Origin of the sequence: Enterobacter cloacae complex sp. IR53030, from assembly GCF_049238365.1 — a bacterium.
GTDB classification, from domain to species: domain Bacteria; phylum Pseudomonadota; class Gammaproteobacteria; order Enterobacterales; family Enterobacteriaceae; genus Enterobacter; species Enterobacter kobei.
Genome location: NZ_JBMKHA010000009.1, coordinates 1 through 55905 on the forward strand (window position 1 = coordinate 1; position 55905 = coordinate 55905).

Consider the following 55905-nt stretch of genomic DNA (forward strand, 5'->3'; position numbering starts at 1 on the left):
CAGAGTTTTTGAAATGTAAGGCCTTTGAATAAGACAAAAGGCTGCCTCATCGCTAACTTTGCAACAGTGCCAAAAAACCAGGAGCCCAGTATTGAAATGGCAATGATCATAAACGTCAGCAACATCATGTACGTTAAGATCTGACGACTCAGGACAGACTCTCTGTTCATTTTTTCTCCCCAAGCCGGTAACCCATGCCCCTGATGCTCTCAGGGACGCCGTAAAGCCCCGCTAGCTCAAGTTTTTTACGCAGCTTGCTCATATGGCTATCTACTGTTCTGTCGAGGGTATCACCTTCCGGAAGACATGCGTTGAGTAACTCTTCGCGGGAGCAGACCTTTCGCGGATATCTGACCAGATACGTAAGAAGCTTAAATTCCGTCGTCGTTAACACCGGGGAGATCACTTCAGGTCCCACGGTAACCTCAACGTAGAAATCATCCGGATAGACCGTAATAAAAGGCGTCCTGAGAGGCGCGGCCCCCGCCTGCTGAATAGCGGGTTTGGTTCTTCGCAGCACCGCTTCAACCCGCGCGACAACTTCAGAAGGGTTAAAAGGCTTGATAACGTAATCATCTGCGCCAAGCCTCAGCCCCATGAGTTTATCTACGTCCTGATCGAGGGCAGAAACCATAATGACGGGCACGGAACTTTCCTGACGAAGCGTCGTGAGGACGCTCCAGCCGTCGCATACGGGCAGATGAATGTCCAGCAAGATGAGATCCGGTTTATGAAGGCGATTAAGCGCTATCGCCTGCTCGCCCTGTCTGGCCCTCAGCGTTTTCATCCCTGAACGCTCTAAGTAACTCATCAGTATTTCAGCAATGTCGTCTTCATCTTCAACAACAAGGATTAGAGTATTTTTGTTCATTTTATCTCCGCGGGTGAAATCCCTTTGAGCACGCTATCAGATATCTTTAGCACAATAAGACACAGCCTCCGGGAAAAAGTGCCGTAGCCATGAAATTTTCAGCACTAATTTAAATGTTCGGCCATGCCTCCACACAGCCTACACATTCAGTCAATAAAGACTCGACAATGCCTGGCCAGAATAGCTATTCGGGCAGAACCCTTCTTTCATAGAACGGTGAGAATTAACCCTGTCGCTTTAAGGCTTTATGAATCTGGCTGAGATAATGAACATGGAATTTTCGAAATATTTCTCTACTAAGAAAATCGGTATATATACGCTGTTCCTGCTGCTGTCGTGGGGATTACTTTATACCTGGCTGGTGTTGATGCATAAAATGGATGAAAAAGTTGCCGCGACGCTGCCCTCCTCTCCCATTATTTATGGTTGCATCGCTTTGTCGGTTGTCTCTCTGATAATACAAAACAAAGCAGGTGCATTCACTGAATTACTTGTCATCGCCTTCTGGCTAATGGTGATTTTTATATATCTCATAATTACGTTCACTGTGCTGCTGAACGCTACGCCAGATTTCGACGATTTGGTGTTTTACTACGAGTGTTATTTAATTCTTTTTTTCTGCGGTTCGCCGTTGTACCTCATTATGAGAATGATTTGAACAACCGCACGGTTGCGCTCCACACTCTCTCCATAAAACTGCCATTTCCGCTAAACAGGCGAGTTGTAGACTTCCTGCCAACCCTTGCTGCTCAAAATACACTCACTTAAAGAGTCTGAAACCTGTTACCCAGAATGAATAACCTTAATAACAATCGTCGTTCTCCAGATACAGCTGGCGTTATGTACTCACTTAAAAAACTCGCGGTACGTCACCGGAAAAAACTGGTTGTGACTTTTTTCCTTGTCGTGGCTGAAAACGTGATGTTTTTACTGTATCCCGTTCTGGCAGGCATCGCGATTAATGCCATTCTTGCGGGTAAGACACTTAACGCCGCACTGTACGGACTGATGGTGCTCTGTATGTGGATCATAGGTGCGACAAGACGGAGTGTTGATACACGAACGTTTGCTCGTATTTATGCCGGGCTTGCGGTCTCCGTTGTGCTTTCACAGCGGAAATACCAGCTTAACCATTCGGCTATCGCCGCCAGGGTCACACTCTCGCGCGAGTATGTGGATTTCTTTGAAATGCACTTGCCCCTGCTTATTACCTCGCTGAGTTCTCTCTTTGGTGCGGCAATCATGCTGTTATTTATCGAATTCTGGGCCGGCATCATGTGCTGTGCAATCGTCATCATTCTGATGGGATTTGTCTCGGAATATGCCCGTAAAAATGAATGGTTATTCATGCGCCTGAATAATCGTCTTGAGAAAGAAGTTGATTATGTTCATAAGGCAGGCACCGCCACCCTTCACCGACATTACGTCACGCTTGCACGTTTACGCATTGCGTTATCGGACCGGGAGGCGTGGGGCTATTTATGGGTGGGTATACTCGTTGCCCTGCTTTTTACGCTGACCATTATCTGGATGACGCAATCGGCTGGCATCACCGCCGGACATATTTATTCCGTGATGACATACATGTGGATGTTCGCGACAAGTCTCGATGACGCCCCGCAGCTTCTTGAGAAATTTTCTCAGCTCAGGGATATCGGTAAACGCGTATCAGCCGATGACGAAATTCACGTATCTGGGCGTTAATTTAATGCCTCATTTTTTTATTGAACGCCCCGTATTCGCCTGGGTAGTGGCGCTTTTTATTGTCCTGACGGGTGTCCTGTCTATACCCCGGTTGCCGGTTGCGCAGTATCCGGCGGTGGCACCGCCGGGGATCATTATTTCTGTCACTTATCCGGGGGCCAGCCCCGATATCATGAATACGTCCGTGGTGTCGCTCATCGAGCGTGAAATATCGGGCGTGGATAATTTGCTCTATTTCGAATCATCCAGCGACACAACCGGTTCTGCATCTATTACCGTGACCTTTAAGCCCGGCACAGACATTAAGCTGGCACAGATGGATCTTCAGAACCAGATCAAGATTGTAGAGCCACGTTTGCCGCAGGCGGTCAGGCAAAATGGCATCAACGTCGAGGCGGCCAATTCCGGATTTTTAATGATGGTGGGGTTGAAGTCCACAACCGGCAAGTTTGAAGAGGCGGATTTAAGCGATTATTTTGCCCGCAACGTCAGCGACGAACTACGCCGTGTGCCGGGAGTCGGAAAAGTCCAGCTGTTTGGTGGCGAAAAAGCGCTGCGCATCTGGCTGGATCCCATGCAGCTGCACAGTTACGGGCTTTCGGTGAGCGATGTTCTTACCGCTGTAGGTCAGCAAAATGCCCTTGTTTCGCCGGGGAAAACGGGAGACGAACCGGCAACTGCAGGACAAGGCGTAACCTATCCCATCACCGTGAAAGGGCAACTCACTTCTGTAGAGGCTTTCAGAAACATTACCCTTAAATCAGATACGTCTGGCGCAAGGCTGAAACTGTCCGACGTTGCGCGGATTGAGTCTGGCCTGCAAAGTTACGCTTTCGGTATCCGTGAAAATGGGGTGCCGGCAACGGCTGCGGCAATCCAGTTGTCACCAGGCGCCAATGCGATGAGCACGGCTTCAGGGGTACGTGCACGTATCGACGAACTTTCTCAGGTGTTGCCGGAAGGAATGGCGTTTACGGTTCCCTTTGATACCGCACCGTTTGTAAAGCTGTCCATCATGAAGGTGGTGCAAACCTTTGTGGAAGCGATGGTCCTTGTCTTTCTCGTTATGCTGCTGTTTTTACATAAGATACGCTGTACGCTTATCCCCGCGATTGTGGCCCCCGTCGCGCTGCTGGGCACCTTCACAGTGATGCTATTGAGTGGATACTCGATCAATATTCTGACCATGTTCGGCATGGTGCTGGCGATAGGGATTATCGTGGATGACGCCATTGTGGTCGTGGAGAACGTTGAACGGCTGATGGAAGAAAAAAACCTTTCTCCGCGCGACGCTACCCGGGAGGCCATGGCCGAAATCACCCCGGCAATTATCGGGATCACGCTGGTACTTACCGCTGTCTTTATACCCATGGGTTTTGCTGATGGGTCCGTAGGCATTATTTATCGACAATTTTGTATTTCCATGGCGGTATCCATACTGTTGTCGGCATTTCTTGCCCTCACGCTGACTCCCGCGCTTTGTGCGACGTTGCTTAAGCCCCACAGCGCACAAAAACACGGTGGCGGCAGGTTCGCGGTAGGCTTTAACGCCCGTTTTCATACCCTGACGACATGGTACGAATCCGGCCTGGGCGCGGTTCTGAAACGAACCGGCCGAATGCTGCTTCTGTATGTTGCGCTTTGTGCTGCGCTATTTTTTGGATTGTCTTCGCTGCCCTCATCCTTTCTGCCGGACGAAGATCAGGGCTATTTTATGTCCTCTATTCAGCTTCCCTCTGATGCCACAATGCAGCGCACCCTGAAAGTAGTAAAAACATTTGAACAGGAAATTGCGACCCGACCGGATATTGAAAGCAACATTATGATCCTGGGTTTTGGGTTTTCAGGATCAGGACCGAATTCGGCCATGGCGTTCACCACGCTGAAGGACTGGAAAGAAAGGCACGGCTCTACAGCCGAGGATGAAGCCGACCATATGCAGGCCAGTATGGCAAACGTCTCTGATGCCGTAACGATGAGCCTGCTCCCGCCTGCCATTTCGGATATGGGCACCTCGTCGGGCTTCACCTGGTACGTGCAGGACAGAGCGGGACTGGGCTACGAGGCGTTAAAGCAGGCGGCCGATGCGCTGGTGCTGAAAGCGAATCAACGCCCTGAACTGAGTGGCGTGTATATCGACGGCCTGCCGGAAGGCACTAGCCTGGCGCTTCAGATTGACCGGGAAAAAGCGGAAGCTCTGGGCGTCTCATTTGATGAAATCAACCAGACGCTCTCCGTCACCATGGGTTCAAACTACGTTAATGACTACACGAACAATGGGCGTGTTCAGCAGGTGATTATCCAGGCCGATGCGCCTTACCGAATGCAACCTGAGCAGATCCTGAAATTATCCGTTAAAAACCACCAGGGGCAGAGGGTGCCAGTGTCAACGTTTGCGACGCTCTCCTGGAACGTTGCACCGCAGCAACTAACGCGTTATCAGGGGTATTCTGCTATCCGCATTATCGGCAGTGCGGCCACAGGTGAATCCAGCGGTACCGCAATGAAAGTTATGGAGAATTTGTCCAGGGATTTACCTCAGGGCTTGGCGGGAGAATGGGCCGGGAGCTCATTGCAGGAAATAAAATCCCAGTCGCAGCTCCCGGGTCTGATCGTCCTGTCGATTCTGGTGGTGTTTATGGTGCTCGGTGCCCTGTATGAGAGCTGGTCAATACCTTTTGCCGTCATGCTGGTGGTGCCATTGGGACTGATCGGTGCAGTTATGGCCGTGTTTGTTGCCGGCATGACGAATGATGTTTTCTTCAAGGTCGGCCTTATCACCCTGATAGGCCTGTCTGCCAAGAACGCCATATTGATTGTGGAGTTTGCCAGACAATTGCATCGTGAAGGGAACCCTCTGGTGGCGGCAACGATACAGGCCGCAAGCCAGCGCCTGCGCCCTATTCTGATGACATCGTTAGCCTTTACGTTGGGAGTGGTTCCCTTAATGCTGGCCAGTGGCGCAAGTGACAGCACACAACACGCCATCGGCACCGGTGTCTTTGGCGGCATGATTAGCGGTACGCTTCTCGCGATCTTCTTCGTCCCGGTTTTCTTTATTGTCATCGCGCGTTTTATAGAAAGCGCCAGGAAAGGGTCACTATCGTGAGGGATCGCGCATCCACGCTGGTTGGATGAGGCGAAGCTGCTGCCGGGTGATATACTGGACGAATGCTGAAATTTTGAACCCACGCCTCACCTTCTGGGGCATTCGTCTTTGGCGATCGGCGAGAAATATCGTGACACAAGGGGCTGTGAGTGGGCTATAATTTCGAGCTAATTTCGAATGATTTTGAAATACTGCCTGTAACGCTATGAATTACAAGGCAAAATAAGCAATGAATATAAGGATTAAAGCTATGGGTTTTCTTTCCGGTAAGCGCATTCTGGTGACTGGCGTTGCCAGCAAACTGTCCATCGCATACGGCATCGCACAAGCAATGCATCGCGAAGGCGCTGAGCTGGCGTTCACCTACCAGAACGACAAGCTGAAAGGCCGTGTTGAAGAGTTTGCCGCGCAGCTGGGTTCCAGCATCGTTCTGGAATGTGACGTTGCACAAGATGAAAGCATCGATGGCATGTTTGCTGAGCTGGCAAAAGCATGGCCGAAATTCGACGGTTTCGTTCACTCCATCGGCTTCGCGCCTGGCGACCAGCTGGACGGTGACTATGTGAACGCGGTTACCCGTGATGGCTTTAAAATCGCTCACGACATCAGCTCCTACAGCTTCGTTGCGATGGCTAAATCTTGCCGCGCGATGCTGAACCCGGGCGCAGCGCTGCTGACCCTGTCCTACCTGGGCGCGGAACGTGCTATCCCTAACTACAACGTGATGGGTCTGGCTAAAGCGTCTCTGGAAGCCAACGTACGCTATATGGCGAACGCAATGGGTCCTGAAGGTGTGCGTGTTAACGCCATCTCCGCGGGTCCTATCCGCACCCTGGCGGCGTCCGGCATCAAAGATTTCCGTAAAATGCTGGCGCACTGCGAAGCGGTTACCCCGATTCGTCGTACTGTTACCATTGAGGATGTGGGTAACTCTGCTGCATTCCTGTGCTCTGACCTGTCCGCGGGTATCTCCGGCGAAGTGGTTCACGTTGACGGCGGCTTCAACATCGCTGCAATGAACGAGCTGGAAATTAAATAAGCTCAGACTCTCTTCCCGCACGGGAAGAGAGTTTCCCCCGCACCATCCCCTCGTTATTCCGTTCTGCTATTTGTTATCACCTAACAATATTTTTCCCTTTATCTGCGTTACGCCAGGATATTGATCGCCATTTTGAGATCAAGGAACGCCCATGGAACAACGCCGTTTTTCCGGCAAAGGCCACTGGTATCACGAAACCCAGTCAAACCACGCGCAGTCGGATGCGCTGCCCCTGGTGCCCGAAGCCGCTAACGTTGACGATCGTTTTTTGCTCGATTTAGCCCTGCCCGATGAGATTGTCGCCGCCTGTACCGGCTGGCTTGCCCCTGCCAGAGCCTTATGCCATCAGCTGTTTCCCCTCTCACTTCCCGTCAATCGTCTGCGAACGCTCAGCGCCTATGACCGGTTAAGTACCGCGTTGACGGTTGCGCAGGCCTGTGGCGTTCAGCGGCTATGCAACCATTATGCCGCCCTTCTTGCTCCGCTGCCGGGTCCTGACTCCTCCCGCGAAAGTAACCGGCGGCTGGCGCAAATCACGCAGTATGCCCGTCAGCTCGCCAGCTCACCGGATGTCATTGATGACAAGGCGCGAAACCAGCTTGATGAGGTGGGTCTCTCTACCTATGACATTGTGGTGATTAACCAGATCATCGGCTTTATCGGTTTTCAGGCGCGCGTGGTTGCGGTCTTTCAGGCTCTGCTTGGCCATCCCGTTCGCTGGTTGCCGGGCCATCATATTCAGCCGCACGCCCTGCCAGCGTGCGCCGGTAGGTGGATAGCGCTTCTTCCCGTGGTCGAGCTTCGCTATGCGAGTGCGCATCAGCTTGAGTCCCTCTCCCGCTGGCAGGCAGAACCTGCGCTTGAGGCGCTGACACCCGTCCTGTGCCATGAACCGACCTTGCTCGACCTGACGGGAGAGATCCTGATAAACAGCCGGGAAGAGAGTGCGCTTTCCCCGCCGTCGCTTTTGGCAGCAGTCGACTTGCTGACACGCTCGCCGGACCGCTTTAGTGCCGCGCAGTTTACCCCACTCATGGAAGAAGGACTGACTGTCGCCCAGGCGATCAACCGCCTGTCTCAAAGCGCGTTTGAGGGCTGGCTTAATCGACTAAAAGTCGCGGCTGGCAAAGCGGAATAACCACACGCATTCCCCAAAGACCGCTTGCTGTAGAAGTGAGAATCGCGTAAAACTGTCAGCCGCTCAATGGCTACGAAAATAGAACATTATGTTTCAGGACAACCCGCTGCTAGCGCAGCTTAAACAGCAACTGCATTCCCAGACGCCGCGTGCAGAAGGGGTCGTGAAAGCCACGGAAAAGGGCTTTGGCTTCCTTGAAGTTGACGCGCAGAAAAGCTACTTCATTCCGCCACCGCAGATGAAGAAAGTGATGCATGGCGATCGCGTCATGGCCGTCATTCATACAGAGAAGGAACGTGAATCCGCTGAGCCGGAAGAACTGATTGAACCGTTCCTGACCCGCTTTGTCGGTAAGGTTCAGCGAAAAGACGATCGTCTTTCTATCGTGCCGGATCATCCCCTGTTGAAAGATGCCATTCCCTGCCGGGCCGCCCGCGGCGTTGAGCATGATTTTAAAGAAGGTGACTGGGCCGTAGCAGAAATGCGCCGTCATCCTCTGAAAGGCGACCGTGGTTTCTATGCAGAGCTGACGCAGTTCATCACCTTTGGCGATGACCATTTCGTCCCGTGGTGGGTCACGCTGGCGCGCCATAATCTTGAAAAAGAAGCGCCGAACGGCGTGGCGACTGAAATGCAGGACGAAGGTTTGACGCGCCGCGATCTCACTGCGCTGGAATTTGTCACCATCGACAGCGCCAGCACAGAAGATATGGACGATGCGCTCTACGCTGAAGAGAGCGCCGATGGCAAACTGCATCTGACCGTCGCCATTGCCGATCCTACCGCCTGGATTGCACAAGGCAGTAAACTGGACGAAACGGCCAAAATCCGTGCGTTTACAAACTACCTGCCAGGCTTTAACATCCCGATGCTGCCGCGCGAACTGTCAGACGATCTCTGCTCGCTGCGCCCAAATGAAGTGCGCCCGGCTCTCGCCTGCCGCATGACCATCGCCGCGGATGGGACGATTGAAGACGATATCGAATTCTTTGCCGCCACCATCGAATCCAAAGCCAAGCTGGCCTATGACAATGTCTCTGACTGGCTGGAAAACACCGGCAGCTGGAAACCTGAATCTGATGCCATTGCGGCGCAGATTCGTCTGCTGCACCGTATTTGCCTGAAGCGTGGCGAATGGCGTACAACCCACGCACTGGTGTTCAAAGATCGTCCGGACTACCGTTTTGTTCTCGGTGAGAAAGGCGAAGTGCTGGATATCGTAGCCGAGCCGCGACGCATTGCTAACCGCATCGTCGAAGAAGCGATGATTTCCGCCAACATTTGCGCCGCACGCGTGCTGCGCGACAAGCTGGGCTTTGGTATTTACAACGTTCACACCGGATTCGATCCGGCCAATACCGAAGCGCTGGCAGCCCTGCTGAAGAATCACGATGTGCATGTTGATCCGGAAGAAGTCCTGACGCTGCCAGGATTCTGCAAGCTTCGCCGCGAGCTGGACGCACAGCCATCCGGTTTCCTTGATAGCCGTATTCGCCGCTTCCAGTCCTTCGCTGAAATCAGCACCGAACCAGGCCCGCACTTCGGCCTCGGTCTGGAAGCTTACGCCACCTGGACATCCCCAATTCGTAAATATGGCGACATGGTTAACCACCGTCTGCTGAAAGCGATTATCAAAGGCGAAACGATTGCACGCCCTCAGGACGACACGACCGTGCAGATGGCAGAACGTCGCCGTCTGAACCGCATGGCGGAACGTGACGTTGGAGACTGGCTGTACGCGCGTTTCCTGCAGGATAAAGCCGGAACCGACACCCGCTTCGCTGCGGAGATTATTGATATCAGCCGCGGCGGGATGCGTGTCCGTCTGGTGGATAACGGTGCTGTCGCCTTTATCCCTGCCCCATTCCTGCATGCCGTTCGTGACGAACTGGTCTGTAGCCAGGAAAGTGGCACCGTGCAGATTAAAGGTGAAACAGTTTACAAAGTCACTGAGGTGATTGACGTAACTATCGCTGAAGTCCGCATGGAAACCCGCAGTATTATCGCGCGACCAGCTGTCTGATAACCCGCTAAATTGTCGGCCATTTCCGTTCGGGAAGGCCGACAATTTTTCTTTTTAACCCGCCCCACAAATTCATCATTTTTTCTGACTATTTTCCGATTCCCCCCGCCCAAAATGGCCATAATTATCTACAGTAAAAGAGTGCCGTCATATTCGGTCACCTGAATAGCTGGATGCTCAGTATTCTTTTTTGGCAGACTCGTTTTATTATAAGAAAGCAGGGAAAAACAATACGTTCACTTCGGTTTTACCGCTGTTTCACAACGGAAAAGTCGACTGCAAATGAATAATTTGTGCGCTAATGAGTAGCAGCGGGAGAAATCATGATCGACGATCTTGAGCAGAATTTGCTGTTTCGTTACATGGGTACTCACAGTCCGTGGTGGCGATTGTCGGCAGACAGCAACGCTCTGCACCTTGCCGCCAGCGAAAATGCCGATGCGACTCAGGTGGTGACGCTGGACGAAGAACAAGCCACGTTGATCCGCCAGTTAACGGTAATTACCTCCAGCATTTCAATGAACCTCTCCCTGTATGGCGAAGAGGTTCCCGTGCATCTTGTCGGCCGCAAAATCACCCGAAACGAGTGGGCCGGCACGGCATCGGCCTGGAACGATACCCCCTCCGTAGCACGCGATCTCGCTCAAGGACTCTCCTTCGCGGAACAGGTGGTTTCGGAAGCGAATTCCGTCATTGTAATTCTCGATCAGCACGGCAATATTCAGCGTTTTAATCGCCTGAGCGAAGAGTATACCGGTCTGAAAGAGCAGGAAGTGATCGGTCAGAACGTGTTCAAATTGTTTATGAGTCGCAGCGAGGCGGCAGCCTCGAAGCGAAATATCACCGGTTTCTTCCGTAACGGCAGCTCCTACGAAGTCGAACGCTGGATCAAGACGCGGAAAGGACAACGCTTGTTTCTGTTCAGAAACAAATTCGTTCACAGCGGCAGCGGTAAAAACGAAATATTTCTTATTTGCTCCGGCACCGACATTACCGAGGAACGTCGGGCGCAGGAGCGCCTGCGCGTGCTGGCCAATACCGATACCATCACCGGTTTACCCAACCGCAATGCCATCCACGAACAGATCTCAGACGCCATCAACCATCGGGGCGAAACGCAGGTTGGCGTGGTGTATCTTGACCTGGATAACTTCAAAAAGGTCAACGATGCCTACGGGCATATGTTTGGCGATCAGCTCTTACAGGCGGTTGCACTCGCCATTCTGAGTTGCCTTGACGAGGGGCAGGTTCTGGCCCGGCTCGGCGGCGATGAGTTTATCGTGATGGCCACGAATACGTCTCAGGGCTCGCTGGAAGCTATGGCGTCGCGCATTCTGACCCGCCTGCGCCAGCCGTTCAGAATCGGGCTGATTGAGATATATACCGGCTGTTCTTTGGGGATCGCCCTCGCGCCGCAGCACGGGAACGATCGGGAAAGTGTGATTCGCAATGCCGATACGGCAATGTACACCGCCAAGGAAAATGGCAGGGGTAAGTTCTGCGTCTTCTCCCCTGAAATGAACCAGCGCGTATTTGAGTATCTTTGGCTGGACACCAATCTGCGTAAAGCGCTGGATAACGATCAGCTTCTGATTCACTACCAGCCTAAAATGACCTGGCGCGGTGAGGTCAGAAGTCTTGAGGCGCTGGTCCGCTGGCAGTCGCCGGAGCGCGGCTTGATCCCACCGCTGGAATTTATCTCTTATGCCGAAGAGTCCGGTTTGATTGTGCCGCTGGGGCGCTGGGTGATGCTCGACGTGGTTCGTCAGGTGGCGAAATGGCGTGACAAGGGGATTAACCTGCGCGTGGCCGTGAACGTCTCTGCACGTCAGCTTGCCGACCAGACGATTTTCAGCGATTTAAAGCAGGCGCTTAAGGATCTGCATTTTGAGTACTGCCCTATCGACGTCGAGTTAACAGAGAGCTGTCTCATCGAAAACGAAGAGCTGGCGCTTTCGGTGATCCAGCAATTCAGCCGACTCGGGGCACAAATACATCTGGATGACTTTGGTACGGGCTACTCTTCCCTTTCCCAGCTGGCGCGTTTTCCTATTGACGCCATTAAACTCGATCAATCTTTTGTCAGAGATATTCATAAGCAGTCCATCTCTCAGTCTCTGGTACGCGCCATTGTCGCAGTGGCACAGGCCCTGAATCTGCAGGTGATCGCCGAGGGGGTGGAGAATGCAAAAGAAGACGCCTTTCTTACTAAGAATGGCGTCAACGAACGGCAGGGTTTCCTTTTTGCTAAGCCGATGCCCGCTGCCGCATTCGAGCGATGGCTAAAACGCTATCAGGCGCGACAACAGCGCTAGCTGGCCTTGCGTAAGCCCGCCGCATGATGGCGGTTTTGCAGCATCACCAGACGCTCCATGTAGGCTATATCTTTCGGCTCAAGGCAGAATGCGGCATCGACCCAGTCTTCGGTAATATCCATCAGCTCACTGCGTGGCAACTGCAGAACGCGCGTACGAGCACGCAGCATGGCTCTTACGCCGTTCAGTTTTGGCCGCAATGTGTCGATGAAGGTCCTGACCGAGACGTAGCTTTGCCCGGGTTCATACAGCACATCCACCAGCCCGTGCTGCTCGTACCATTCTGCCGTATGGGATTCCCCTTTGTAGATGAGCTCCTCCGCCAGCTTCATGCCTGAACGTCGTGCGACCAGAGAATACCCCCCCATCCCCGGGAACAGATTAAAGGCAATTTCCGGGAAACCTAACCGGGCATCACGCTGAGCCAGGACAAAATGGTGCGCCAGCGCTGCCTCAAATCCGCCGCCTAATGCGCTGCCTTCGACCATTGCCAGCGTGATGGCCCCCGTATCAAACCCTCTTGATGCCGCATGGACGCAATCAACACAGGCGCGGGCATAGGCCCGTAACGCTTCACGCCGCCCGTTCTGAATGCACTCGACGAAGAACTGCAAGTCCCCTCCCACGTTGTACATTTCAGGAACAAGCGAGCCGGTAACCCAAAAATCGACCGCAAAACCCGACTGACGGACCAGCCAGGAAAGGTTCATGATCTCCTCAATTAAGGCATGGTTGAAGCAAGGACGCGGCTGAGCCCGCAGCATCATCCAGACGGTGCGTCGCTCCGCCTCGTAATACCCTGAGAGCTGCGTGAAACGTTCAGTATCGGTAAACAGTGTACAGGTAGGCTGATTGATAACTGTCATAGTCCAATTCCTCATATAAAAAAGCGCCTTGCGCGCAGTTTTAGACTAATCCACCGATTAAGCCTGCTATATGAGGGGGAATAAATTTATCACTTTCATTTATGTAATTTCGTTATCGCATTTTTTCCCTTCTCTTTTGACCCCATTTTCTGCATCATTGAAATTATTCACTTTTCGCTCCCGGGGAGAGATTATGTCTACTATTGATCCACAAGCTGTAGCACAACGTATTGATACCGTGCTGGATATTCTGGTAGCGGGTGATTATCACTCTGCGATCCGTAATCTCGAGATCCTGAAGTCTGAACTTCTTGCTCAGAATGGCGCTGACAACGCCCCCGAAAACAAACAGCCAAAAGCGCCGTGGGAAGTGTAATCCCACCGTTTCCGACCTCGTTTCGCTTTATTAAATGGATGCTATGAATTCCCGACAACAACTCATTTTGCAGATGGTCATCGATCAGGGGCGTGTAAGCGTGGTCGATCTCGCTAAAACCACCGGCGTCTCCGAAGTCACCATTCGTCAGGATCTTAATCTGCTGGAAAAACAGAGTTACCTGCGCCGTGCGCATGGTTATGCCGTGCCGCTGGACAGCGACGACGTTGAGACGCGCATGATGAATAACTACGCGCTTAAACGTGAACTGGCTGAGTTTGCCGCATCACTGGTAAACCCTGGCGAGACGGTCTTTATTGAAAACGGCAGCAGCAACGCCCTTCTGGCACGGACGCTCGCGGAACAAAAAGACGTGACTATCATCACTGTCAGCAGCTATATCGCCCATTTACTCAAAGAGACGCGCTGTGAGGTCATTTTGCTGGGTGGCATTTACCAAAAGAAAAGTGAAAGCATGGTGGGCCCGCTGACCCGGCAATATGTTCAGCAGGTGCATTTCAGTAAGGCCTTTATCGGCATTGACGGCTGGCAGCCGGAAACAGGTTTCACCGGCCGGGATATGATGCGCACTGACGTGGTGAATGCCGTACTGGAAAAAGAGTGTGAAGCCATTGTGCTCACTGACAGTTCCAAATTTGGCGCCGTCCATCCTTACACAATGGGTCCCGTCTCACGCTTCAGTCGCGTCATTACCGACGAACGGTTAAGTGACGAGCATCGTAATAAGCTGGAAGAAGACGGTCTGATTGTCGATATTATTAAAACGTCCGCCTGAGTCCATTTCGCGCCCGTCATTCGGGCGCCTGCATATCCCTTCGTCTGAGACGATTCCTAACCCCCCTTTAAGAGTTTTTACCTGTTTAACCCGCATTAAAGTCGTAAAATTAATGTTAGCGATATAACAGGAAGTGACTATCACTTGCGTGATTACGTAACGCCTGCGCGACCAGCTTTCACGGAAAAAAGAATTAGGTATTCGTTTTGTCTATACTTAACGTGTACCTCTTTCCGTGAATCGATAATTCAGGAGAAAGTATTATGACCTTAACCAGCAAAAAATTAGCCGCCGCTGTTCTGGCAATCACTGTAGCAATGTCCCTGAGCGCATGCTCTAACTGGTCTAAACGTGACCGTAACACCGCCATTGGTGCCGGTGCAGGTGCACTCGGTGGTGCAGTCTTAACAGATGGTAGCACGCTGGGTACATTGGGTGGCGCTGCTGTCGGTGGTATTATCGGTCACCAGGTTGGCAAATAATTATTCTATAAGCCTTCCCGACATCGCGATTTAGCGTCGCATTTCAGGTCTGACTTACGCACGTATATATCACGAGCCACGGCATTTGCCGTGGCTCATTTATTTTAACCGCCTGCCAGTTTGACTTTCATGCCTTTTGCTTCAAGCAGCGATTTAATTAAATCGCGTTTATCACCCTGAATTTCGATAATGCCGTCTTTCACGGCCCCACCGCAGCCACATTTCTTTTTCAACTCAGCCGCCAGTTTTGTTAGTTCAGCATCATCCTGGTCAATTCCTGAGATAAGGCAAACCCCTTTCCCTTTTCGTCCACTGGTTTGACGCTGGATACGCACAATACCGTCGCCCTTCGGACGTTCCACTTTGGTTTTCGGCTCATCTATGCGCCCACTCTCCGTTGAGTAGACCAGACGACTGTTGGAATCGGTCATTACGCCCCCTTTTTCAGTGATGCGTTGATTGCCTTAAGCGTCTCTGCCGGGTTAGCTGACTGCGTTACTGGCCGCCCGATAACCATATAATCCACACCAGCAGCCAGCGCCTGCTCAGGCGTCATAATACGGCGCTGATCGCCTACGTCGCTGCCTGCCGGACGAATACCCGGCGTGACCAGTTTAAAATCTTTGCCCAGTTCTGATTTGAAGCGGACCGCTTCCTGTGCGGAGCAGACGACGCCATCTAAACCGCAGTTCTGCGTCAGACGCGCAAGACGCTCGGCATGTTCGGCAGGTGACAATGTCACGCCAAGATCGCGTAAATCACTTTCGTCCATACTGGTCAATACGGTCACCGCAATCAGCAATGGCGCATCTTTCCCGAACGGCAGGAGGGCTTCACGTGCGGCAGTCATCATTCTCGCTCCGCCCGACGCATGGACGTTGACCATCCATACACCCAGCTCTGCGGCGGCGGCAACGGCGTGCGCCGTGGTATTCGGGATGTCATGGAACTTGAGATCGAGGAAGACATCGAAACCACGCTGCTGCAGATCGCGGACGATTTGCGGTCCAAACAGCGTGAACATCTCTTTACCAACTTTCAGACGGCAATCGCGAGGATCGATACCGTCGACAAAGGCCAGTGCAGCGTCACGCTTATTGTAATCAAGCGCGACAACAACAGGAGAATCCGTAATAACGTGGGAAGTGGAGGAAGTAACAGACGTCATGACCAGCCCTTTTCGTCTATGGGCGCGCAGCGGCGCGGAACAGATAAACGGCCAGCATTCTACCTGCCGCCGCCGCAAATTGACAGAATCCATTTGCGCCCCTGCCAGGCTGGCACACCGCACGGTGTTAAGGAAGGGGTAAAAATCAACAGTATGTTGTAACTAAAATGAGGTGTTTTAAAAAATTACTGTCCGTCAAGACCACGGATTGGCTTGATGGTGGACCAGGCCCGGCAGGAAGGACAATGCCAGTAAAGCGTATACGCGGTAAAACCACACTTCTGGCAACGGTAGCGCGGTTTACTCCGCACCTGCTCGCCGACCATGTCGCGCAGCACCATCAGGCTCTCTTTGGCTCGCCCTTCTTCTGCGTCGTTCAGGTGGTAATCCATCAGTTTATGGAATACCCGCATCGTCGGATGACGCTGTAGCTGACGGGTAATATACACCTGCGCGGTATCGGTCCCTTCGTACTGCTCAACCACGTCTGAGAGCATCAGCTCTGCGGTTGCGCCGGTATTCTCTTCCACGCAACGGCGCAGGAATGCTACCCACTCTTCCTGCTTGCCCAGCTGTTGATAGCAGGTTTGCAGCATCTCCAGCGTTTCACTGACCAGCTCTTTGTCCTGGTCAATCACCCGAAGCAGGCTTTCAACGGCTTTGGCGTAATCGCCACTCGCCATAAAAACGCGTCCCATCATGATAGAGATACGCGCGCTATTGCGATCTGCTGCTGCACCTTTCTTCAGCAACGCCATGGCTTTGTCCATGTCGTCGTTGCCCATCTGCTGAAGGGCAAGTTCACAGTAGAAATGGGCTATCTCAACACGCTGCTTATCTTTACCCAGCTTCACCAGCCGCTCGGCAGTATCAATGGCTTTTTGCCATTCGCTGGTGGCCTGATAAATTTGCAGTAATTGCTGCAACGCACCGATACGGAAATCCGTTTCATCAATCAGCTGCGAGAACATATCTTCAGCGCGGTCGTACAGCCCGGCAGCCATGTAATCGCGCCCCAGTTGCTGGACCGCGAGGAGACGTTGATCGTAGGTCAGCGAGGCGCTTTCCATGAGGGTCTGGTGGATACGGATGGCACGGTCAACCTCGCCACGCGAGCGGAACAGGTTACCGAGCGTGAGATGGGCTTCGACGGTCCCCGTATCCTCTTTCAGCATATCGAGGAACAGGTCTACCGCTTTATCCTGCTGATTACTCAGGAGGAAGTTCACCCCCGCAACGTAGTCGCGAGAGAGACGGTTAGCCTCATCCTGCTTTGTTTGTTGCGCACTTCTGCGGCCCATATACCAGCCATAGGCAGCGGCTACAGGCAAAAGCAGAAACAACAACTCCAGCATCGTCGATTATTCCTTCACGACCGGCACACCAGAGCTTTCCGGAATGTCGGACGCAGGCGCAATGTTATGCTCAAGTCGTTTAATTTTACGTTCAGCGCGTGCAAGAGAAACACGGACTTTCAGCCAGAACAGACCGCAAACCAGCCAGCCAATGGCAAAGCCTGCGGCAAACAAGACCGCAAGCAGACTTGATACGCGATACTCGCCCTGCGCCAGCAGATAGTTAAACGTCACCTGTTGATCGTTTTGTGCACCCAATGTGACTGAAATGACAAAAATCGCCAATACCAGTAAGAAAATGAGTAAATATTTCACATTACTTCCCGTTATGTGGTTCAAGCGAATAAAGTGTGTTCAACTTACCGCAATCAGCCTTATAAACTACCATTTTAGCGACGGGCGCGAAACGGAAAAAGTGACGCACACGTCATGGATTTATGGGCGAAATGCGCAATATCAACCGTCAGGCGTCGCTTTGCTCCCTTTCGGCGATTTCTTCTTTCTCTTCAGGCGGTGGCGTAAGCGGGCCACAGAGTCGTTCTGCAAGCCAGGTTGCCAGCGTCACCAGCAGCCATGAGATCAGCGTAGCGACCACCAGGTCCCGTGGCCAGTGCATCCCCAGCAGCAAGCGGCTGCCCATCACTCCCGTTGCCCAGATCAGTAATATCCCGATGGTAACCGTTCGACGTCGTGGCCAAAGCAGCCCAACAGCCAACAGCGCCCAGCTGGCCGCAAACATCGTGTGGCCGGAAGGAAACGCGAAGCCCGTCTCTTTTTCCCAATGTTTACGCAAGAACTTCGGAATATCCTGCTGTTCCGTAAGCTGTTCTTTCACCAGCGCACCGCGATCTTTACGCTTTAAATTGTAGAACTCATCTACCGGAATATGGTGTGTTTTTTCCAGCCAGACGACAAACGGTCGTGGCTCCTGAACATGGTCTTTCACCCAGGACTTAACGCCCTGACCAATAACAATCGCGCCACCCAGGATAGCAAAGAGCATCAGCGCCGCGCGCAGACGAAAACGCAGGCACCACAGGAACCAGCCACAGAGAATGATATGGGTGATAATTCCCCACGGTTGCGTGACCGTCTCCGTTACCCAGTACAACGTTTTCAGCCACGTGGCATTCTGCCCGGGCTGCCACATCCAGCCGGAGACCCATACGGTCAAAGGCATAATCAGTAAAATGGCCGCGCCTGCTGCCGTACGTCTGGCGATTGAAAGCATGTCTTCTCCTTTTACGCTAAGCCTCACAATCATAACTGAAATTCATCCGATGGGTGGAGATGTCGGATCGTGCGTTTAACGTTCATATAGCATGGTGCCCATTAGGCGAACCTGCTGAGCTTGTGGCAAAATGAACAGATACAGAAAGTAAAACAGGCGCAAGACACGAAACGTGTCAGCCTACTCTGGAGAATCACATGCAGCTTAAACGTGTGGCAGAAGCCAAACTGCCAACCCCATGGGGCGATTTCCTGATGGTGGGGTTTGAAGAACTGGCAACCGGACAGGATCATGTTGCGCTGGTCTACGGCGATATTTCAGGGCAGACGCCGGTGCTGTCCCGCGTCCATTCGGAGTGTCTGACCGGCGATGCGTTGTTCAGCCTGCGCTGTGATTGCGGTTTCCAGCTGGAAGCTGCCCTTTCTCATATTGCCGAAGAAGGCCGCGGTGTGTTGCTCTATCACCGCCAGGAAGGTCGTAATATTGGCCTGCTGAATAAAATCCGCGCATATGCGCTGCAGGACCAGGGCTACGATACGGTAGAAGCCAACCATCAGCTCGGTTTTGCCGCCGATGAACGTGACTTCACCCTGTGTGCGGACATGTTCAAGCTGCTGGGCGTCGACGAGGTTCGTCTGCTGACGAACAACCCGAAAAAAGTGGAAATCCTCACCGAAGCGGGAATCAACATTGTCGAACGTGTGCCGCTGATTGTTGGCCGCAACCCGAAAAATGCCCACTATCTTGATACTAAAGCCGCCAAGATGGGCCATCTGCTGAAAGAGTGAAAGTAAAAAGCCCGGCATAAGCGCCGGGCTTTTTTATCAATCGAGCATCTTACGAATCACATAGTGTAAAATGCCGTCGTTCTGGTAGTAGGTCAATTCGGTTGCCGTATCAATACGGCACCGGCAGTCCAGTACCTCCGTCTTCCCGTCAGCTCGCGTCAGCTTCACCGGCACCGTTTTACCCGGCTGCAGGTTTTGCAGACCACTAATATCAATCTGCTCTTCTCCGGTCAGCCCCAGCGTTTTACGGGTTACGCCCTGCGGGAACTCAAGCGGCAGAATCCCCATGCCGATGAGGTTCGAGCGGTGAATACGTTCAAACGACTCGGCGATCACCACACGAACGCCCAGCAGCCGCGGCCCTTTCGCCGCCCAGTCACGGCTGGAACCGGAACCGTACTCTTTCCCGGCAATCACCGCCAGCGGCGTACCTTCCTGTTGATATTTCACGGCTGCATCGTAAATCGACACGACGTCCGTCCCCGGCAGATGGCGCGTCATCCCCCCTTCCACCCCCGGAACCATTTCATTACGAATGCGAATGTTGGCAAACGTGCCCCGCATCATGACTTCATGGTTACCGCGGCGCGAACCGTAGGAGTTAAAATCGCGGCGCTCCACTCCCCGGCTTTGCAAATAACGGCCCGCCGGGCTATCGGCTTTGATACTCCCCGCCGGAGAGATATGGTCAGTGGTGACAGAATCCCCCAGCATGGCCAGGATGCGCGCCCCATGAATATCTTTAAGCGGCGCAGGCTCGGCGAGCATCTCATCAAAGAACGGAGACAGACGAATATAGGTCGAGTCATCCTGCCAGTCATAGGTGTCCGACCCCACGACATTGATGGTTTTCCATTCCGGCGTGCCTTCGAAGACCTCCGCATACTCTTTGCGGAACATTTCTGTAGAGACCTTTTCAACGGCCATCGCAATTTCACGCGAGGACGGCCAGATATCTTTCAGGTAGACGGGATCGTTCTTGCGATCGTGACCAATCGGATCGGTCACCAGGTTAATGTTCATGTTCCCGGCCAGCGCATAGGCCACCACCAGGGGCGGCGAAGCAAGCCAGTTGGTTTTGACCAGTGGATGAATACGCCCTTCAAAGTTACGGTTGCCGGAAAGAACGGCGCCTACCGTCAAATCGCCCTGCTTGATCGCCGTTTCAATGGGCTCAGGCAGCGGACCGGAGTTACCAATGCAGGTCGTACAGCCATACCCCACGAGGTTAAAGCCCAGCTCATCAAGATAAGGCGTCAGCTTAGCCTGCGCCAGGTAATCCGAAACCACTTTGGAGCCCGGCGCCAGCGAGGCTTTGACCCACGGTTGAGGTTTCAGACCCAGTTCAACCGCTTTTTTCGCCAGCAGACCGGCCGCCATTAAAACACTGGGGTTTGAGGTGTTGGTACAGGAGGTGATGGCGGCAATCACAACCGCCCCGTCCGGAAGTTGATATTGATGGCCGTTCAACACATAGTCGATGGGACGATGGTCTTTCTTCGCCACGTTGACTTCCAGCTCATTGCTGGCCGCAAAGGCTTTCGGCACGTCTGTCAACGCGACGCGATCCTGCGGACGTTTTGGCCCGGCGAGGCTTGCCTCAACGCTGCCCATATCAAGCTCAAGCGTACTGGTAAATACCGGTTCATCGCCCGGATTGCGCCACATGCCCTGCGCTTTGGTATAGGCCTCTACCAGCGCCACCTGCTCTTCGCTGCGTCCGCTCAGACGCATGTACTCCAGCGTGACGTCATCAATTGGGAAAAAGCCACAGGTTGCGCCATATTCTGGCGCCATGTTGGCAATGGTCGCCCGGTCAGCCAGGGGCAGCGAATCCAGCCCGTCCCCGTAGAACTCAACAAATTTACCCACCACCCCATGCTTACGCAGCATCTGGGTAACGGTGAGTACCAAATCGGTCGCGGTAATGCCTTCTGACAGTTTTCCTGTCAGCTTAAAGCCCACGACATCCGGAATCAGCATGGAGACCGGCTGACCGAGCATGGCGGCTTCCGCTTCGATTCCGCCGACACCCCAGCCCAGCACGCCGAGGCCGTTAATCATGGTGGTGTGGGAATCTGTACCCACCAGCGTATCCGGATAAGCCACCCACTCTTTGTCCTGTAATTCGCTCCAGACGGCTTTACCAAGATACTCAAGGTTAACCTGGTGGCAAATACCCGTGCCCGGTGGAACCACGCTAAAGCGGCTGAATGCCTGCTGGCCCCACTTCAGGAAAACATAACGTTCGTGGTTACGCTCCATCTCCAGACGGACGTTCTCGCCAAAGGCATCGTCATCACCGAAATGGTCAACGGTCACGGAGTGGTCAATCACGAGGTCAACGGGGGAAAGCGGGTTCACTTTGGCCGTATCGCCGCCGAGGCGTTTAACCGCCTCGCGCATCGCGGCGAGATCCACCACGGCAGGTACACCGGTAAAGTCCTGCATCAGGACCCTTGCCGGGCGGTAGGCAATTTCTCTGTCGGCATGGGCATGCTTCAGCCACCCCGCCAGAGCCTGGATATCATCGAGCGTGACGGAATCACCGTCCTGCCAGCGCAAGAGGTTTTCCATCAGAACTTTCAAGGACTTGGGTAAACGCGAAATGTCCCCAAGCGTTCTGGCAGCCAGCGGCAGGCTATAGTAATGCCAGGTTTTATTTTCTGCCTGTAATGTGTCCTTACTGGCTTCGCGTAGGGTTAACGACATAAGCTCCTCCTTAATTACAGAGATGTCCTGACAATCATCAGGGCCGTAATTAAAGATAACACAAAGATGTCGTAACGTTTTGATAACAACCCGAATTGATAAATTTAGGAATGGTCCAGAGGACGTCAAAACAAAAAACCCCGCCGCAGCGAGGTTTTATCATTTAGCGGATGGCCAGCCAGATGAGCTGACTCCAGAACAGGATCGACAGGGTAAACACGCCAATCCATGACCAGTATTTGTGAGACGTCATGTTATTCATCATAGGGACACCAGGCATTATTTATTAAACATTCCGAGGCAGGTCCTCAGTGCGATATTGCTGATGTGTATTTATTAAAGAGTACAAAGGTGCATAGTCGTTATTCAGACCCAATGCATCATTACGCAAAAAACTAAATTATTGTTTTTTGGGTTCGTCTTCCGCGAACACATCAATAAAGGCTTGCTGCTGCGGCGTCAGTTTCCAGGATGCAGGCACAACTGTCGCAGGAGCCTTACGTCCTTTATGGACAGTGTCATGACGCTGACACATCTGTTTTACCGTTTCTGTACGTACCGTCACTGCCATATTCAACCCCAATATTTCCAGGCCAGGAGAGCAACCATCAGCCAGAACAGGGCGGAGACGAGAAAGACCGCCAGCCAGGCTTTACGCTTGAGCGCAGGATCCCTTTGCGGTTCTTCACTTCCTGAAGGCATTGCTAACCTCATACAATCGATATCGCTTATCATTTAGGACCAAACAATTGGTACAATTAATCATCTGTTGAGATAAATCCTAAAGAAACTTTAGCCGAAAAGCCAGTGAATTTACGCATCCGGAGGTATGAAATATTCATTCTTTTGACCACAAATAAATATTTGAAAAGAAAAATTTGCGTAGCCGTTAATTAGTTTCTATTTTTGTCGCCAATTCACGACATTAAAACCATACAAAATAAAAGGATAATGACAATATATGGCAGGGAGAGCGCAGATGATGATAATTCTAATTTAGCTTTAAGGCGGTATTTCGGTATCTTTCCGTTAGGGAAAGATACCGGGTGTGATTATTTTGCGGGGAGTTTGATGTCTTTAAACATCTCTTCAATATCTTCATTTGAGCGTAATGCAACGGCGGTATCCACCACGTCACGCGTTAAATGCGGGGCAAAGCGCTGAATAAAATCATACATATAGCTACGCAGGAAGGTACTGCGACGGAAGCCAATTTTTGTGGTGCTGTGGCTGAAAATATCGTGTGCATCAAGACGTACCAGATCAGGGTCTGACACCGGGTCGACCGCCATGCTGGCAATAACGCCCACGCCCAGACCAAGCCGTACGTAAGTCTTGATGACGTCGGCATCGGTAGCGGTAAAGACAATGCGTGGGGTTAACCCGGCACGGTTAAACGCAGTATCAAGCTCGGAACGTCCGGTAAAGCCAAACGTATAGGTGACTAACGGATATTGCGCCAGCTCTTCAATCGTCACCGACCCTTTCCCCGCCAGCGGGTGATCGGGAGTCACTACGATCGATCGGTTCCAGTGATAGCACGGAAGCATTACCAGATCGTCATACAGGTGGAGCGCTTCCGTCGCGATGGCAAAATCGGCATTCCCCTTCGACACCGCTTCAGCGATTTGCGTCGGTGACCCCTGATGCATATGCAAAGAGACGCGCGGATAACGCTCGATAAAGCCCTTAATGACGCCAGGTAATGCATAGCGCGCCTGGGTGTGCGTGGTGGCAATATACAGCGAGCCTTTATCTGGCCAGGTATGTTCTCCTGCAACAGATTTAATCGCATCGACTTTGGAGAGGACTTCACGCGCAATGCGAATAATTTCCTGCCCCGCTGGCGTCACCTGCGTAAGGTGCTTACCGCTACGGGCGAAAATCTGAATACCTAATTCATCCTCCAGCATGCGAACCTGCTTGCTGATGCCCGGTTGCGAGGTATATAGCCCCTCGGCAGTAGAAGAGACATTAAGGTTGTGATTCACCACCTCAACGATATAACGAAGCTGCTGTAATTTCATGCCAGACCATCCGATTTAGCGCACGCGGTCAATCGCTTAAGACGATTTGATAATAAGAAATGGGTTAACTATAACCACTATATCATTTATAGCCTGACTGTATAGTACGGAACAAAAAATAATAATAAGGTAATAAAAAAGGGCCGGAAGTCCGGCCCTTTCACAGGTAAGTGACGGTCAGGCAAGCTTATTTCTTGCCTTCAACCCATTTGCCATCGACAAAGAAGGCGGACCAGCCGGTCGCTTTGCCCTCTTTCTCTGCCGCCACGTACTGCTGCTTCGTTTTACGGCTAAAGCGAACCACCGTCTTATTGCCTTCAGGATCCTGCTGTGGCGCATCGGCCAGGTAACGCAGTTTTTCTGGCAGACGGTCACGGAAGCGGTGCAGTTCTTCAACCAGCGGCGCACGTGTTTCACGCGATTTCGGGAAGGTGTTGGCCGCCAGGAAGACACCCGCAGCACCATCACGCAGCACGAAGTACGCGTCGGATTTTTCACACGGCAGCTCTGGCAACGGAACCGGATCTTCCTTCGGCGGAGCCACTTCACCGTTACGCAGAATTTTGCGCGTGTTTTTACACTCGTCGTTGGTGCACGCCATGTACTTCCCGAAACGCCCCATTTTCAGGTGCATTTCAGAGCCACACTTCTCGCACTCCACAATCGGGCCGTCATAGCCTTTAATGCGGAATTCACCTTCCTCAATCTCATACCCGTCACACGTTGGGTTATTACCGCAGACGTGCAGCTTACGTTTAGGATCGATCAGGTAGCTGTCCATCGCCGTGCCGCATTTTTTGCAGCGGCGTTTAGCACGCAGAGCGTTGGTTTCCGCATCCTCACCTTCCAGCACGTTGAGAACTTCGTTCTCCGGCACCAGGTTGATGGTGGTTTTGCAGCGCTCTTTTGGCGACAGCGCGTAGCCGGAACAGCCGAGGAAGACGCCCGTGGTTGCCGTACGGATACCCATCTTGCGGCCGCAGGTTGGGCAGTCGATGCTGGTCAGAACCATCTGGTTAGGCAGCATGCCGCCCTCTTCAGGATCTTTCTCCGCTTTTTCAAGCTGGTTGGTAAAGTCGCTGAAGAAGCTGTCGAGAACTTTCTTCCACTCCGCCTTATGGCTGGCAACCTCGTCGAGGCTGTCTTCCATTTGCGCGGTGAAATCGTAGTTCATCAACTCGCGGAAATTAGCTTCCAGACGGTCGGTGACGATCTCACCCATTTTTTCCGCATAGAAACGACGGTTTTCAACTCGAACGTAGCCGCGATCCTGGATCGTCGAGATGATTGACGCGTAGGTCGATGGACGACCAATACCGCGTTTTTCCAGCTCTTTCACCAGCGACGCTTCACTAAAGCGCGCAGGCGGCTTGGTGAAGTGCTGAGCAGGAACGAGATCAACCAGAGAGAGCTCATCTCCCTTGTTCACCGCTGGCAGCGTACGGTCTTCATCACCTTTACGCAGCGCAGGCATGACTTTTGTCCAGCCGTCGAAACGCAGGATACGACCGCGCGCTTTGAGACGGAAGTCGCCCGCACCGACGGTCAGCGTCGTGGAGTCATACTTCGCAGGCGTCATCTGACAGGCGACAAACTGACGCCAGATCAGCTGATACAGCTTCTGGGCGTCGGCTTCCATATCTTTCAGCGACTCGGCTAACACAGAGACATCAGAAGGACGAATCGCTTCGTGCGCTTCCTGAGAGTTCTCTTTGCTGGCGAATTGATTGGCGCTTTCCGGCAGGTATTTTTTACCGAAGTTATCACTGATATAACCGCGTACCATGTTTACCGCATCCTGGCTCAGATTCGTTGAGTCAGTACGCATGTAGGTGATGTAACCCGCTTCATACAAGCGCTGGGCCATCATCATGGTTTTCTTCACGCCATAGCCAAGGCGCGTACTCGCCGCCTGTTGCAGGGTAGACGTGATAAACGGCGCGCCAGGTTTACTGCTGGTCGGTTTATCTTCACGTTCCAGCACCTGATAGCGTGCTTTTTCCAGCAACGCGACGGCAGCCATGGTCTGGTCACGGTTTTCAGGACGGAAAGGCTTATCGTTCTGATGGCTCACCTGCAGTGGCAGAGCGTCACCGCCCGGCGTGGTCACATTGGCGTCAATTTCCCAGAATTCTTCCGGCACGAAGGCTTTAATTTCGCGTTCACGCTCAACGACAAGACGCACGGCGACGGATTGCACACGTCCTGCGGACAGGCCACGGGCAATCTTTTTCCACAGCAGTGGAGAGACCATATAGCCTACAACGCGGTCCATAAAGCGACGCGCCTGCTGGGCGTTGACACGGTCGATGTTCAGCTCGCCAGGCTTCTCAAACGCCTGACGAATCGCATTTTTTGTAATTTCGTTAAACACTACGCGACTGTAGCGTTTGTCATCACCCCCGATCACTTCCCGCAGGTGCCATGCAATGGCTTCCCCTTCGCGGTCAAGGTCGGTTGCGAGATAAATGTGGTCTGCTTTTTCAGCCAGCTGCTTCAGCTCGTTAACGACTTTCTCTTTTCCGGGCAGCACTTCGTATTGTGCATCCCAGTTGTGCCATGGGTTAACACCCATGCGGTTGACAAGCGCGCTACGTTCATCCTTTTTAGGCTTTTTAGCCCCTTTGGTGGAGGTAGAGTCTGCGCTCTTTTTGCTGGCTGAGCCACTGGTCGGCAAATCGCGGATATGACCCACGCTGGACTTAACCACGTAGTCATTACCCAGATACTTATTGATCGTTTTGGCTTTTGCCGGGGACTCAACGATGACGAGAGCTTTACCCATATTCACCTTTACCTAATTTAATTCTTCCAGGAATACGCCGCACGTTGATTTCCCTTCCGCTGACGACGAGCCAATGATATTGCGGCTGCGTCAGGAGATATCAACCCCTTTGTCCTACCGGGTGTCTGAGGAAAGACGCCCAGGTGATTGAGTTATCGGGTATTTTTCTCACACCTCGTATAATTCGTGACGAGTTCCCGGTCGAATGTCAAGCAATTCTGTTGCCAGAATGACGAAAGCGCACACTCTACCTGATAAAATTCGTTACGCAACTTTATTAGCATGCAAAAGCAAATCCCGCCAACCTGCCCCCTGTATCTTATCCCCTCACAATACAGGGAAAATTTGCCCCCAAAGCGGCCCCGGCGTAGACTATTGTCACTGTTTAAGGAGTGGATTATGCAGAATACGACCCAACCTATTGACCGAGCCTCTCTGCTTATCGAAGCAAATAAGCTTATCCGTGACCATGAAGATACCCTGGCGGGCATTGAAGCCACCGGTGTAGAGCAGCGTAATGGCGTGCTGGTTTTCAGCGGCGAATACTTCCTTGACGAACAGGGATTACCCACCCCAAAAAGCACCGCTGTGTTTAATATGTTTAAATACTTGGCGCATACGCTTTCTGAAAAATATCACCTGGTCGATTAATGCAAAACGCGAGGCATATGCCTCGCGTTTTTGCTTACAGCAGCGGTTTTTGTCCGCGCTGTAGCCAGCGAAGCAGCAGGCGATCTGCGCTTTCCGCTGCACTGTTGGTAAAGCGGTCCATCAGGCGCTTACGCTGGGTGAACCGCACGCCTATCAGCTCCCTTCCGTCCATCAGGTTGAGCAGCAGATCGTCGCTGGTTCCCACTTCATCAACCAGCCCTTTTTCCTGCGCCTGAATACCGTACCAGTGTTCGCCTGTCGCGACCTGCTCAATATCCAGCGTTGGGCGCATACGGTGTACGAAATCTTTAAACAGGTGGTGCGTTTCGTTGAGATCCTCACGGAATTTTTGGCGCCCTTCTTCCGTATTTTCCCCCAGCAGCGTCAGGGTACGTTTGTACTGACCCGCCGTGTGCAGTTCGATATCAATCTCTTTATTCTTCAGAAAACGGTTAAAGTTTGGGATCTGTGCGACCACGCCGATAGAGCCAATGATGGAGAACGGTGCCGCAACAATTTTGTCCGCTACGCAGGCCATCATATAGCCACCACTTGCCGCGACTTTATCTACCGCCACGGTAAGCGGGATCTGCTTTTCTCGCAGACGCTGTAGCTGAGAAGCGGCCAGTCCGTAGCCGTGCACAACGCCGCCTGGGCTTTCAAGACGCACCACCACTTGATCCTGCGGAGTGGCCACGGCCAGAACGGCAGTCACCTCTTCCCGTAGCGAAGCGACTTCATGCGCATCCATACTGCCTTTAAAATCGAGTACATAGACGCGAGGCTTCGCGTCAGACTGTGGCGTTGCAAGCTTAGCTTTCGCCTTTGCGGCTTTGGCTTCCTGCTTGTGCTTTTTCTTCTGGGCCTTCAGCCATGCCTTCTGTTGATGGCTATCAAGCAGTGAGAGGGACATGTCTTCCTGCATCTCTTTGTACTGCTCGCTCAGACGGGTAATGCGTAACTCCCCACGCTGACGTTTGCGCTGCGTGAGATTGACAATCAGAACGGCAACGACCGCAATGGCAATCACCACCGTCGCGATTTTAGCCAAAAACAACCCATATTGAGAAAGTAATTCCACGCGTTCCACCTTGATTTAACCACGAATCTTTCACGGCAGTGTACAACAGCCCTGCCTTTGCGTCTCGCCCGTGACATTACCTGTGCGAGCCATCTTCAGGAATCCCCGCCCGGCGGTTTAAATATTTGCAAATTGTTAATTTTACAGTAATACGTCCTGTAGACTGATTGAATTCTCACGCTAATTCGGGCATAAAGCCGAAAAGTCATTATGAAGGCGCCATTGAGTCACCGTGCGCCTGAGGAGTCACCGTGCACTATCAACCGCAAAAAAACCTGCTGCAGAACCGGATCATTCTTGTCACCGGTGCCAGCGCGGGTATTGGTCGCGAAGCGGCCCTGACGTATGCTGAATATGGCGCGAGCGTTATTCTGATCGGTCGCAACGAAGAAAAACTCAAAGGTGTCGCTCAGGAAATTGAAGCGGCAGGTGGCATACCGGCCCCCTGGTATACTCTTGATTTACTGACCTGTACGCCAGCGGTATGTCAGGAATTAGCCCAACGTATCAGCACCCATTATCCACGTCTGGACGGTGTGCTGCATAACGCCGGGTTGTTAGGCGAAGTTCGTCCAATGGATGAGCAGGATCCTGATATCTGGCAGCAGGTCATGCAGGTTAACGTCAACGGCACCTTTTTCCTCACCCAGGCCTTGCTTCCTTTATTACTCAAATCCGAGTCAGGCTCTCTGGTCTTTACCTCTTCCAGCGTAGGCCGTGAGGGGCGCGCAAACTGGGGGGCATATGCTGTATCTAAATTTGCGACCGAAGGTATGATGCAGGTGCTGGCGGAGGAATATCAGAGCCGCCATCTGCGCGTAAACTGCATTAATCCGGGCGGAACACGCACCAAAATGCGCGCCAGCGCGTTCCCGACAGAAGATCCGCAGAAGCTGAAAACCCCGGCCGATATTATGCCACTCTATCTCTGGCTAATGGGCGACGACAGCCGTCGCAAAACCGGAATGACTTTTGATGCCCAACCGGGCCGTAAACCGGGGATTTCGCAATGAGTGAAGAACGTCACCAGCAGCGCCAGCAGCGTCTGAAAGAACAGGTTGATGCGCGCATTGCGTCAGCCCAAGACGAGCGAGGGATCGTCATCGTATTTACCGGCAACGGCAAAGGCAAAACCACCGCCGCGTTCGGCACCGCCACCCGCGCCGTCGGACACGGGCAAAAAGTGGGCGTAATCCAGTTTATCAAAGGCGAATGGCCCAATGGGGAGCGCAATTTGCTGGAACCTCACGGCGTTGAGTTTCAGGTGATGGCAACCGGTTTTACGTGGGACACGCAGAACCGTGAAACCGACACCGCAGCCTGCCTTGCTGTCTGGGAGCACGCCAAAAGAATGCTGGCCGATCCGACGCTCAATATGGTGCTACTGGACGAGATCACCTATATGGTCGCCTACGACTACCTGCCGCTGAATGCCGTGCTGGATGCACTGAAAAACCGCCCTGCACATCAGACGGTAATCGTCACGGGTCGTGGGTGTCATCGGGATATTCTGGAACTGGCAGATACCGTCAGCGAGCTGCGTCCGGTCAAGCATGCATTTGATGCAGGTATCAAAGCGCAGCCTGGGATTGATTACTAAAGAAAAAAGTCCGGTGCGTTCACCGGGCTTTTAGATTAACCGTTGTTATTCCGGCTGCCAGAGCGACGGTTGCTGCTGTTCACCTGGCTATGGCGTTTCACCGCACGACGGATCTGGTTCGCCTTCATACGACGACGATCTTTCTCCACCGCCACTTTTGAGGTGGTTTCCGGCGTTAGCCCCACCAGCTCGCGCAGGTAGTTGGTCTGGGTCAGATCCAGTTCGGTATAGCCGCCACGCGGCAGACCTTTTGGCAGCAGAATGTCGCCGTAACGAACGCGAATCAGGCGGCTAACCTGAACCCCTACCGCTTCCCACAGACGACGCACCTCGCGGTTACGCCCCTCTGTCAGGGTGACGTTGTACCACTGGTTAATCCCTTCACCACCGGTAAATTTGATGGTTTTAAACGCTGCAGGACCGTCTTCCAGCTGAACGCCACGCGACAGGTCGCGCAGTTTATTTTCATCAACCTGGCCGAAGACACGCACGGCATATTCACGTTCCACTTCACGGCTTGGGTGCATCAGACGGTTTGCCAGCTCACCGTCGGTGGTAAACAGCAGCAGGCCGCAGGTGTTAACGTCCAGACGACCCACGGCAATCCAGCGCGCACCTCGCAGTTTAGGCAGACGGTCAAACACCGTCGGGCGACCTTCCGGGTCGTTGCGGGTACACAGCTCACCTTCCGGCTTATAGTAAGCCAGCACGCGGCAAATCTGTTCAGCAGACTCTTTCACGGAGATAAGATGACCGTCGATGCGGATCTTAAGCCCCGGTACGATTTCTACGCGGTCACCCAGCGTGGCGATTTTACCGTCCACACTCACGCGGCCCGCTTCAATAATGGCTTCGATTTCACGGCGCGAACCGTGGCCGGCGCGCGCCAGCACTTTCTGTAACTTCTCGCTCATTGAGCTTCCTCAGGTGTCGCCTTCACAGGCGTCGAATCAGGTCAAAAGAGGGCCTGGCCCTGCTTTGATGGCCGCGTAGTATATCTGCTTACACCTCTACAAGAAAGGCTTAACATCGCCCACGCCTTCACGAATCACTTCTGGCGCATCTTCGGTTAAGTCGACCACGGTGGTCGGTTGCTGACCAAGATAGCCGCCGTGAATAATCAGCTCAACCACCTTCTCCAGACGATCTTTGATCTCTTCCGGGTCGGACTCGGTAAACTCACTTCCCGGCAGCATCAGCGAAGTCGAGAGCATCGGTTCGCCGAGGGTTTCCAGCAGTGCCTGCGCAATCGGGTTGGACGGCACGCGCATCCCGATGGTTTTCCGTTTTTCCTGCAACAGGCGGCGCGGAACCTCTTTCGTCCCTTTCAGGATGAAGGTGTAGTTACCCGGCGTGTTGTTTTTAATCAGGCGAAACGCCACGTTATCAACATACGCATAGGTCGACAGCTCAGAGAGATCGCGACACATCAGCGTAAAGTTATGGCCGTCCGGAAGCTGGCGAATACGGCAGATACGCTCCATCGCCCCTTTGTCTTCAATTTTGCAGCCCAGCGCGTAGCCAGAATCGGTCGGGTAAACAATCACGCCGCCTTTGCGGACGATCTCCACGGCCTGATTGATCAGACGTGGCTGCGGGTTATCCGGATGAATATAGAAAAACTGACTCATACTTCCCTCTCTTCAATTTGCTGCGGCTGTTCCCAGAGCTGCCAGACCGGCTCAACGCCTGCCGGTAACCAAAGCTTGCGCCCCAGTTCAATCCACGCGCAGGGCTGATGGAAATCAGAGCCCTGCGACCCTGTCAGGCCGAACTGGCGAGCATAAGTCGCAAGCTGCGCACGCTCATTGGGTGCCTGCTGACACTGGGCGACTTCCATCGCCTCGCCACCGCATTCAGCAAAGTGTGCCAGCAGTCTTTTCAGCCATTTAGCAGAAAGATTATACCGCCCCGGATGGGCCAGCACGGCCTTACCGCCAGAATGATGAATCACATCAATAGCTTGTTTTATTGTACACCACTGTGGCGGAACGTATCCGGTTTTCCCGCGCGCCAGATACTTTTTAAAAACATCCGCCATGGTCGTTGCCTTGCCCGCTTCAACCAGAAAACGGGCGAAATGACCGCGCGTGACTGCCCCACCGTTCGCGAGCGCTTGCGCCCCTTCCAGCGCGCCCGGAATATGCGCCTTTTCCAGACGCTCACCGATCATCTCCGCTCGCTGGTTGCGGCGCGTTTTTTGTTCTTGCAAAAACGTTACAAGTGCCGGATGTTCTATATCGATGTTCAGACCAACGATATGAATTTCATGGTTTTCCCAGACGGTTGAGATCTCGACCCCGGTGACCAGATTCAGCGCCAGCCCGCTGCGGGCAATCTCAGCGCGCGCTGCCGGAATGGCATCAGTGGTATCGTGATCGGTTATCGCCAGCGTGCCGACGCGCATCTCAACCGCGCGATGAACCAGGGCTTCGGGTGTCAGCAGACCATCAGAAGCCTGCGTATGGCTGTGTAAATCATAAATAATGGCGTAGGTGGTATCGCTCAAAGCACTTCCCATAACAGGTTGGAGACATCCGAAACCGCCATGATACCGACTTAACGCGAAATTCTGAAATCAAGGGTTGACAACTCGCCACCGAACTAGTTAACTAGTACGCAAGTTCACACGAGAAAGGTATCTGAAAATGACAGCACATTTCACTCTGCACGGTTGGTGGCGCACTTCCTGATTTTCGGGCAGTGTCACGCGTCTGCGAAATGCAAACAGATACCCAGCCCGCTACCCAGCGGGCTTTTTTTTGAACAGAATAAATGAGAACAACAACATGCAAACAGCCAAACCCCATCTCGACCTGCTGACCTGCGAGGCGGCCTATCGCCACAACCCGACCGCGCTGTTTCATCAGGTGTGCGGCGCACGTCCGGCAACGCTGCTGCTGGAGTCTGCAGATATCGACAGCAAGGACGATCTTAAAAGCCTGTTGCTGGTTGACAGCGCACTGCGCATTACCGCGTTAGGTGACACTGTCACCATCAAGGCACTTTCTGACAATGGCGCATCGCTGCTGCCGCTGCTCGATGCTGCCCTGCCTGCGGGCATCGAGAATAAACGTCACCCGGACCAGCGAATTCTGCATTTTCCTCCGGTAAGCCAGCTGCTGGACGAAGATGCCCGCCTCTGCTCGCTGTCCGTTTTCGACGCCTTCCGCCTGCTGCAAAATCTGGTCACCGTGCCGGAAGATGAGCGTGAAGCGATGTTCTTCGGCGGGCTGTTTGCATATGACCTGGTCGCCGGGTTTGAAGATTTGCCGGAAACCGAGCAGGGTAACCGCTGCCCGGATTACTGCTTCTATCTGGCCGAGACCCTGCTGGTGATCGACCATCAGAAAAAATACACCCGCATCCAGGCCAGCCTGTTCACACCGTCCGCGGCTGAGAAAGAGCGCCTCGAAAATCGCATCGCTCAACTCCAGCAGCAAATGACGGAGGCGCCCCCTGCGCTGCCGGTACATCGCGTCGAGCAGATGACGTGTGAGGTTAACCAGACCGACGATCAGTACGGGGCCGTGGTTCGCCAGATGCAAAAAGCGATTCGCGCCGGGGAAATTTTCCAGGTAGTGCCTTCCCGTCGTTTCTCTCTGCCCTGCCCGTCGCCGCTGGCAGCGTACGATGTGCTGAAAAAGAGTAACCCGAGCCCTTACATGTTCTTTATGCAGGACAATGATTTCACTCTGTTTGGTGCGTCACCGGAAAGCTCCCTGAAATACGACGCTACAAGCCGCCAGATTGAGATCTACCCAATTGCAGGCACCCGCCCCCGCGGCCGTCGTGCCGACGGTTCACTGGATCGCGATCTCGACAGCCGCATTGAACTGGAAATGCGTACTGACCACAAAGAGCTCTCCGAGCATCTGATGCTGGTTGACCTGGCGCGTAACGACCTTGCGCGTATTTGCACGCCGGGTAGCCGTTACGTGGCTGATCTGACCAAAGTCGACCGTTATTCCTTCGTCATGCATCTGGTCTCCCGCGTGGTGGGTGAACTGCGCAGCGACCTCGATGTGCTGCACGCCTATCGGGCCTGCATGAACATGGGCACCCTGAGCGGCGCGCCGAAAGTGCGTGCGATGCAGTTGATTGCCGCCGCCGAAGGTCGTCGTCGCGGCAGCTACGGCGGCGCGGTGGGTTACTTCACCGCCCACGGCGATCTCGATACCTGCATCGTGATCCGCTCTGCCTACGTTGAAGACGGAATTGCCACCGTCCAGGCCGGCGCCGGGATTGTTCTCGACTCTGTTCCGCAGTCTGAAGCTGACGAAACCCGCAGTAAGACTCGCGCGGTATTGCGCGCCATTGCTACCGCACATCATGCACAGGAGATTTTCTGATGGCTGACATTCTGCTGCTCGATAATATCGACTCCTTTACCTATAACCTGGCAGATCAGCTGCGTGCGAATGGCCATAACGTCGTTATTTACCGCAACCACGTACCGGCGCAGACCCTGATTGACCGTCTGGCGACCATGCAAAACCCGGTGCTGATGCTCTCCCCGGGTCCGGGCGCGCCAAGCGAAGCAGGCTGTATGCCGGAGCTGCTGACCCGCATGCGCGGCAAGCTACCGATTATCGGCATCTGCCTCGGTCACCAGGCGATCGTTGAAGCCTACGGCGGCTATGTCGGCCAGGCGGGCGAGATCCTGCACGGTAAAGCCTCCAGCATTGAACATGACGGCCAGGCGATGTTTGCCGGGTTACCGAATCCACTTCCGGTTGCGCGCTATCACTCGCTGGTCGGGAGTAATATTCCCGCCGGGCTGACGATTAATGCCTCGTTTGAAGGGATGGTGATGGCGGTACGTCACGACGCGGATCGCGTCTGCGGCATGCAGTTCCACCCGGAATCGATCCTGACATCACACGGTGCTCGTCTGCTGGAGCAGACCCTCGACTGGGCGCTACAGAAGCTGGAGCAGACCAATACCCTGCAACCGATTCTGGAGAAACTGTACCAGGCGCAGACCCTTAGCCAGCAGGAGAGCCACCAGCTCTTCTCCGCTGTAGTGCGTGGCGAGCTGAAGCCTGAACAGCTGGCCGCGGCGCTGGTGAGCATGAAAGTGCGCGGCGAAAGCCCGCAGGAGATCGCCGGTGCCGCCACGGCCCTGCTGGAAAATGCCGCCCCGTTCCCGCGCCCGGACTATCCGTTTGCCGATATCGTCGGCACCGGCGGCGACGGCAGCAACAGTATCAATATTTCGACTGCCAGCGCCTTTGTGGCGGCGGCATGCGGGATGAAGGTGGCGAAACACGGTAATCGCAGCGTTTCCAGTCGGTCTGGCTCCTCCGATCTGCTGGCCGCGTTCGGTATTAACCTCGACATGAATGCCGAACGTTCCCGAGAAGCGCTGGATGACCTGGGCGTCTGCTTCCTGTTCGCGCCGAAGTACCACACCGGTTTCCGCCATGCGATGCCGGTGCGCCAGCAGCTTAAAACCCGCACGCTCTTTAACGTGCTCGGTCCGCTGATTAACCCGGCCCATCCGCCGCTGGCATTGATTGGCGTATACAGCCCTGAGCTGGTCCTGCCGATTGCCGAGACGCTGCGCGTCCTGGGTTACCAGCGTGCCGCCGTGGTACACAGCGGCGGTATGGATGAAGTTTCTCTCCACGCACCGACGCTTGTGGCCGAGCTGAACAACGGCGAAGTGCTTAGCTATCAGCTCGAGGCGTCTGATTTCGGCTTAACACCCTATCATCAGGACGCGCTGGCGGGCGGCACGCCGGAAGAAAACCGTGACATTCTGACGCGCTTACTACAAGGTAAAGGTGAGGCCGCGCATGAGGCCGCCGTGGCAGCCAACGTCGCCATGCTGATGCGTTTGCACGGTGAGGAAGACCTGAAGGCTAACGCCCAAAAAGTTCTGGATGTACTGCGCTCCGGTGCAGCTTACGATCGCGTTACCGCACTTGCGGCAAGAGGGTAAAGAATGCAGACCGTTTTAGCGAAAATCGTTGCCGATAAGGCCATCTGGGTGGAAGCCCGCAAAGCAGAGCAGCCGCTTGCCAGTTTCCAGAATGATGTTGTTCCCAGCAGCCGTCGTTTCTATGACGCCCTGCAGGGCGCACGCACCGCCTTTATTTTGGAGTGCAAAAAGGCCTCTCCGTCAAAAGGCGTTATTCGTGACGATTTCGACCCGGCGCGTATCGCCGGTATTTATAAGCATCATGCGTCCGCCATCTCCGTGCTGACGGATGAGAAATATTTCCAGGGCAGCTTCGATTTTCTGCCCATCGTCAGCGGCATCGCGCCGCAGCCGATCCTGTGCAAAGACTTTATTATCGACCCGTATCAGATCTGGCTTGCGCGTTTTTACCAGGCTGACGCCTGCCTGCTAATGCTCTCGGTACTCGACGACGAGCAGTATCGCCAGCTGTCTGCCGTAGCGCACAGTCTGAACATGGGCGTGCTGACCGAGGTAAGTAATGAAGAAGAACTGGAGCGCGCCATCGCGCTGGAAGCCAAAGTGGTCGGCATTAACAACCGCGATCTTCGCGACCTGTCGATTGACCTGAACCGTACGCGCCAGCTTGCGCCGCGTCTGGGTTCTGGCGTCACGGTAATCAGCGAATCCGGCATTAACAGCTACGCTCAGGTGCGCGAGCTGAGCCACTTCGCCAACGGTTTCCTGATTGGTTCCGCCATGATGGAACATGACGACCTTAACGCCGCGGTACGTCGCGTCCTGCTCGGTGAAAACAAAGTGTGTGGCTTAACTCGCGAACAGGATGCCCTGGCCGCGTATGACGCGGGGGCCATTTACGGCGGCCTGATCTTTGTTGACGCCTCGCCTCGTGCCGTCAGTGAGGAACAGGCGCGCAATGTGATCGCAGCAGCGCCACTTAGCTATGTGGGCGTGTTCCGTAATGCGGATATCGCAGACGTCGTGGCAAAAGCCGAAACGTTATCCCTGAGTGCGGTGCAACTGCATGGCGATGAGGATCAAGCCTACATCGATAAGCTGCGTGCAGACCTCGCCCCTCAGGTGCAGATCTGGAAAGCACAAAGCGTGGGTACCACCCTGCCCGCACGTAACCTGAATCATGTTGATAAATATGTTCTCGACAACGGCCAGGGCGGTACGGGTCAGCGTTTTGACTGGTCACTGCTAAATAGCGAAAAGCTGGACAACGTCCTGCTGGCGGGTGGATTAAGCCCGGATAACTGCGTGGAAGCTGCCAAAGCGGGCTGCGCAGGCCTCGATTTCAATTCAGGCGTAGAGTCACAACCGGGTATTAAAGATGCCAGCAAACTGGCCTCGGTTTTTAACACTCTGCGTGCATATTAAGGAAGAGAAGATGACGACATTACTTAACCCGTATTTTGGTGAGTTCGGCGGGATGTACGTCCCGCAAATCCTGATGCCCGCCCTGCGCCAGCTGGAAGAGGCGTTCGTTAGTGCGCAGAAAGATCCGGCATTTCAGGCGGAATTTACCGACCTGCTGAAAAACTATGCGGGCCGTCCGACAGCACTGACGAAATGTCGCAACCTGACCGAAGGCACAAACACGACGTTGTATCTCAAGCGTGAGGATCTGCTGCACGGTGGTGCACATAAAACTAACCAGGTTCTCGGCCAGGCGCTGCTCGCGAAGCGTATGGGGAAAACCGAAATTATTGCTGAAACCGGTGCAGGCCAGCACGGCGTAGCCTCTGCGCTCGCCAGCGCCCTGCTGGGCCTGAAATGTCGCATTTACATGGGTGCGAAAGACGTTGAGCGTCAGTCTCCGAACGTGTTCCGTATGCGCCTGATGGGGGCGGAAGTGATCCCAGTGCACAGCGGCTCCGCGACGCTGAAAGATGCCTGTAACGAAGCGCTGCGCGACTGGTCTGGCAGCTACGAAACCGCGCACTACATGCTCGGTACCGCGGCGGGTCCGCACCCGTTCCCGACCATCGTGCGCGAATTCCAGCGCATGATCGGTGAAGAGACCAAAGCGCAGATCCTTGAAAAAGAAGGTCGTCTGCCGGATGCGGTGATCGCCTGCGTCGGCGGCGGGTCTAACGCCATCGGCATGTTTGCTGATTTCATCGACGACACCCGCGTGGGTTTGATTGGCGTCGAGCCTGCCGGTCACGGCATTGAATCGGGTGAACATGGCGCACCGTTGAAGCATGGCCGCGTGGGGATCTACTTCGGTATGAAATCGCCAATGATGCAAACCGAGGAAGGCCAGATTGAAGAGTCGTACTCTATCTCTGCGGGCCTGGATTTTCCGTCAGTTGGACCCCAGCATGCGTATCTGAACAGCACGGGTCGCGCGGATTATGTTTCTATTACCGATGACGAAGCGCTGGAAGCCTTCAAAACGCTATGCCGCAGCGAAGGGATTATCCCGGCGCTGGAGTCTTCCCACGCCCTGGCGCACGCGCTGAAAATGATGAAAGAGAACCCGGAAAAAGAGCAACTGCTGGTCGTTAACCTGTCCGGTCGCGGTGACAAAGACATCTTCACCGTTCACGATATTCTGAAAGCACGAGGGGAAATCTGATGGAACGCTACGATAATGCATTTGCCGAACTGAAATCCCGCCAGGAAGGCGCGTTCGTTCCCTTCGTTACGCTGGGCGACCCTGGCCCGGAGCAGTCGCTGAAGATTATCGACGCCCTGATTGAAGCGGGTGCCGACGCGCTGGAGTTGGGTATTCCGTTCTCTGACCCGCTGGCGGATGGCCCGACCATCCAGAACGCCACCCTGCGCGCGTTTGCCGCAGGCGTGACGCCCACTCAGTGCTTCGAGATGCTGGCGGCGATCCGCCAGAAGCATCCGACGATCCCGATTGGCCTGCTGATGTACGCCAACCTGGTGTTTAACCGTGGTATTGATGAGTTTTACGCCGAGTGCGCGCGCGTGGGTGTCGACTCCGTTCTGGTGGCAGACGTACCGGTAGAAGAGTCTGCGCCGTTCCGTCAGGCGGCGATGCGACATAACGTGGCACCTATTTTCATCTGCCCGCCAAACGCCGATGATGAACTGCTGCGCCAGATTGCCTCCTATGGTCGCGGGTATACCTACCTGCTCTCCCGTGCGGGTGTAACCGGCGCGGAGAACAAAGCGGCGCTGCCTCTGCATCATCTGGTCGAAAAGCTGGCTGAATACCACGCGGCCCCTCCGCTGCAGGGCTTTGGGATTTCATCTCCCGACCAGGTCACCGCGGCGATTGACGCTAACGCAGCCGGTGCAATCTCAGGCTCCGCTATCGTTAAAATCATTGAGAAGAACGTGGACAAGCCAGAGCAAATGCTGGCTGAGCTGAAAACCTTTGTCAGCGCAATGAAAGCGGCAACGCGCAAAGCGTAACCTCTCCACCGTCTGGCTTCGCCGCCAGACGGTGTTTCTTTAGCGCCGCCATTCTGGGCACTGCCACGCACATTCGCCTGCTTTTATCGCCTGGAACGAATTTGAAAATAAAGTTACTGACCGCAACAAAATAGCTCGGTGCGGCTTAGGATTCAGGTCGTGGACTTGCCTGTACCGGATATGCCATTATATGATTTGGTTAAATCTTTGTATTTATCTCCTGAATGAGGTTAATACAAAATGGCATACGATTCAGGCGATAAGCGGTGGTATACTTGGATTATTTATTAACATTCATAGAAAGCAATCCGGCTCTGGCCATTGGATTTAATCTTATTCTGCTGGTCATCTCTGGTTTCTTTGCGCACCTGATGTGCAAATTCCTGCTCATAAAAATCGTTCGTAAGGTCTTCTTTTCCAGCCATAAACAGGATGTCCCGCTGGAAAAAGATCGTCGTATTGCCGAGAAGCTGTCGAATTTCATTCCGGTTATTATCGTTTATTACGTCCTGCAGTTTATGCCCAATATGCCGGCATCGCTGGTGACGGCAATAAATACCATCTGTGGGATTCTATTCTTTATTTTTCTGTCGGTTTTCTTCAATGAGATGCTGGATATTGTCAACAGCTCTTATTTACGTAAGACGAAGCGTAAAAATCACTCTATCAAAGGCTATATCCAGATAGGGAAAATATTTATCCACATCATCGCTGCGATCATGATCCTTGCCGTCATGTCGAATAAATCCCCTGCGATCATTATTTCCAGCCTCGGGGCCGTAGCAGCCGTACTGATGTTAGTCTTTCAGCACACCCTGCTTTCGCTCGTGGCCAATATCCAGCTTTCGTCAAATGATGTCCTGCAGTTGGGGGACTGGATTGAAATGCCCGATAAGAACCTGAGTGGCGAAGTGACCGACATAGCGCTGCACACCATTACCATCCGTAACTGGGATAACACAATCTCGCGTATCCCGACCAAAAACTTCCTGACCGAAACGTATACCAACTGGCAGGCCATGTTTTCGTCAGGGGCGCGCCGGATTATGCGCAGCACCACTATCGATCAGCACTCAGTTAAATTCCTCACTCAGGAAACGCTGGCCCCGATGCTGGCCCTGCGCGGCACGAATGAACCGCTGGCAAAGCTCATCGACGGGCGTGATCCCATGGGCGTACCGGACAGTTGGTTTATGGATAATGGCCTGACAAATTTAACGCTTTTTCGGCATTACCTGATGGCATGGCTCGCCGATCGGCCTGATATTATCAAAGATATGTATATTGTCGTGCGAACGCTAAAGCCTACGCCGTCGGGTATTCCCCTGGAAATTTATTGTTTTACCTCATCCGTACTGTGGATGGAGTATGAAAATACCCAGTCAGCGATATTTGAATACATCACCGCTGTCGCCGGTCAATTCTCGCTCCGCTTATATCAGCATCCGGCTGGTCATGATTTCTGGCGTTTATCACAGGAATACAGCCTTCGGGACCGCATCCCGCCTCCGGGTGAAGGATAATTGTCTCAGAAAACAGGTCGGCAAAACAGAATAACAATTTTCCTGGAGCCATAAAAAAACCCGCACTCGGCGGGTTTTTTGTTATCAGTGAAGCTTAACTGCTCAGACTCGCGTCTTCATCGCTATCGTAAGGGTCATAGATAACAGGCGCGACTTACAGCGGAGAAACATTACCCGCTGCCGGGCCTTTAGCGCCATTTTCAATGGTGAAGGACACTTTCTGGCCTTCATCAAGCGATTTGAAGCTGTCGCTCTGAATAGCAGAGAAATGTACGAATACATCTTTGCTGCCGTCGTCAGGCGTGATAAAGCCAAAACCTTTATCAGCGTTAAACCATTTTACTAAACCAGTCATTTTATTAGACATAGATAATTCCTTATTTTTTGAGCCACTAAGCGCGGCGATGATGGCCTGTATTTAGAGAGTAACTTATTTGGCACTTAGGAGGAGGCTCACGAAGAAGAGTATCTATTGATAACACCTGAACTGAGGACTGCTTTACTAAACTGCTTTTATAAGGTCTGTATTCCAAACCGATGACGCTATTTAGGCACAGAAAATTTTTTTAAGCAAAGTTTTTATTTTTTTATTATAACCGCTTAAACACCCGGACGGCTGAATGGCTATGGAAACTAAAGCCGCTGGAGCCATGTATTCGCATCCTGTGATAGCCCAAGCATATCGCCTCTTTTAGTGACGGAGAGCTCCCTGAAAGGGGGGATCTTATCGGCACAGAGTGAACGCACCCTCGCTAAGTAGCTCAATATGCTTAAAATTCATGCCTATAGCGCACAAAGTGAAATAGATTTTCGTTCGAAGCCACTTATCATAGATGTTTTGAATGAAAGTGGTGGTGTTAATGTCTGTGCTCAAAAGCTTTTTCTTCTTTCTTTTCGCGTCAGCAGCCTGCTCCTTGCCCGTACTTTGTCTGTGGGTGGATATCTCTTTATTTAATCTGGATATACCGGAGATATCGCTGACCGAAATTGTGCAGGAATCGGTTTTAGTGAGCATCGTATTTATTCACTTCCTCCTGGCGAAGAAATGGGAATTCATGCGCTATTGCAACATCCTGATCGGCGGCTTTTTCCTCTCCATGCTGATTCGCGAACTGGATGCATTTTTTGATCTTCTGGCTCATGGAAGTTGGGTGTGGTTTGCACTACTTTCCGCCATTTGCGCTTTGCTTTATCCCGTTATCCATTTCCGACTTACTCTTACGCAACTGACCCACTATACCCGTACCCCGTGGTACGGCATGATGCTCAGTGGTCTGCTGGCAGTCCTGGTTTTCTCCCGGCTGTTTGGAATGCACGAATTATGGTACGAGATACTCGATAAAAGCTACGTCAGGGTGGTCAAGAATGTCGTGGAGGAAGGTAGCGAATCATTCGGGTATATGCTCTGCCTTATCGCATCTGCAGGGTACTACTGCTCTTTCCGTTCCCTCTCCCGCCAGAAATGATTCGGGCATTCGAACAGGTGATAAACGAAGCTCCGGTGTGTAAAACCGGAAGCCTCGTTTTGGCTACGCAAGCTTTGCCAGCGCCTCGCCGATGCTTTTTGCTCCACCATAGAGATCGTGGCCGCTGATAATGTGCTCAGTGCTGTCAACCGTAACCAACAGCAGCGGAACCCCGCTGAAACCTTTTTGATTCATAAGACGCTTTACGTCAGCGATCCTGTCGTCCGTCAGGCTGCGAAGCGCGTTATCGGCATCAAGCCGGCCGGCAAAGTCATTAGGGTTGAGGTCAACGTTATTTTCCCGAGCCCAGGCGATACCGATCTCTTCCACCACATCACTTTTCGCAGTATCACACCCCAGGACATAGCGGGCATGTTGCAGTGCACGAAGCAGCCCTGCCTCTGCCGCCGGGCTGATTTCATGAAAAGCCGTAAGTGCCCGGTTCATAAACGTCGAATCAAAGCGCGCACCTGAGTTCAGGAGCTGGTGATAGCTCTCACTGAATGGCTGACCGGTCAGCGAAGCGATACGCCGATCGTTTGTCCACGCATATTCTGCCCATTGGGCGGTGATGTGCCGGGCACCCTCATCACAAAAAAGACCGCTGGGCATTAACGTGAGCTTTTCGATGTAATGTTGTGCCAGATAATTCAGGGCGGGCGAGCTGGCATAACACCAGCCGCAAAGTGGGTCAAAAAAATACTGTAGATTGTCAATGCGCATGTGGTATCCCCTGGGAATCATTAGCCCTCATCATAATGAGATTCCTCAATGCGAAAAACAGCCCTCCAGTAAATTCAGTGTTTCATAGAGCGTACGAATGGACAGTATGTCTCTGCCCGAATGACCCCATCAGGCCAGGTCATTGGCGTCCGGTTTCTGCGCACGGTGGATCTTGTCACGGATCTTATCGACTGATGCTTTGATGTCAGCAATGATGTCGGCGTCCATCCCCAGGGTATCCACAATACAGCGCGTGATAGTGCTGGTCTCGCTTTTCAGCGCCTCCCCCTTCTCCGTCAGGTGGATAAGCACTTCGCGCTCATCCTTCGGATTACGTGTCCGGGTGATCAACCCCGCAGTCTCCAGCCGCTTCAGTAAAGGGGTCAACGTGCTGGACTCAAGAAAAAGAATACCACTCAGTTCCTTCACTGTTCGCCCATCCTGATTCCACAAGGTAACCATCACCAGATACTGGGGATAGGTCAGGCCAAGCTTATCAAGCATGGGACGATAGAGCTGAGTAAAAGCATGTCCCGCAGAGTAAAGAGAAAAACAGAGCATACCGTGCACATCTGGCAGGGAATCCTCGGAATTAGTGTGTTTAGTCATATGTCCTCCAGTCCCCTTAAAATAATTTGCATACGATTTAATTGCAAGCGATTGACAAAGGCAAAAAGGGCTGCCACATTCATTTGCACACAAACAAATCGCACACAAACAAATAACACAACACATAACAGGAGTACAAAATGACAACTTTCATCACCAAAGACGGAACAGGCATTTTTTACAAAGACTGGGGTTCAGGTCAGCCTATCCTCTTCGCTCACGGATGGCCGTTATCGTCTGATGCCTGGGATCAGCAAATGCTGTTTTTCAGCCAGAATGGTTTCCGGGTCATCGCGCATGACCGTCGCAGCCATGGGCGTTCAGACCAGACTTTCCACGGCAACAATATGGATCAGTATGCGGACGATCTCGCTGAGCTGATTGAGTCGCTGGATCTGAAGGATCTGATTTTAGTGGGTCACTCCACAGGGGGCGGCGAAGTTGCACATTATATCGGCCGTCATGGTACCTCACGCGTGGCTAAAGTCGTTCTGGTCGGCGCAGTCCCTCCTCTTATGCTCCGGACGGATGCCAATCCAGACGGTACTTCGATTGAGGTGTTTGATGCTATCCGCGAAGGCACGGCCAAAAACCGCTCACAGTTTTACTTTGACCTGACAATTCCGTTCTATGGCTTTAACCGTGACCATGTCCCCACCAATGACGGGTTACGGGAAAACTTCCGCAGAATTGGCCTGCAGGGCGGCATTAAAGGGCAATATGACTGCATCCATGAGTTCTCTGAAGTCGATTACACACGCGACCTGCAGCAGATTGATCGCCCTACGCTGATTATTCATGGCGACGATGACCAGATTGTCCCCATTAAGGCATCCGCACACCGCGCCGCTGAGATCGTTGCGAATGCGACGCTGACGATATATGCCGGCGGTTCACATGGACTGGCGGAGACAGAGGCCGATCGCTTTAACGCTGACGTACTGGCCTTTATTCGCGGCTAACCAGGTGGCCTGTTTCAGACAGGCCACAATCCCCCCTACGCATACCCTTTAAACTGTATTGAAAAGAGGAATGATCATGTCCAAATTTGCTGCCTCCCTTGCCGTTGCCGCCGTTCTGCTGTCTGCCAGCGCAATCGCCGAAACCGCTAAGCCGACCGTTGTCCTGGTTCATGGTGCCTTTGCCGACTCTTCTAGCTGGAATGGCGTTACCCGGATCCTGCAAAAGGATGGATACAATGTCGTTGCTGCCGCGAATCCGCTGCGCAGTGTTTCGGGTGATGCGGCTTACGTCTCTTCTGTGGTGAACAACATTAAGGGGCCGGTCGTCCTTGTCGGGCATTCCTATGGTGGCCAGGTTATTACGAACGCGGCCCGTGATACAAACAATGTCAAATCGCTGGTTTATGTCGCCGCATTTGCTCCGGACGCGGGTGAAGCCGCGGCCGACCTGGCAGGGAAATTCCCTGGCGGCACGCTTGGTCAGGCGCTATCCACACCGGTGAAGCTGGCTGATGGTAGCGTCGATCTCTCCATCGATCGGGCGAAGTTCCACCAGCAATTCGCGCATGACGTTTCAGCTGAAGAGGCGGCGCTGATGGCCGCAGGGCAAAGACCGATTACCGAAGCGGCTTTAACTGAAAAATCGGGTGTGCCAGCCTGGAAAAAACTGCCCTCTTACTTCATTTACGGTGACGGCGACAAGAATATCCCCGCCCAGGGTTTGCGATTCATGGCTGAACGCGCGGGATCAAAACACACCGTTGTGATTAAAGGCGCATCCCATGTCGTGATGGTTTCACATCCACAGGATGTCGCCACACTTATCGAGGAAGCGGCGAAGTAAACATCACTCTCCCGCCCCGAAAGCCACCCCTCGCCTGAGGGGTGGCCATATCCGTAATGCCCAGGTTTTAATCCCGCGCAGAGTACAACGTATATTGGGTTCATCCTTCCCCCGACTCACCAAAACGTAGCGAAATATCCACGCCTTCAGTAACAAGGTCCGGCAGCATAGGGGGCGGCAATGCGCAGGGTTCCACTCAGCGCATCACCATTATCTGCGGTCCGCCGCTGCAACGGCGCTCAAGCCTTCGTAGCTATCACCCATGAACTTTAACGACGACTTTCCCCTTTGCATGCCCGCGAGCCAGATAGGTGAAGGCGTCGCTCGTTTCGGCAAAGGGGTAAACCTTGTCGATTACGGGCTTGATGAGTTCAGCGTCCATGAGTTCACCGATTTGGCTGAGCTGGCTGCCATCAGGGCGAACAAAGAGAAACGAATAGGTCAAACCTCGCTTTTTTGTCAGCCGCATGATTTTGCGGCTCATCAGCCCTAATACGAAACGCAGGAAAACATTAAGGTGTCGTTCCCGCGCGAAAGCAGCATCTAACGGCCCGATCAGGGAAATAATTTTCCCTCCCGGCTTAAGGATTTGCGTGGATTTCTCAATCGCGTCACCTCTGATAGTACCGAGGACAATATCGTAGCCGCTCAGCACTTTTTCGAATTCCTGCTTTCTATAGTCAACGACGTCATCTGCACCAAGGCGGCTCACCCAGTCAATGTTGGCTGCGCTGGTGGTCGTCCCAACCGTTGCGCCAAAGTGTTTCGCCAGCTGAATAGCAAAACTGCCGATTCCACCGGATCCGGCAGGGATAAATACTTTCTGCCCCGCTCGCAGCATCGCGCGTTCTGTCAGCGCTTGCCAGGAGGTGAGACTGACCATAGGAAGTGACGCGGCCTGTACGAAATCCAGACTGGCGGGTTTTAACGCCGCAAGGCTTTCTGGCACCCGGACAAATTCGGCCAGCGACCCCGTTCCCCTGTCAAAAATACTGGCGAAAATCTCGTCGCCTGCCTTGAATCGCGTCACGCGACGTCCTGTGGCAACGACAACGCCGGACACATCACTGCCCAAGGTCGCGGGGAGACTGAAATGCAGAACGCGTTTGAACATGCCGGTCGGGATCATGTTATCGATTGGGTTCAGACCTACTGCATACACTTTGACCAGAATTTCATCATTACCGGGGGACGGAAAATCGACGTCATCGATCCCCAGTCCCGGGGATTTACCATAGCGTTTAAACGTAAACGCTTTCATCGTCTTCTTATTCATTTGTCTTTTACTCTGCCGGGTTTGCCTGTGGCATGTTTCTTAACAACGCTGTTGCTGAGTGAAAAAACGATACTCAGTCCTATGCCGAATCCCCCCTGACTACACTTTGTAGCGCTCTGCCACGTTAGCCTGATTGATGTCCGCCAGCAGAGCCTGACGCGTCCTCTCCAGGTCATCCCAGTGGGCTGCGTGTTGTAAAGGAGGGATGGTGACGAGTTCGCGACGGTCAAAGCCCGCCAGGGCTGCGTCAACTAACTGACCCACTTCCATCATCTCGGGCGCCTTACTGATATCAATACCGGCACGTTCCCAGATTTCGGTGTAAGTGCCGGCCGGAAGTACCGCCTGGACGTAAACGCCTGCGGAGGACAGCTCAAGATGCAATCCCTGCGACAAGAAAAGCACGAAGGCTTTGGTTGCACCGTAAATCGACATGGCAAATTCCGGGGCAAGCCCAACGACTGAACTGATATTGACGATCGCACCTTCTCCGGCGTTGACAAACCGTGGTGCCGCGGCACTGGCAAGCCTCGTCAGCGCGGTGACATTCAGGGCGATAAGACGCTCAATTGCCTCGGACGTCTGGCCGATAAAACGGCCCGACTGTGCGATGCCGGCGTTATTGATCAGCACCCCTATTTTTTCGTCTTCACGAAGACGCGTTTCCACCGTCGCTAACTCCGCTGCCTGAGTGAGATCGGCAGGCAGGACATCTACAGAAACGCCCTTCTCCTGTCTCAGACGTTCGGCAAGTGCGTCTAATTTTGTTTTATCCCGGGCAACCAGAATCAGGTTATGTCCACGGCTTGCAAACCTTTCCGCATAAACAGCACCAATACCCGTCGATGCGCCTGTAATGAGAACTGAAGTTTTCGTCATGTGTGATCTTCTTTATCAAATGTTAAACAGAATCTGCACCGTTCGATGCAGGTAAATCCGGGAGATATCCGGCTCTCTTTGCTGATCTCAGCCAGACTGACAGAGCGTGCCTTTCTCTGCGAAGCGCTGACGGAGACACGGATTTAATGATGATGATCATAATCTATAAAGTCAACTGGTTTGATTATGATCATCATCAATGTATAATTGAGCCTTGTTTTATAGGGGGTGGGCAGCATGAAAGTGTCAAAAGAGCAGGTCCGGGAGAACCGGATGCGCATAGTTGAAACGGCATCCGAACTTTTTCGTGAACGCGGCTATGACGGCGTGGGCGTGGCGGAGCTGATGTCTGCTGCGGGTTTAACCCACGGCGGGTTTTATAAGCACTTTGGTTCGAAGGCCGACCTGATGTCAGAGGCCATGAATTGCGGGTTTGTGCATGCCGCGGAAAACCTGGCGGGTGTAGATCGAGACAAATTCATTGAATATTACCTCTCCCGGCAGCATCGCGATGATATGGCCGGAGGTTGCGTGATGTCTGCCCTGGGCACGGACACCGCACGCCAGTCCGAGTCCATCAAAGAGACATTTGCAGCCGGGGTTGAACGTCAGCTGGCAATGTTAAGCGACGAAAATGTCTCACGTGCTGACCTGATAAACACCTTTGCACATCTTGTCGGGGCTCTGGTGTTGTCCCGTGCCTGCCCGGATAATTCCGCGCTGGCTGACGAAATTCTGGATGTCTGCCGCTCTCGCATTTTGAGTAAGGCTCCGCGAAAGGAATGAATATTTTGCAGCCGGGGGTGTGATTGCCGGGAAATAACCGGAAGATTTAATGACGGAGGTCATAAAAAATGACGCTATCCCGGAGAGTAGGTTTGGAGAGGTTTTAGAGTAAGCCAAAAAGTTATATATTCCGGCCCGTTAAATCCAAATACACCTTCTGAGTTCAGAGGCTTACTCATGTCATGGCAATACTTCAAACAGACTTATTTAGTTAAGTTCTGGTCACCTGTTCCGGCCGTTATCGCGGCAGGCATTCTCTCTACTTATTATTTCGGCATTACCGGTACCTTCTGGGCCGTGACCGGCGAGTTTACCCGCTGGGGTGGTCAACTTCTGCAACTCGCTGGCGTGCATGCCGAAGAGTGGGGCTACTTTAAACTCATTCACCTGGACGGTACTCCGCTTACCCGCATCGACGGAATGATGATCATCGGAATGTTCGGCGGCTGTTTCGCGGCGGCGCTGTGGGCAAATAACGTCAAGTTGCGCATGCCCAAAAGCCGCATCCGCATTATGCAGGCGGTCGTCGGCGGGATTATTGCCGGATTTGGTGCTCGCCTGGCGATGGGCTGTAACCTTGCCGCGTTCTTCACGGGTATTCCGCAATTTTCACTGCATGCCTGGTTCTTTGCCGTCGCCACCGCGATTGGCTCTTACTTCGGTGCAAAATTCACCCTGCTGCCGCTGTTCCGTATTCCGGTAAAAATGACCAAAGTTAGCGCGGCGTCGCCGCTGACCCAGAAGCCGGACCAGGCGAAACGCCGTTTTCGCCTCGGTATGCTGGTCTTTTTTGCCATGATCGCGTGGGCAATCTGCACAGCGCTGAATCAACCGAAACTCGGCCTGGCGATGTTGTTTGGCGTAGGGTTTGGTCTGCTGATCGAACGCGCGCAGATCTGCTTTACCTCTGCGTTTCGCGATATGTGGATCACCGGACGAACCATGATGGCAAAAGCGATCATTGCCGGTATGGCGGTGAGCGCCATCGGCATTTTCAGCTATGTACAACTCGGTGTTGAACCGAAAATCATGTGGGCCGGTCCTAACGCGGTGATTGGTGGCCTGCTGTTTGGCTTCGGAATTGTGCTGGCAGGCGGGTGTGAAACCGGCTGGATGTATCGCGCCGTCGAAGGCCAGGTGCATTACTGGTGGGTCGGCCTTGGTAATGTCATTGGTTCAACCATTCTGGCGTACTACTGGGATGATGTCTCACCTGTACTCGCAACAAACTGGGATAAGGTCAATCTGTTGAGCACCTTCGGTCCGCTCGGCGGCCTGCTGGTAACCTATGCCTTGCTGCTGGTCGCTTTTTTACTGGTTGTCGCGCAGGAGAAACGTTTCTTCCGTCGCACCACCGCTAAACCTGAAACGCAGGAGAACGCTGCATGAAAGAGATCGTGCCTGACTATCGACTGGATATGATCGGCGAACCCTGCCCTTATCCGGCAGTGGCTACCCTTGAAGCGCTACCGCAGCTCAAAAAAGGGGAAATTCTGGAGGTGGTGAGCGACTGCCCGCAATCCATTAACAACATTCCGCTGGATGCTAAAAACCATGGCTACACGGTGCTGGATATTCAGCAGGACGGGCCAACAATCCGCTATTTGATTCAAAAATGAACGTTCAGGCCTCGTCAGAGGCCTTTATCGCATTGAATTATAAGACCTCTTGATCGAGGGCAAAGCCGCCGCATCTGACTTAAGTAAAATCTCATATCCATTTTGAAGGAGGTTTTCGCAGTTTGATGTATTTACGAGCTTTACTGGTTTTCGCCTTATTGATTCCCTTTCACGTGCTGCCCCTGAATTTCTCTTCAACCTTCCTGCGCCTTAACTGTCCGGAAAGAGGACTTGTCGAGGTTATTCTGCACGTTTACGACCATACGCAGGAACGGTGGCGCGGCCAGTTTGAAACCGGCGCAGGGCACAAGCGCGCGGGTGACACCGAAATGATCCCGTTTGCTAATGGCGATATTCTTTTTCATTCGGTGTCCAGCGACGCATTTAGCTATTTATATGATGGGGAAACGAAACTCAGGCACTGCGTAAAACTTGACGAGCGGCCGGTTTATCCGTCGTTTTGAAGGCTGCAAAAGCAAACTGGCCACCTGGTGGCCAGTTTGAGGGGGGATTAGAAGCGATAACCTGCAGAGAACATAAACACCCACGGATCGAGGCGAGTATTGATACTTTGCTGCTCACCGCCCGCTTTAAAGCGTACGTCTGTATCAATGTCCATGTACCAGACTGAGGCGTTGATCAGCCAGTCACGGTTAATCAGGTAATCCAGCCCCACCTGTCCCGCCATACCCCATGAATCTTTCAGGCTGAGGTCAGTCAGACCGGCCTCTTTACCGGTATCGTTAAATTTCTCATCGAAGAAGGTGGTGTAGTTTACACCGGCGCCAATATACGGACGTACCTTGCTGCTGGCATCGCCAAAGTACCATTGCGCCATCAGCGTTGGCGGTAAATGGTGAACGGTAGCGATATCACCGGTTGCCCCCAGACCGACGCGATGACGGAACGGCGTTGCCGCCAGAAGCTCGACACCAATGTTATCCGTCGCCATATAAGTGAACGTTAAGCCTAACTGGGTGTTATTACTGACGTTAAAACCGCCCATACCCAGCACGTTATCAGAGCCCTCAGTTGGGCGAACCGTGGCCGAACCGGCACGAATAAAGAATTCACCTGCTTCGTGCGCGTACGCGCCGCCAGAGAGACTGCTTAATACAAGGGCTGCCACCGCTAATTTTTTCATATCCGCTCCATCGTTGTGGTTTTAATCGCGGGTGAGAATATACTCACAAATGAGTAATAAGTGATCTGCCACAGATCACATTAAAACCAGTAAGTTAACATTCATTGATCTGGGTTAATTTTTTGTGGCGCTTTGAAAGGCAGCAAGTTGTTTCCATGTCAATTTTTGGCATTTCACAGTTACAAAATTTTCTCTTTTCCCCCTCTTGCTCTTCCTCAGGCGGCTGGCTAATTTATCGCTTTCACAAATTGATTTGATGCGTTCTTTTTTGCAGGTGTGCCATGAGTGAAGTTAACCCGTGCATGACGTGCGGAGCCTGTTGTGCGTATTTTCGAGTCTCTTTCTACTGGGCCGAGGCCAGCGATGGCGGCGGTACCGTTCCGGTTCATCTCACTGAGCCGTTAACCCCTTTTCTGCGCTGTATGCGCGGCACGAACCAAAAACAAGCCCGCTGCGTCGCGCTACAGGGTGAACCCGGGGTCTCAACCCGGTGTTCCATCTATGAGGATCGCCCCAGCCCCTGCCGGGAATTTGCTATGTCGGGGGAAGACGGGCAGGTCAACGACGCCTGTAATCGCGCCCGCGCACGGGTCGGATTACCGCCGCTTTACAAAGATATGCTTTTCCATACAAGCCTTGATGCTGCCACAGCAGGTGCATCCGGTGTACAATTACCGGCTAATTAACACCTGCAATACTCAAGGAGAGTGCATGTCTATCACGGCGAAGTCTGTCTACCGTGACACGGGAAACTTTTTCCGCAATCAGTTCATAACTTTTTTACTGATCGCGTTGCTTTGCGCCTTTATCACTGTGGTGCTGGGCCATGCCTTCTCACCGAGTGATGAACAGATTGCCAGCCTGAGCCAGGGTGACAATCTGGCAGGAAGCGTCGGGTTGTTTGAACTGGTGCAAAACATGACGCCAGAGCAGCAGCAAATCCTGCTGCGGGCTTCAGCCGCATCGACGTTCTCTGGTCTCATTGGTAATGCGATTCTGGCGGGCGGCGTTCTCCTGATGATTCAGCTGGTGTCAGCGGGCCATCGGGTCAGTGCCTTACGCGCGATTGGTGCCAGTGCCCCCGTTTTGCCGAAGCTGTTTATCCTGATCTTCTTAACCACCCTGCTGGTGCAGATGGGGATTATGCTGGTCGTGGTGCCGGGCGTGTTGCTGGCTATCGTGCTCTCTTTTGCCCCGATCATGATCGTGCAGGACAAAATGGGGATTTTTACCGCAATGCGCAGCAGCATCAGGCTCGCATGGGCGAATATGCGCCTGGTGGCCCCTGCCGTGATCGGCTGGCTGCTGGCGAAAACGCTTCTGCTCCTGTTTGCGCCAAATTTTGCGGTTTTAACGCCTAATGTTGGCGCGGTAGTCGCGAATACGCTGAGCAACCTGATTTCAGCGGTACTGCTGGTCTATCTGTTCCGCCTGTATATGTTAATTCGTCAGTAATCCTGATGCCGGGAGCATGACCCGCTTCCCGGCTCAACAGAGAAGATGGAATCACAGAATGAAGCAGTTTCTTGATTTTTTACCGCTCGTGGTCTTTTTCGCGTTTTATAAGCTGTATGACATCTATGCTGCGACCACTGCGCTGATTATCGCGACCGCGGTTGTGCTGATCTACAGCTGGTTACGTTACCGTAAAGTCGAAAAAATGGCGCTGGTCACGTTCGTGCTGGTCGCTGTTTTCGGCGGGCTGACCCTGTTCTTCCACAATGATGAATTCATCAAGTGGAAAGTCACGGTGATATACGCGCTGTTTGCAGGCGCATTGTTAATCAGCCAGTGGGTTATGAAAAAACCGCTTATCCAGCGCATGCTGGGTAAAGAGCTGACGCTGCCGCAGCAGGTCTGGTCCCGACTGAATATTGCCTGGGCGGTGTTCTTTATTCTTTGTGGTCTTGCCAATATCTACATTGCCTTCTGGTTGCCGCAAAACATTTGGGTCAACTTTAAGGTCTTCGGCCTGACCGCCCTGACGCTGATTTTCACCCTGCTCAGCGGCGTTTACATCTATCGCCATATGCCGCAGGACGATAAGCACTAACTGCTGGTTGACCAGAACGTGTTCGACAGGCGTTCTGGTCTATTCTCTCCGCTGTGAAATCATAGTAGCATCCCGCCTGAAGTCTTCCGTTACGAGTTAAAACAATGACAACAACTAACGCCCCTCAGGGCGAACTGGTTTTACGCACACTGGCAATGCCCGCTGACACTAATGCCAATGGCGATATTTTTGGCGGCTGGCTGATGTCGCAAATGGATATGGGCGGCGCAATTCTGGCAAAAGAGATAGCTCACGGACGCGTGGTAACCGTGAGGGTCGATGGGATGACCTTCCTGCGCCCGGTGGCGGTAGGTGACGTGGTGTGCTGTTACGCGCGCTGCGTCAAACGCGGCAATACCTCTATCTCTATCAACATTGAAGTCTGGGTGAAGAAGGTCTCTTCAGAACCGATTGGACAGCGCTATAAAGCTACTGAAGCACTGTTTATTTATGTGGCAGTGGATAGCGAGGGTAAACCTCGTCAGCTTCCGCAGGCCTGATTATCTGACAAAAAAGCCTCCATCCGGAGGCTTTTTTTATTCCATCTGCGCCCCGCCGTTCAGGCGGAAGACAATGTTCACGATCAGTCCGCTACCCGGTTTACCGGCTTCGTAGCGCCATCTGCGCATCGCCGATTTCACTTCGCGTTCAAACATATTAGAAGGCTGAGCGGACAAGATTTGCACGTTATCAACGCGGCCATCTGCGGTAACGTCAAATTTCACCCGCACGCGGCCTTCAATACGTAAAGCCTGCGCTCGCGCCGGATACTGAGGCTGGTTTCGGCTCAGTGCTCGCGGGCCCGCTGGCGCGGCAACCGTTGGTTTTGGTGCCGGTGCGGAGTTGTTCATTACCGGACGTGAAGGTGCGGCATTCTCAACCGTCTGGGTCGCACGTGGCTCAACCGGACGTTCTTCGCGTTTCGGACGCTCCTCGACCTTCTTCACCGGCTTTGGCTTCGGCTTAGGTTTGGGCTTCGGTTCAGGTTTATGGATCACCACCGGTGCTTCCTTCGGTGGCGCCGGAACAGGCTCGGGTTCTGGCTCCTGTTCAGCAACCGGCTGTGGCGGTGGCGGCGCGACCTGCGGCGGCTCGAGATCCGCTGGCGATACCATGGTCACCGAAATCGGCTGCGCGGGTGCGGGCATTTCAATAACCTGATGAACCGAGGTATAGAGCAAACCCGCCACGACAGCACCGTGAATCACGACGGAGAGCAGCGTCGGCCAGGGAAAGCGGCGAGGTAAATCAAGGGTCATCGAAGTCATAGTCATCAACGTTAAAAAATCGAACCCTGATTTTAAATGCAAATAGCAATCATATTCAATAAGACACTTTGTTCTGGCGCAATTTAAGCGTCAATGTGGCCAAAAAAGGGGCATTCAGATCAGGGTATTAACATTGTTTTTATCTTTACATTGCAGTCAGTTGCCCTTTCACATAACGTAACTGACACTTTAAAACGCTTAAGGAGCTTCACCGTGCTTTACGTGATTTACTCTGAAGATGTCGCTGATTCACTTGAGAAACGCCAGTCTGTCCGCCCTGCTCACCTGGCACGCTTACAGCTGCTACAGGATGAAGGCCGTTTGCTGACCGCTGGCCCAATGCCTGCTGTCGACAGCAACGATCCGGGTGCAGCCGGTTTTTCGGGCTCCACGGTTATTGCAGAGTTTGAATCTCTGGAAGCGGCGCAGGCCTGGGCTGACGCAGACCCGTACGTTGCGGCGGGCGTGTATGCGAAGGTAACGGTGCGACCGTATAAGAAAGTGTTCTGATATAATAAAGGCTCCCTCAGGAGCCTTTTTTCACATCAATGCAGGGACGCTAACCGCGCCGCAAATCCGACAAACAGCAGCCCTATCAGCCCGTTCCCCAGCTTTGCCAGTTTCTTTTTGGTTTTCAGATAACGCGTGACAAACGCACCGGAGAAGATCAGGAAGCTCATGTACATAAAGCTAATCAACTCAAGCGTGGTGGCGAGGATCAGAAAAGAGGTCCCGGTATTTTGTGCATTCACGTCAATAAACTGCACAAAGAACGAAACGTAGAACAGAATCGCTTTTGGATTCGTCAGGCTCAGTACCAGGGCGCGTTTCATGATCATACTGGCAGGTTCAGTTCCGCTCTCATGAGCATGATTCTGACGGTTAATCACCGACCAGAGCATTTTGCCGCCCAGCCAGAGTAAATAGAAAGCACCCAGATAGCGTACGATATTAAACAGTACAGGCGTGGTCTGGATTAAAGCCGCGACACCGGCCCAGGCGAGAAACATCAGAACCGCATCGCCGATAAACACACCTGTGGCGGCAAGATATCCTTTTTTAACGCCGTGACCGATCCCGGTCTTCAACACAAACAGGGTATTCGGGCCCGGCACCAGCACAATAAAAAATGCGCCAACAACATACGTCCAGAAATTCAGTACGCCAAACTCCGCAAACACCTCTCCCTCCTTTTGCTAAACATCACCGGAATATCGCAGCAATAACGATATTCTCTAAATAAGACACTATAAAATCAGCGGGCACCTTGCGGTGCCCTCAGGGTTTTCAGATATCCTGGACGGCGAACAGCAA

59 protein-coding genes, 1 pseudogene and 1 other annotated feature (1 of these 61 only partly in view) are annotated in these 55905 nt (G+C 53.1%); of the genes and pseudogenes, 32 read left to right on the top strand and 28 right to left on the bottom strand.

All coding sequences use genetic code 11. The features are described from left to right. Positions 1–71: 71 nt before the first annotated feature. Both ACOTXR_RS11135 and ACOTXR_RS11140 read right to left on the bottom strand, forming a co-directional pair. Positions 72–170: pseudogene (locus tag ACOTXR_RS11135) on the bottom strand (hypothetical protein); the annotation flags it as partial. Beyond that, complete coding sequence (locus tag ACOTXR_RS11140; protein WP_014884072.1) at positions 167–871, bottom strand: response regulator; 705 nt, start codon at positions 869–871, stop codon at positions 167–169. The gene ACOTXR_RS11140 and the pseudogene ACOTXR_RS11135, both read right to left, overlap by 4 nt. Before the next feature lie 265 nt (positions 872–1136). Between ACOTXR_RS11140 and ACOTXR_RS11145 the strand changes: the two genes are divergently transcribed. From ACOTXR_RS11145 to pdeR, 7 genes are all read left to right on the top strand, one after another. Further along, entirely contained in the window at positions 1137–1529 is a 393-nt protein-coding gene (locus tag ACOTXR_RS11145) for a transporter (RefSeq protein WP_100124566.1), read from the top strand. A gap of 134 nt (positions 1530–1663) precedes the next feature. Further along, the gene (locus tag ACOTXR_RS11150) at positions 1664–2575 is read left to right on the top strand and encodes an ABC transporter six-transmembrane domain-containing protein (protein WP_032629001.1); all 912 of its coding nucleotides are present in this window, start codon (positions 1664–1666) and stop codon (positions 2573–2575) included. A gap of 4 nt (positions 2576–2579) precedes the next feature. Next, on the top strand, positions 2580–5684 hold the full coding sequence (locus ACOTXR_RS11155) for a multidrug efflux RND transporter permease subunit (protein WP_058689966.1): 3105 nt from the start codon (positions 2580–2582) through the stop codon (positions 5682–5684). 250 nt (positions 5685–5934) lie between these two features. Beyond that, positions 5935–6723, top strand: coding sequence for an enoyl-ACP reductase FabI (gene fabI / locus ACOTXR_RS11160; RefSeq protein WP_003856831.1), 789 nt, complete (start codon positions 5935–5937; stop codon positions 6721–6723). 151 nt (positions 6724–6874) lie between these two features. Beyond that, the gene (locus ACOTXR_RS11165; RefSeq protein WP_023337373.1) at positions 6875–7861 is read left to right on the top strand and encodes a CMD domain-containing protein; all 987 of its coding nucleotides are present in this window, start codon (positions 6875–6877) and stop codon (positions 7859–7861) included. Between the two features lie 88 nt (positions 7862–7949). After that, positions 7950–9884 (top strand): exoribonuclease II, encoded by a 1935-nt coding sequence (locus ACOTXR_RS11170; RefSeq protein WP_023337374.1) that lies wholly within the window; start codon positions 7950–7952, stop codon positions 9882–9884. 323 nt (positions 9885–10207) lie between these two features. After that, positions 10208–12199, top strand: coding sequence for a cyclic di-GMP phosphodiesterase (pdeR, locus tag ACOTXR_RS11175; RefSeq protein WP_058689901.1), 1992 nt, complete (start codon positions 10208–10210; stop codon positions 12197–12199). Here the strand turns inward: pdeR and ACOTXR_RS11180 are convergent. Beyond that, positions 12196–13065 carry a crotonase/enoyl-CoA hydratase family protein gene (locus tag ACOTXR_RS11180; protein ID WP_014884079.1) on the bottom strand — a complete coding sequence of 290 codons (870 nt, stop codon included), beginning with the start codon at positions 13063–13065 and terminating at the stop codon, positions 12196–12198. The genes pdeR and ACOTXR_RS11180 overlap by 4 nt on opposite strands. 193 nt (positions 13066–13258) lie before the next feature. Between ACOTXR_RS11180 and ACOTXR_RS11185 the strand changes: the two genes are divergently transcribed. From ACOTXR_RS11185 to osmB, 3 genes are all read left to right on the top strand, one after another. Beyond that, entirely contained in the window at positions 13259–13441 is a 183-nt protein-coding gene (locus ACOTXR_RS11185; RefSeq protein WP_014884080.1) for a hypothetical protein, read from the top strand. A gap of 43 nt (positions 13442–13484) precedes the next feature. Further along, on the top strand, positions 13485–14237 hold the full coding sequence (locus ACOTXR_RS11190; RefSeq protein ID WP_014884081.1) for a DNA-binding transcriptional regulator YciT: 753 nt from the start codon (positions 13485–13487) through the stop codon (positions 14235–14237). 263 nt (positions 14238–14500) lie between these two features. Continuing rightward, the gene (gene osmB / locus ACOTXR_RS11195) at positions 14501–14719 is read left to right on the top strand and encodes an osmotically-inducible lipoprotein OsmB (protein ID WP_008501216.1); all 219 of its coding nucleotides are present in this window, start codon (positions 14501–14503) and stop codon (positions 14717–14719) included. A gap of 104 nt (positions 14720–14823) precedes the next feature. Here the strand turns inward: osmB and yciH are convergent, their stop codons facing one another. The 5 genes from yciH to pgpB form a co-directional block, all read right to left on the bottom strand. Beyond that, complete coding sequence (gene yciH / locus ACOTXR_RS11200) at positions 14824–15150, bottom strand: stress response translation initiation inhibitor YciH (RefSeq protein WP_014884082.1); 327 nt, start codon at positions 15148–15150, stop codon at positions 14824–14826. Then, on the bottom strand, positions 15150–15887 hold the full coding sequence (gene pyrF, locus ACOTXR_RS11205) for an orotidine-5'-phosphate decarboxylase (protein WP_047626731.1): 738 nt from the start codon (positions 15885–15887) through the stop codon (positions 15150–15152). The genes yciH and pyrF overlap by 1 nt, the downstream gene beginning before the upstream one ends. A gap of 185 nt (positions 15888–16072) precedes the next feature. After that, complete coding sequence (gene lapB, locus ACOTXR_RS11210; protein ID WP_014884084.1) at positions 16073–17242, bottom strand: lipopolysaccharide assembly protein LapB; 1170 nt, start codon at positions 17240–17242, stop codon at positions 16073–16075. A gap of 6 nt (positions 17243–17248) precedes the next feature. Continuing rightward, a complete protein-coding gene (locus tag ACOTXR_RS11215; RefSeq protein ID WP_014884085.1) occupies positions 17249–17557 on the bottom strand; it encodes a LapA family protein in 309 nt (102 codons plus the stop codon). Positions 17558–17705: 148 nt separating this feature from the next. After that, complete coding sequence (pgpB, locus tag ACOTXR_RS11220) at positions 17706–18473, bottom strand: phosphatidylglycerophosphatase B (protein WP_058689899.1); 768 nt, start codon at positions 18471–18473, stop codon at positions 17706–17708. Positions 18474–18670: 197 nt separating this feature from the next. On the opposite strand from pgpB, the gene ribA reads away from it, so the two are divergent. Continuing rightward, a complete protein-coding gene (gene ribA / locus ACOTXR_RS11225; RefSeq protein WP_008501210.1) occupies positions 18671–19261 on the top strand; it encodes a GTP cyclohydrolase II in 591 nt (196 codons plus the stop codon). Positions 19262–19297: 36 nt separating this feature from the next. On the opposite strand, the gene acnA is transcribed toward ribA, so the two are convergent. The 6 genes from acnA to topA form a co-directional block, all read right to left on the bottom strand. Then, complete coding sequence (gene acnA / locus ACOTXR_RS11230) at positions 19298–21973, bottom strand: aconitate hydratase AcnA (RefSeq protein WP_023338386.1); 2676 nt, start codon at positions 21971–21973, stop codon at positions 19298–19300. A gap of 163 nt (positions 21974–22136) precedes the next feature. Next, entirely contained in the window at positions 22137–22235 is a 99-nt protein-coding gene (ymiC, locus tag ACOTXR_RS11235; protein WP_014884088.1) for a small membrane protein YmiC, read from the bottom strand. 138 nt (positions 22236–22373) lie between these two features. Further along, positions 22374–22544 carry a hypothetical protein gene (locus ACOTXR_RS11240; protein WP_032629003.1) on the bottom strand — a complete coding sequence of 57 codons (171 nt, stop codon included), beginning with the start codon at positions 22542–22544 and terminating at the stop codon, positions 22374–22376. Between the two features lie 2 nt (positions 22545–22546). Then, the gene (locus ACOTXR_RS11245; RefSeq protein ID WP_213391151.1) at positions 22547–22687 is read right to left on the bottom strand and encodes a YmiA family putative membrane protein; all 141 of its coding nucleotides are present in this window, start codon (positions 22685–22687) and stop codon (positions 22547–22549) included. A 338-nt stretch (positions 22688–23025) separates the two neighbouring features. Next, positions 23026–24000, bottom strand: a complete 975-nt coding sequence (gene cysB / locus ACOTXR_RS11250) for an HTH-type transcriptional regulator CysB (protein ID WP_006175683.1) — start codon at positions 23998–24000, stop codon at positions 23026–23028. 187 nt (positions 24001–24187) lie between these two features. Further along, positions 24188–26785 (bottom strand): type I DNA topoisomerase, encoded by a 2598-nt coding sequence (topA, locus tag ACOTXR_RS11255; RefSeq protein WP_023330550.1) that lies wholly within the window; start codon positions 26783–26785, stop codon positions 24188–24190. A gap of 399 nt (positions 26786–27184) precedes the next feature. On the opposite strand from topA, the gene ACOTXR_RS11260 reads away from it, so the two are divergent. Further along, the gene (locus ACOTXR_RS11260; RefSeq protein WP_003856804.1) at positions 27185–27436 is read left to right on the top strand and encodes a YciN family protein; all 252 of its coding nucleotides are present in this window, start codon (positions 27185–27187) and stop codon (positions 27434–27436) included. Between the two features lie 34 nt (positions 27437–27470). Here ACOTXR_RS11260 and sohB read toward each other — a convergent pair whose 3' ends face one another. Further along, positions 27471–28517 (bottom strand): protease SohB, encoded by a 1047-nt coding sequence (gene sohB / locus ACOTXR_RS11265; RefSeq protein ID WP_014884092.1) that lies wholly within the window; start codon positions 28515–28517, stop codon positions 27471–27473. Between the two features lie 251 nt (positions 28518–28768). On the opposite strand from sohB, the gene ACOTXR_RS11270 reads away from it, so the two are divergent. Together ACOTXR_RS11270 and cobO are read left to right on the top strand one after the other, a co-directional pair. Then, the gene (locus ACOTXR_RS11270; RefSeq protein ID WP_014884093.1) at positions 28769–29530 is read left to right on the top strand and encodes a YciK family oxidoreductase; all 762 of its coding nucleotides are present in this window, start codon (positions 28769–28771) and stop codon (positions 29528–29530) included. Next, positions 29527–30117, top strand: a complete 591-nt coding sequence (gene cobO, locus ACOTXR_RS11275; RefSeq protein WP_023337380.1) for a cob(I)yrinic acid a,c-diamide adenosyltransferase — start codon at positions 29527–29529, stop codon at positions 30115–30117. The genes ACOTXR_RS11270 and cobO overlap by 4 nt, the downstream gene beginning before the upstream one ends. A 35-nt stretch (positions 30118–30152) precedes the next feature. Here cobO and rluB read toward each other — a convergent pair whose 3' ends face one another. From rluB to rnm, 3 genes are all read right to left on the bottom strand, one after another. Next, positions 30153–31031 carry a 23S rRNA pseudouridine(2605) synthase RluB gene (rluB, locus tag ACOTXR_RS11280; protein WP_014884095.1) on the bottom strand — a complete coding sequence of 293 codons (879 nt, stop codon included), beginning with the start codon at positions 31029–31031 and terminating at the stop codon, positions 30153–30155. A 96-nt stretch (positions 31032–31127) separates the two neighbouring features. Next, a complete protein-coding gene (locus tag ACOTXR_RS11285) occupies positions 31128–31748 on the bottom strand; it encodes an L-threonylcarbamoyladenylate synthase (protein ID WP_003856793.1) in 621 nt (206 codons plus the stop codon). Then, complete coding sequence (gene rnm, locus ACOTXR_RS11290; protein ID WP_045281236.1) at positions 31745–32626, bottom strand: RNase RNM; 882 nt, start codon at positions 32624–32626, stop codon at positions 31745–31747. The genes ACOTXR_RS11285 and rnm overlap by 4 nt, the downstream gene beginning before the upstream one ends. A 139-nt stretch (positions 32627–32765) precedes the next feature. Here rnm and trpL point away from each other — a divergent pair, with 139 nt between their 5' ends. The 7 genes from trpL (at position 32766) to ACOTXR_RS11325 (ending at position 40962) form a co-directional block, all read left to right on the top strand. Next, a complete protein-coding gene (gene trpL, locus ACOTXR_RS11295) occupies positions 32766–32810 on the top strand; it encodes a trp operon leader peptide (protein WP_106993556.1) in 45 nt (14 codons plus the stop codon). Next, positions 32787–32881 (top strand) — a sequence feature (Trp leader region). (Overlaps the previous gene by 24 nt.) Before the next feature lie 25 nt (positions 32882–32906). Beyond that, positions 32907–34469: an anthranilate synthase component 1 gene (locus ACOTXR_RS11300; RefSeq protein ID WP_222834552.1), complete on the top strand. Its 1563-nt coding sequence runs from the start codon at positions 32907–32909 to the stop codon at positions 34467–34469. After that, the gene (gene trpD / locus ACOTXR_RS11305) at positions 34469–36064 is read left to right on the top strand and encodes a bifunctional anthranilate synthase glutamate amidotransferase component TrpG/anthranilate phosphoribosyltransferase TrpD (protein ID WP_014884098.1); all 1596 of its coding nucleotides are present in this window, start codon (positions 34469–34471) and stop codon (positions 36062–36064) included. Before ACOTXR_RS11300 ends, trpD begins: the two co-directional genes overlap by 1 nt. 3 nt (positions 36065–36067) lie before the next feature. Beyond that, entirely contained in the window at positions 36068–37426 is a 1359-nt protein-coding gene (trpCF, locus tag ACOTXR_RS11310; protein WP_058689898.1) for a bifunctional indole-3-glycerol-phosphate synthase TrpC/phosphoribosylanthranilate isomerase TrpF, read from the top strand. Positions 37427–37436: 10 nt separating this feature from the next. Then, a complete protein-coding gene (gene trpB / locus ACOTXR_RS11315) occupies positions 37437–38630 on the top strand; it encodes a tryptophan synthase subunit beta (RefSeq protein ID WP_014884100.1) in 1194 nt (397 codons plus the stop codon). After that, positions 38630–39439, top strand: coding sequence for a tryptophan synthase subunit alpha (gene trpA, locus ACOTXR_RS11320; RefSeq protein ID WP_014884101.1), 810 nt, complete (start codon positions 38630–38632; stop codon positions 39437–39439). Before trpB ends, trpA begins: the two co-directional genes overlap by 1 nt. Positions 39440–39705: 266 nt before the next feature. Continuing rightward, on the top strand, positions 39706–40962 hold the full coding sequence (locus ACOTXR_RS11325; RefSeq protein WP_023330557.1) for a mechanosensitive ion channel family protein: 1257 nt from the start codon (positions 39706–39708) through the stop codon (positions 40960–40962). Between the two features lie 154 nt (positions 40963–41116). Here ACOTXR_RS11325 and cspE read toward each other — a convergent pair whose 3' ends face one another. Continuing rightward, on the bottom strand, positions 41117–41329 hold the full coding sequence (gene cspE / locus ACOTXR_RS11330; RefSeq protein ID WP_014884103.1) for a transcription antiterminator/RNA stability regulator CspE: 213 nt from the start codon (positions 41327–41329) through the stop codon (positions 41117–41119). A 493-nt stretch (positions 41330–41822) separates the two neighbouring features. Here cspE and ACOTXR_RS11335 point away from each other — a divergent pair, with 493 nt between their 5' ends. Then, positions 41823–42428, top strand: coding sequence for a hypothetical protein (locus ACOTXR_RS11335; protein WP_058689897.1), 606 nt, complete (start codon positions 41823–41825; stop codon positions 42426–42428). Between the two features lie 63 nt (positions 42429–42491). Here ACOTXR_RS11335 and ACOTXR_RS11340 read toward each other — a convergent pair whose 3' ends face one another. Beyond that, the gene (locus ACOTXR_RS11340) at positions 42492–43151 is read right to left on the bottom strand and encodes a DsbA family protein (protein ID WP_058689896.1); all 660 of its coding nucleotides are present in this window, start codon (positions 43149–43151) and stop codon (positions 42492–42494) included. Between the two features lie 129 nt (positions 43152–43280). Continuing rightward, a complete protein-coding gene (locus tag ACOTXR_RS11345) occupies positions 43281–43760 on the bottom strand; it encodes a MarR family winged helix-turn-helix transcriptional regulator (RefSeq protein ID WP_014884107.1) in 480 nt (159 codons plus the stop codon). Positions 43761–43900: 140 nt separating this feature from the next. Here ACOTXR_RS11345 and ACOTXR_RS11350 point away from each other — a divergent pair, with 140 nt between their 5' ends. Together ACOTXR_RS11350 and ACOTXR_RS11355 are read left to right on the top strand one after the other, a co-directional pair. Then, entirely contained in the window at positions 43901–44722 is an 822-nt protein-coding gene (locus tag ACOTXR_RS11350) for an alpha/beta fold hydrolase (RefSeq protein ID WP_014884108.1), read from the top strand. A 76-nt stretch (positions 44723–44798) separates the two neighbouring features. Then, positions 44799–45566, top strand: coding sequence for an alpha/beta fold hydrolase (locus tag ACOTXR_RS11355; protein WP_200923887.1), 768 nt, complete (start codon positions 44799–44801; stop codon positions 45564–45566). Positions 45567–45822: 256 nt separating this feature from the next. On the opposite strand, the gene ACOTXR_RS11360 is transcribed toward ACOTXR_RS11355, so the two are convergent. After that, positions 45823–46842 carry an NADP-dependent oxidoreductase gene (locus tag ACOTXR_RS11360; protein ID WP_058689895.1) on the bottom strand — a complete coding sequence of 340 codons (1020 nt, stop codon included), beginning with the start codon at positions 46840–46842 and terminating at the stop codon, positions 45823–45825. 99 nt (positions 46843–46941) lie between these two features. Then, positions 46942–47721, bottom strand: coding sequence for an SDR family NAD(P)-dependent oxidoreductase (locus ACOTXR_RS11365; RefSeq protein WP_058689894.1), 780 nt, complete (start codon positions 47719–47721; stop codon positions 46942–46944). 237 nt (positions 47722–47958) lie between these two features. On the opposite strand from ACOTXR_RS11365, the gene ACOTXR_RS11370 reads away from it, so the two are divergent. From ACOTXR_RS11370 to yedF, 3 genes are all read left to right on the top strand, one after another. Next, complete coding sequence (locus ACOTXR_RS11370) at positions 47959–48507, top strand: TetR/AcrR family transcriptional regulator (protein ID WP_023330563.1); 549 nt, start codon at positions 47959–47961, stop codon at positions 48505–48507. A 177-nt stretch (positions 48508–48684) separates the two neighbouring features. Next, entirely contained in the window at positions 48685–49896 is a 1212-nt protein-coding gene (gene yedE, locus ACOTXR_RS11375; protein ID WP_023338394.1) for a selenium metabolism membrane protein YedE/FdhT, read from the top strand. Then, complete coding sequence (yedF, locus tag ACOTXR_RS11380; protein ID WP_014884113.1) at positions 49893–50126, top strand: sulfurtransferase-like selenium metabolism protein YedF; 234 nt, start codon at positions 49893–49895, stop codon at positions 50124–50126. Before yedE ends, yedF begins: the two co-directional genes overlap by 4 nt. Positions 50127–50320: 194 nt before the next feature. On the opposite strand, the gene ACOTXR_RS11385 is transcribed toward yedF, so the two are convergent. After that, entirely contained in the window at positions 50321–50491 is a 171-nt protein-coding gene (locus ACOTXR_RS11385; protein WP_155404566.1) for a hypothetical protein, read from the bottom strand. 146 nt (positions 50492–50637) lie between these two features. Then, positions 50638–51270, bottom strand: a complete 633-nt coding sequence (ompW, locus tag ACOTXR_RS11390; RefSeq protein ID WP_014884115.1) for an outer membrane protein OmpW — start codon at positions 51268–51270, stop codon at positions 50638–50640. A gap of 281 nt (positions 51271–51551) precedes the next feature. Here ompW and ACOTXR_RS11395 point away from each other — a divergent pair, with 281 nt between their 5' ends. The 4 genes from ACOTXR_RS11395 to yciA all read left to right on the top strand — a co-directional run bounded on the left by ACOTXR_RS11395 (position 51552) and on the right by yciA (position 53823). Then, positions 51552–51956 carry a YkgJ family cysteine cluster protein gene (locus ACOTXR_RS11395; protein ID WP_014884116.1) on the top strand — a complete coding sequence of 135 codons (405 nt, stop codon included), beginning with the start codon at positions 51552–51554 and terminating at the stop codon, positions 51954–51956. A 25-nt stretch (positions 51957–51981) separates the two neighbouring features. Then, on the top strand, positions 51982–52725 hold the full coding sequence (locus tag ACOTXR_RS11400; RefSeq protein ID WP_014884117.1) for a YciC family protein: 744 nt from the start codon (positions 51982–51984) through the stop codon (positions 52723–52725). 58 nt (positions 52726–52783) lie between these two features. After that, a complete protein-coding gene (locus tag ACOTXR_RS11405) occupies positions 52784–53323 on the top strand; it encodes a septation protein A (RefSeq protein WP_045135473.1) in 540 nt (179 codons plus the stop codon). A gap of 104 nt (positions 53324–53427) precedes the next feature. After that, on the top strand, positions 53428–53823 hold the full coding sequence (gene yciA, locus ACOTXR_RS11410; protein WP_008502796.1) for an acyl-CoA thioester hydrolase YciA: 396 nt from the start codon (positions 53428–53430) through the stop codon (positions 53821–53823). A gap of 36 nt (positions 53824–53859) precedes the next feature. Here the strand turns inward: yciA and tonB are convergent, their stop codons facing one another. Then, positions 53860–54582, bottom strand: a complete 723-nt coding sequence (gene tonB, locus ACOTXR_RS11415; RefSeq protein WP_058689893.1) for a TonB system transport protein TonB — start codon at positions 54580–54582, stop codon at positions 53860–53862. Between the two features lie 222 nt (positions 54583–54804). Here tonB and ACOTXR_RS11420 point away from each other — a divergent pair, with 222 nt between their 5' ends. Further along, a complete protein-coding gene (locus tag ACOTXR_RS11420) occupies positions 54805–55101 on the top strand; it encodes a YciI family protein (RefSeq protein ID WP_023330569.1) in 297 nt (98 codons plus the stop codon). A 35-nt stretch (positions 55102–55136) separates the two neighbouring features. Here the strand turns inward: ACOTXR_RS11420 and leuE are convergent, their stop codons facing one another. Together leuE and ACOTXR_RS11430 are read right to left on the bottom strand one after the other, a co-directional pair. Further along, a complete protein-coding gene (gene leuE, locus ACOTXR_RS11425) occupies positions 55137–55772 on the bottom strand; it encodes a leucine efflux protein LeuE (RefSeq protein ID WP_014884157.1) in 636 nt (211 codons plus the stop codon). 106 nt (positions 55773–55878) lie between these two features. Beyond that, positions 55879–55905 carry the final stretch of a YciY family protein gene (locus tag ACOTXR_RS11430; protein WP_017384232.1) on the bottom strand. It continues 147 nt past the right edge of the window, so only the last 27 of its 174 coding nucleotides appear in the window; the start codon falls outside the window, past its right edge; its stop codon occupies positions 55879–55881.

Excerpts from the sequence above, each read along its gene's own strand:
- ACOTXR_RS11140 (WP_014884072.1), bottom strand. The coding sequence starts at position 871 with ATGAACAAAAATACTCTAATCCTTGTTGTTGAAGATGAAGACGACATT.
- ACOTXR_RS11145 (WP_100124566.1), top strand. The coding sequence starts at position 1,137 with ATGAACATGGAATTTTCGAAATATTTCTCTACTAAGAAAATCGGTATA.
- ACOTXR_RS11150 (WP_032629001.1), top strand. The coding sequence starts at position 1,664 with ATGAATAACCTTAATAACAATCGTCGTTCTCCAGATACAGCTGGCGTT.
- ACOTXR_RS11155 (WP_058689966.1), top strand. The coding sequence starts at position 2,580 with ATGCCTCATTTTTTTATTGAACGCCCCGTATTCGCCTGGGTAGTGGCG.
- fabI (WP_003856831.1), top strand. The coding sequence starts at position 5,935 with ATGGGTTTTCTTTCCGGTAAGCGCATTCTGGTGACTGGCGTTGCCAGC.
- ACOTXR_RS11165 (WP_023337373.1), top strand. The coding sequence starts at position 6,875 with ATGGAACAACGCCGTTTTTCCGGCAAAGGCCACTGGTATCACGAAACC.
- ACOTXR_RS11170 (WP_023337374.1), top strand. The coding sequence starts at position 7,950 with ATGTTTCAGGACAACCCGCTGCTAGCGCAGCTTAAACAGCAACTGCAT.
- pdeR (WP_058689901.1), top strand. The coding sequence starts at position 10,208 with ATGATCGACGATCTTGAGCAGAATTTGCTGTTTCGTTACATGGGTACT.
- ACOTXR_RS11180 (WP_014884079.1), bottom strand. The coding sequence starts at position 13,065 with ATGACAGTTATCAATCAGCCTACCTGTACACTGTTTACCGATACTGAA.
- ACOTXR_RS11185 (WP_014884080.1), top strand. The coding sequence starts at position 13,259 with ATGTCTACTATTGATCCACAAGCTGTAGCACAACGTATTGATACCGTG.
- ACOTXR_RS11190 (WP_014884081.1), top strand. The coding sequence starts at position 13,485 with ATGAATTCCCGACAACAACTCATTTTGCAGATGGTCATCGATCAGGGG.
- osmB (WP_008501216.1), top strand. The coding sequence starts at position 14,501 with ATGACCTTAACCAGCAAAAAATTAGCCGCCGCTGTTCTGGCAATCACT.
- yciH (WP_014884082.1), bottom strand. The coding sequence starts at position 15,150 with ATGACCGATTCCAACAGTCGTCTGGTCTACTCAACGGAGAGTGGGCGC.
- pyrF (WP_047626731.1), bottom strand. The coding sequence starts at position 15,887 with ATGACGTCTGTTACTTCCTCCACTTCCCACGTTATTACGGATTCTCCT.
- lapB (WP_014884084.1), bottom strand. The coding sequence starts at position 17,242 with ATGCTGGAGTTGTTGTTTCTGCTTTTGCCTGTAGCCGCTGCCTATGGC.
- pgpB (WP_058689899.1), bottom strand. The coding sequence starts at position 18,473 with ATGCTTTCAATCGCCAGACGTACGGCAGCAGGCGCGGCCATTTTACTG.
- ribA (WP_008501210.1), top strand. The coding sequence starts at position 18,671 with ATGCAGCTTAAACGTGTGGCAGAAGCCAAACTGCCAACCCCATGGGGC.
- acnA (WP_023338386.1), bottom strand. The coding sequence starts at position 21,973 with ATGTCGTTAACCCTACGCGAAGCCAGTAAGGACACATTACAGGCAGAA.
- ymiC (WP_014884088.1), bottom strand. The coding sequence starts at position 22,235 with ATGAATAACATGACGTCTCACAAATACTGGTCATGGATTGGCGTGTTT.
- ACOTXR_RS11240 (WP_032629003.1), bottom strand. The coding sequence starts at position 22,544 with ATGGCAGTGACGGTACGTACAGAAACGGTAAAACAGATGTGTCAGCGT.
- ACOTXR_RS11245 (WP_213391151.1), bottom strand. The coding sequence starts at position 22,687 with ATGAGGTTAGCAATGCCTTCAGGAAGTGAAGAACCGCAAAGGGATCCT.
- cysB (WP_006175683.1), bottom strand. The coding sequence starts at position 24,000 with ATGAAATTACAGCAGCTTCGTTATATCGTTGAGGTGGTGAATCACAAC.
- topA (WP_023330550.1), bottom strand. The coding sequence starts at position 26,785 with ATGGGTAAAGCTCTCGTCATCGTTGAGTCCCCGGCAAAAGCCAAAACG.
- ACOTXR_RS11260 (WP_003856804.1), top strand. The coding sequence starts at position 27,185 with ATGCAGAATACGACCCAACCTATTGACCGAGCCTCTCTGCTTATCGAA.
- cobO (WP_023337380.1), top strand. The coding sequence starts at position 29,527 with ATGAGTGAAGAACGTCACCAGCAGCGCCAGCAGCGTCTGAAAGAACAG.
- rluB (WP_014884095.1), bottom strand. The coding sequence starts at position 31,031 with ATGAGCGAGAAGTTACAGAAAGTGCTGGCGCGCGCCGGCCACGGTTCG.
- ACOTXR_RS11285 (WP_003856793.1), bottom strand. The coding sequence starts at position 31,748 with ATGAGTCAGTTTTTCTATATTCATCCGGATAACCCGCAGCCACGTCTG.
- ACOTXR_RS11300 (WP_222834552.1), top strand. The coding sequence starts at position 32,907 with ATGCAAACAGCCAAACCCCATCTCGACCTGCTGACCTGCGAGGCGGCC.
- trpD (WP_014884098.1), top strand. The coding sequence starts at position 34,469 with ATGGCTGACATTCTGCTGCTCGATAATATCGACTCCTTTACCTATAAC.
- trpCF (WP_058689898.1), top strand. The coding sequence starts at position 36,068 with ATGCAGACCGTTTTAGCGAAAATCGTTGCCGATAAGGCCATCTGGGTG.
- trpB (WP_014884100.1), top strand. The coding sequence starts at position 37,437 with ATGACGACATTACTTAACCCGTATTTTGGTGAGTTCGGCGGGATGTAC.
- trpA (WP_014884101.1), top strand. The coding sequence starts at position 38,630 with ATGGAACGCTACGATAATGCATTTGCCGAACTGAAATCCCGCCAGGAA.
- cspE (WP_014884103.1), bottom strand. The coding sequence starts at position 41,329 with ATGTCTAATAAAATGACTGGTTTAGTAAAATGGTTTAACGCTGATAAA.
- ACOTXR_RS11335 (WP_058689897.1), top strand. The coding sequence starts at position 41,823 with ATGTCTGTGCTCAAAAGCTTTTTCTTCTTTCTTTTCGCGTCAGCAGCC.
- ACOTXR_RS11340 (WP_058689896.1), bottom strand. The coding sequence starts at position 43,151 with ATGCGCATTGACAATCTACAGTATTTTTTTGACCCACTTTGCGGCTGG.
- ACOTXR_RS11345 (WP_014884107.1), bottom strand. The coding sequence starts at position 43,760 with ATGACTAAACACACTAATTCCGAGGATTCCCTGCCAGATGTGCACGGT.
- ACOTXR_RS11350 (WP_014884108.1), top strand. The coding sequence starts at position 43,901 with ATGACAACTTTCATCACCAAAGACGGAACAGGCATTTTTTACAAAGAC.
- ACOTXR_RS11355 (WP_200923887.1), top strand. The coding sequence starts at position 44,799 with ATGTCCAAATTTGCTGCCTCCCTTGCCGTTGCCGCCGTTCTGCTGTCT.
- ACOTXR_RS11360 (WP_058689895.1), bottom strand. The coding sequence starts at position 46,842 with ATGAATAAGAAGACGATGAAAGCGTTTACGTTTAAACGCTATGGTAAA.
- ACOTXR_RS11365 (WP_058689894.1), bottom strand. The coding sequence starts at position 47,721 with ATGACGAAAACTTCAGTTCTCATTACAGGCGCATCGACGGGTATTGGT.
- ACOTXR_RS11370 (WP_023330563.1), top strand. The coding sequence starts at position 47,959 with ATGAAAGTGTCAAAAGAGCAGGTCCGGGAGAACCGGATGCGCATAGTT.
- yedE (WP_023338394.1), top strand. The coding sequence starts at position 48,685 with ATGTCATGGCAATACTTCAAACAGACTTATTTAGTTAAGTTCTGGTCA.
- yedF (WP_014884113.1), top strand. The coding sequence starts at position 49,893 with ATGAAAGAGATCGTGCCTGACTATCGACTGGATATGATCGGCGAACCC.
- ACOTXR_RS11385 (WP_155404566.1), bottom strand. The coding sequence starts at position 50,491 with ATGAAAAAGAATATCGCCATTAGCAAACGGGATCATTTCGGTGTCACC.
- ompW (WP_014884115.1), bottom strand. The coding sequence starts at position 51,270 with ATGAAAAAATTAGCGGTGGCAGCCCTTGTATTAAGCAGTCTCTCTGGC.
- ACOTXR_RS11395 (WP_014884116.1), top strand. The coding sequence starts at position 51,552 with ATGAGTGAAGTTAACCCGTGCATGACGTGCGGAGCCTGTTGTGCGTAT.
- ACOTXR_RS11400 (WP_014884117.1), top strand. The coding sequence starts at position 51,982 with ATGTCTATCACGGCGAAGTCTGTCTACCGTGACACGGGAAACTTTTTC.
- ACOTXR_RS11405 (WP_045135473.1), top strand. The coding sequence starts at position 52,784 with ATGAAGCAGTTTCTTGATTTTTTACCGCTCGTGGTCTTTTTCGCGTTT.
- yciA (WP_008502796.1), top strand. The coding sequence starts at position 53,428 with ATGACAACAACTAACGCCCCTCAGGGCGAACTGGTTTTACGCACACTG.
- tonB (WP_058689893.1), bottom strand. The coding sequence starts at position 54,582 with ATGACCCTTGATTTACCTCGCCGCTTTCCCTGGCCGACGCTGCTCTCC.